48 protein-coding genes and 2 tRNA genes (1 of these 50 running past the window's edge) are annotated in these 57671 nt (G+C 70.5%); 16 read left to right on the forward strand and 34 right to left on the reverse strand.

Annotated features, from left to right (window positions below):
- The 14 genes from AB0N81_RS32810 to AB0N81_RS32875 all read right to left on the reverse strand — a co-directional run.
- A partial coding sequence (locus AB0N81_RS32810; protein WP_365364809.1) for a hypothetical protein occupies positions 1-262 on the reverse strand: 262 nt, incomplete at its 3' end.
- A 232-nt stretch (positions 263-494) separates the two neighbouring features.
- Entirely contained in the window at positions 495-1292 is a 798-nt protein-coding gene (locus AB0N81_RS32815) for a TIGR03936 family radical SAM-associated protein (RefSeq protein WP_365364811.1), read from the reverse strand.
- Positions 1293-1339: 47 nt separating this feature from the next.
- Positions 1340-2470: a hypothetical protein gene (locus AB0N81_RS32820; protein ID WP_365364813.1), complete on the reverse strand. Its 1131-nt coding sequence runs from the start codon at positions 2468-2470 to the stop codon at positions 1340-1342.
- Between the two features lie 6 nt (positions 2471-2476).
- Entirely contained in the window at positions 2477-2968 is a 492-nt protein-coding gene (locus AB0N81_RS32825) for a GNAT family N-acetyltransferase (protein WP_365364982.1), read from the reverse strand.
- A gap of 60 nt (positions 2969-3028) precedes the next feature.
- Complete coding sequence (locus AB0N81_RS32830; protein ID WP_365364815.1) at positions 3029-4954, reverse strand: TIGR03960 family B12-binding radical SAM protein; 1926 nt, start codon at positions 4952-4954, stop codon at positions 3029-3031.
- A 50-nt stretch (positions 4955-5004) separates the two neighbouring features.
- The gene (locus AB0N81_RS32835) at positions 5005-6609 is read right to left on the reverse strand and encodes a CYTH and CHAD domain-containing protein (RefSeq protein WP_365364817.1); all 1605 of its coding nucleotides are present in this window, start codon (positions 6607-6609) and stop codon (positions 5005-5007) included.
- 64 nt (positions 6610-6673) lie between these two features.
- Positions 6674-7867: a rod shape-determining protein RodA gene (gene rodA, locus AB0N81_RS32840; protein WP_365364819.1), complete on the reverse strand. Its 1194-nt coding sequence runs from the start codon at positions 7865-7867 to the stop codon at positions 6674-6676.
- Positions 7867-10044 carry a penicillin-binding protein 2 gene (gene mrdA / locus AB0N81_RS32845; protein ID WP_365364821.1) on the reverse strand — a complete coding sequence of 726 codons (2178 nt, stop codon included), beginning with the start codon at positions 10042-10044 and terminating at the stop codon, positions 7867-7869. The genes rodA and mrdA overlap by 1 nt, the downstream gene beginning before the upstream one ends.
- A complete protein-coding gene (mreD, locus tag AB0N81_RS32850) occupies positions 10041-10715 on the reverse strand; it encodes a rod shape-determining protein MreD (RefSeq protein ID WP_365364823.1) in 675 nt (224 codons plus the stop codon). The genes mrdA and mreD overlap by 4 nt, the downstream gene beginning before the upstream one ends.
- 12 nt (positions 10716-10727) lie before the next feature.
- On the reverse strand, positions 10728-11678 hold the full coding sequence (gene mreC / locus AB0N81_RS32855; RefSeq protein ID WP_365364825.1) for a rod shape-determining protein MreC: 951 nt from the start codon (positions 11676-11678) through the stop codon (positions 10728-10730).
- 163 nt (positions 11679-11841) lie between these two features.
- Positions 11842-12861: a rod shape-determining protein gene (locus tag AB0N81_RS32860; protein ID WP_365364984.1), complete on the reverse strand. Its 1020-nt coding sequence runs from the start codon at positions 12859-12861 to the stop codon at positions 11842-11844.
- 290 nt (positions 12862-13151) lie between these two features.
- Positions 13152-13565 carry a nucleoside-diphosphate kinase gene (gene ndk, locus AB0N81_RS32865; RefSeq protein ID WP_365364827.1) on the reverse strand — a complete coding sequence of 138 codons (414 nt, stop codon included), beginning with the start codon at positions 13563-13565 and terminating at the stop codon, positions 13152-13154.
- A gap of 71 nt (positions 13566-13636) precedes the next feature.
- Positions 13637-14002, reverse strand: coding sequence for a DUF4233 domain-containing protein (locus tag AB0N81_RS32870; protein WP_365364829.1), 366 nt, complete (start codon positions 14000-14002; stop codon positions 13637-13639).
- 6 nt (positions 14003-14008) lie between these two features.
- Positions 14009-15532, reverse strand: coding sequence for a folylpolyglutamate synthase/dihydrofolate synthase family protein (locus AB0N81_RS32875; RefSeq protein WP_365364831.1), 1524 nt, complete (start codon positions 15530-15532; stop codon positions 14009-14011).
- A gap of 203 nt (positions 15533-15735) precedes the next feature.
- On the opposite strand from AB0N81_RS32875, the gene AB0N81_RS32880 reads away from it, so the two are divergent.
- A complete protein-coding gene (locus AB0N81_RS32880; protein ID WP_365364833.1) occupies positions 15736-16752 on the forward strand; it encodes a rod shape-determining protein in 1017 nt (338 codons plus the stop codon).
- Between the two features lie 408 nt (positions 16753-17160).
- Here AB0N81_RS32880 and AB0N81_RS32885 read toward each other — a convergent pair whose 3' ends face one another.
- A complete protein-coding gene (locus AB0N81_RS32885; protein WP_365364835.1) occupies positions 17161-18324 on the reverse strand; it encodes a histidine kinase in 1164 nt (387 codons plus the stop codon).
- Between the two features lie 180 nt (positions 18325-18504).
- Here AB0N81_RS32885 and AB0N81_RS32890 point away from each other — a divergent pair, with 180 nt between their 5' ends.
- Positions 18505-19149 carry a hypothetical protein gene (locus tag AB0N81_RS32890; protein ID WP_365364837.1) on the forward strand — a complete coding sequence of 215 codons (645 nt, stop codon included), beginning with the start codon at positions 18505-18507 and terminating at the stop codon, positions 19147-19149.
- An 83-nt stretch (positions 19150-19232) separates the two neighbouring features.
- On the opposite strand, the gene AB0N81_RS32895 is transcribed toward AB0N81_RS32890, so the two are convergent.
- On the reverse strand, positions 19233-21857 hold the full coding sequence (locus AB0N81_RS32895; protein WP_365364839.1) for a valine--tRNA ligase: 2625 nt from the start codon (positions 21855-21857) through the stop codon (positions 19233-19235).
- A 137-nt stretch (positions 21858-21994) separates the two neighbouring features.
- On the opposite strand from AB0N81_RS32895, the gene AB0N81_RS32900 reads away from it, so the two are divergent.
- The 4 genes from AB0N81_RS32900 to AB0N81_RS32915 all read left to right on the forward strand — a co-directional run bounded on the left by AB0N81_RS32900 (position 21995) and on the right by AB0N81_RS32915 (position 26344).
- Positions 21995-22990 carry a hypothetical protein gene (locus tag AB0N81_RS32900; RefSeq protein ID WP_365364841.1) on the forward strand — a complete coding sequence of 332 codons (996 nt, stop codon included), beginning with the start codon at positions 21995-21997 and terminating at the stop codon, positions 22988-22990.
- A gap of 201 nt (positions 22991-23191) precedes the next feature.
- Entirely contained in the window at positions 23192-24217 is a 1026-nt protein-coding gene (locus AB0N81_RS32905; protein WP_365364843.1) for a hypothetical protein, read from the forward strand.
- A gap of 94 nt (positions 24218-24311) precedes the next feature.
- On the forward strand, positions 24312-25376 hold the full coding sequence (locus AB0N81_RS32910; RefSeq protein ID WP_365364845.1) for a hypothetical protein: 1065 nt from the start codon (positions 24312-24314) through the stop codon (positions 25374-25376).
- A gap of 95 nt (positions 25377-25471) precedes the next feature.
- Entirely contained in the window at positions 25472-26344 is an 873-nt protein-coding gene (locus tag AB0N81_RS32915; RefSeq protein WP_365364847.1) for a hypothetical protein, read from the forward strand.
- Between the two features lie 87 nt (positions 26345-26431).
- Here the strand turns inward: AB0N81_RS32915 and clpX are convergent, their stop codons facing one another.
- The 5 genes from clpX to AB0N81_RS32940 all read right to left on the reverse strand — a co-directional run bounded on the left by clpX (position 26432) and on the right by AB0N81_RS32940 (position 31293).
- Positions 26432-27718, reverse strand: coding sequence for an ATP-dependent Clp protease ATP-binding subunit ClpX (clpX, locus tag AB0N81_RS32920; protein WP_365364849.1), 1287 nt, complete (start codon positions 27716-27718; stop codon positions 26432-26434).
- A gap of 166 nt (positions 27719-27884) precedes the next feature.
- Positions 27885-28580 (reverse strand): ATP-dependent Clp protease proteolytic subunit, encoded by a 696-nt coding sequence (locus AB0N81_RS32925; protein ID WP_365364850.1) that lies wholly within the window; start codon positions 28578-28580, stop codon positions 27885-27887.
- 61 nt (positions 28581-28641) lie between these two features.
- On the reverse strand, positions 28642-29247 hold the full coding sequence (locus AB0N81_RS32930) for an ATP-dependent Clp protease proteolytic subunit (protein WP_365364986.1): 606 nt from the start codon (positions 29245-29247) through the stop codon (positions 28642-28644).
- Between the two features lie 426 nt (positions 29248-29673).
- Entirely contained in the window at positions 29674-31044 is a 1371-nt protein-coding gene (gene tig / locus AB0N81_RS32935) for a trigger factor (protein ID WP_365364852.1), read from the reverse strand.
- A 172-nt stretch (positions 31045-31216) separates the two neighbouring features.
- A tRNA-Pro gene (locus AB0N81_RS32940) sits at positions 31217-31293 on the reverse strand.
- Positions 31294-31436: 143 nt separating this feature from the next.
- Between AB0N81_RS32940 and AB0N81_RS32945 the strand changes: the two genes are divergently transcribed.
- Positions 31437-31507: transfer RNA gene (locus tag AB0N81_RS32945), tRNA-Gly, on the forward strand.
- A 62-nt stretch (positions 31508-31569) separates the two neighbouring features.
- Here AB0N81_RS32945 and AB0N81_RS32950 read toward each other — a convergent pair.
- Positions 31570-31764 (reverse strand): hypothetical protein, encoded by a 195-nt coding sequence (locus AB0N81_RS32950; RefSeq protein WP_055570088.1) that lies wholly within the window; start codon positions 31762-31764, stop codon positions 31570-31572.
- Between the two features lie 554 nt (positions 31765-32318).
- On the opposite strand from AB0N81_RS32950, the gene AB0N81_RS32955 reads away from it, so the two are divergent.
- A complete protein-coding gene (locus AB0N81_RS32955; protein WP_365364854.1) occupies positions 32319-33527 on the forward strand; it encodes an acyltransferase family protein in 1209 nt (402 codons plus the stop codon).
- A gap of 6 nt (positions 33528-33533) precedes the next feature.
- Here AB0N81_RS32955 and AB0N81_RS32960 read toward each other — a convergent pair whose 3' ends face one another.
- Genes AB0N81_RS32960 through AB0N81_RS32970 form a run of 3 tightly spaced genes read right to left on the reverse strand, consistent with a single transcriptional unit; the run spans position 33534 to position 37242 of the window.
- Positions 33534-33968, reverse strand: a complete 435-nt coding sequence (locus AB0N81_RS32960; protein WP_365364988.1) for an HD domain-containing protein — start codon at positions 33966-33968, stop codon at positions 33534-33536.
- Positions 33968-36424: an FtsX-like permease family protein gene (locus tag AB0N81_RS32965; RefSeq protein ID WP_365364856.1), complete on the reverse strand. Its 2457-nt coding sequence runs from the start codon at positions 36422-36424 to the stop codon at positions 33968-33970. The genes AB0N81_RS32960 and AB0N81_RS32965 overlap by 1 nt, the downstream gene beginning before the upstream one ends.
- Entirely contained in the window at positions 36424-37242 is an 819-nt protein-coding gene (locus tag AB0N81_RS32970; protein WP_365364858.1) for an ABC transporter ATP-binding protein, read from the reverse strand. Before AB0N81_RS32970 ends, AB0N81_RS32965 begins: the two co-directional genes overlap by 1 nt.
- Before the next feature lie 237 nt (positions 37243-37479).
- On the opposite strand from AB0N81_RS32970, the gene AB0N81_RS32975 reads away from it, so the two are divergent.
- Entirely contained in the window at positions 37480-38712 is a 1233-nt protein-coding gene (locus AB0N81_RS32975; RefSeq protein ID WP_365364860.1) for a cation:proton antiporter, read from the forward strand.
- A gap of 34 nt (positions 38713-38746) precedes the next feature.
- Here the strand turns inward: AB0N81_RS32975 and AB0N81_RS32980 are convergent, their stop codons facing one another.
- A complete protein-coding gene (locus AB0N81_RS32980; protein ID WP_365364862.1) occupies positions 38747-39922 on the reverse strand; it encodes a PP2C family protein-serine/threonine phosphatase in 1176 nt (391 codons plus the stop codon).
- A gap of 140 nt (positions 39923-40062) precedes the next feature.
- Here AB0N81_RS32980 and AB0N81_RS32985 point away from each other — a divergent pair, with 140 nt between their 5' ends.
- Positions 40063-41292: a GNAT family N-acetyltransferase gene (locus tag AB0N81_RS32985; RefSeq protein WP_365364864.1), complete on the forward strand. Its 1230-nt coding sequence runs from the start codon at positions 40063-40065 to the stop codon at positions 41290-41292.
- Between the two features lie 37 nt (positions 41293-41329).
- Here AB0N81_RS32985 and AB0N81_RS32990 read toward each other — a convergent pair whose 3' ends face one another.
- Together AB0N81_RS32990 and AB0N81_RS32995 are read right to left on the reverse strand one after the other, a co-directional pair.
- Positions 41330-42154: a DNA-formamidopyrimidine glycosylase family protein gene (locus AB0N81_RS32990; RefSeq protein WP_365364866.1), complete on the reverse strand. Its 825-nt coding sequence runs from the start codon at positions 42152-42154 to the stop codon at positions 41330-41332.
- A 101-nt stretch (positions 42155-42255) separates the two neighbouring features.
- On the reverse strand, positions 42256-42741 hold the full coding sequence (locus tag AB0N81_RS32995; protein ID WP_365364868.1) for a ribose-5-phosphate isomerase: 486 nt from the start codon (positions 42739-42741) through the stop codon (positions 42256-42258).
- Positions 42742-42924: 183 nt separating this feature from the next.
- On the opposite strand from AB0N81_RS32995, the gene AB0N81_RS33000 reads away from it, so the two are divergent.
- Positions 42925-44373 carry an amino acid permease gene (locus AB0N81_RS33000; RefSeq protein WP_365364870.1) on the forward strand — a complete coding sequence of 483 codons (1449 nt, stop codon included), beginning with the start codon at positions 42925-42927 and terminating at the stop codon, positions 44371-44373.
- 113 nt (positions 44374-44486) lie between these two features.
- Here AB0N81_RS33000 and AB0N81_RS33005 read toward each other — a convergent pair whose 3' ends face one another.
- Complete coding sequence (locus AB0N81_RS33005) at positions 44487-45065, reverse strand: biotin transporter BioY (RefSeq protein WP_365364872.1); 579 nt, start codon at positions 45063-45065, stop codon at positions 44487-44489.
- A 308-nt stretch (positions 45066-45373) separates the two neighbouring features.
- On the opposite strand from AB0N81_RS33005, the gene AB0N81_RS33010 reads away from it, so the two are divergent.
- From AB0N81_RS33010 to AB0N81_RS33020, 3 genes are all read left to right on the forward strand, one after another.
- A complete protein-coding gene (locus tag AB0N81_RS33010) occupies positions 45374-46747 on the forward strand; it encodes an amino acid permease (RefSeq protein ID WP_365364990.1) in 1374 nt (457 codons plus the stop codon).
- Between the two features lie 135 nt (positions 46748-46882).
- Positions 46883-48304, forward strand: coding sequence for an amino acid permease (locus AB0N81_RS33015; RefSeq protein ID WP_365364874.1), 1422 nt, complete (start codon positions 46883-46885; stop codon positions 48302-48304).
- Between the two features lie 210 nt (positions 48305-48514).
- On the forward strand, positions 48515-49165 hold the full coding sequence (locus AB0N81_RS33020) for a superoxide dismutase (protein ID WP_365364877.1): 651 nt from the start codon (positions 48515-48517) through the stop codon (positions 49163-49165).
- 169 nt (positions 49166-49334) lie between these two features.
- Here the strand turns inward: AB0N81_RS33020 and AB0N81_RS33025 are convergent, their stop codons facing one another.
- The gene (locus AB0N81_RS33025) at positions 49335-49976 is read right to left on the reverse strand and encodes a DsbA family protein (RefSeq protein ID WP_365364879.1); all 642 of its coding nucleotides are present in this window, start codon (positions 49974-49976) and stop codon (positions 49335-49337) included.
- Positions 49977-50153: 177 nt separating this feature from the next.
- Here AB0N81_RS33025 and pepN point away from each other — a divergent pair, with 177 nt between their 5' ends.
- Positions 50154-52730, forward strand: coding sequence for an aminopeptidase N (pepN, locus tag AB0N81_RS33030; protein ID WP_365364881.1), 2577 nt, complete (start codon positions 50154-50156; stop codon positions 52728-52730).
- A 139-nt stretch (positions 52731-52869) separates the two neighbouring features.
- On the forward strand, positions 52870-53925 hold the full coding sequence (locus AB0N81_RS33035) for a hypothetical protein (protein WP_365364883.1): 1056 nt from the start codon (positions 52870-52872) through the stop codon (positions 53923-53925).
- Between the two features lie 295 nt (positions 53926-54220).
- Here AB0N81_RS33035 and AB0N81_RS33040 read toward each other — a convergent pair whose 3' ends face one another.
- From AB0N81_RS33040 to AB0N81_RS33055, 4 genes are all read right to left on the reverse strand, one after another.
- On the reverse strand, positions 54221-56008 hold the full coding sequence (locus tag AB0N81_RS33040; protein WP_365364885.1) for a TIGR03767 family metallophosphoesterase: 1788 nt from the start codon (positions 56006-56008) through the stop codon (positions 54221-54223).
- A 266-nt stretch (positions 56009-56274) separates the two neighbouring features.
- Positions 56275-56739 carry an NUDIX hydrolase gene (locus AB0N81_RS33045; RefSeq protein ID WP_365364887.1) on the reverse strand — a complete coding sequence of 155 codons (465 nt, stop codon included), beginning with the start codon at positions 56737-56739 and terminating at the stop codon, positions 56275-56277.
- A gap of 9 nt (positions 56740-56748) precedes the next feature.
- A complete protein-coding gene (locus tag AB0N81_RS33050; RefSeq protein ID WP_365364890.1) occupies positions 56749-57648 on the reverse strand; it encodes a pyridoxamine 5'-phosphate oxidase family protein in 900 nt (299 codons plus the stop codon).
- Between the two features lie 4 nt (positions 57649-57652).
- A protein-coding gene (locus tag AB0N81_RS33055) for a VOC family protein (protein WP_365364892.1) crosses the window boundary here: on the reverse strand, positions 57653-57671 show its 3' end. The gene runs 449 nt beyond the window's last position; the window shows 19 of its 468 coding nt (coding positions 450-468); its start codon lies off the right edge, out of view — the gene reads right to left on this strand; its stop codon occupies positions 57653-57655.

Here is a 57671-nt window from a genome sequence, read left to right on the forward strand (position 1 = left end):
CGGCCTCGGGCTCCGGCGCGGCCTCGGGCTCCGGCTCGGCGGCGGGCGCCGGGGCCTCGACGGCCTCGGCCGTCTCCTCGGTCTCGTCGACCTCGGGGGCCTCTTCGGCGGGGGTGGCCGTTATGGCCGGGGCCGCGGCTTCGGCGGCGCCCGTCGGCGGGCCGGCGGGTCGCGATGCGGCGCGGCGCCTGCGGCGCGGCGGCAGGGTGTCGCTGGGGGTGTTGTTCTGCGAGCCCTCAGTGGGTTCGGTCGGCTCAAGCATGCGGGCGGTTCTCCCGTCACGCTCCCGGGCGCCGCGCCTGGTCCGGTGATGTCCGCGGCTCGCGCTATGCGCGGGGCCGCCATCCGGGGGCGTGGGCGCCGCACGGGAGCTCTATGTCTTGTCTCGCCGGTTCCGTACGCCCATGTGCGGACGGCCTGGCGAAAGTCTCGGTCAGTGCGCTGCCCGACCCAGGTGGCTCCCGAGTACGAGGGCTGCGCGGTGACGTACGTCCTTAACGGGGGCCTTCCGGCACCGGCGCCTTCGCGGCGGCAGCTACGGCGGCCGTGGGTGGGGCGGCCGTGTCTGCCTCGCGGTCGGGCGCGAGCGGGTCGGTCACCGTGCCGGTCTCTTCATCGAAAAGCCCCTGCGCCAGCCTGGTCACCGCTGCGGGGACCGGCGGCGCCAGGTCGGCCACAGCTCGGAGACCGGACAGGACGTCGTCAGGTCGTACGGCAGGTGTCACGTGCCGAACAACCAGCCGCAGTATCGCACAGGGCTTGTCGGTCGGCCTATCGGCGTCATGCGCGACCGGTTCGCCGTCGGCGAGTGCCAGGCTCACGACGGCCTCGCGTGCGTCGAAGGTGCGCATGCCGTTCTTCGTGCGGCGCTGGACCTCGACCTGCTCCGCCGCCGTGAAGAGACCGGCGGCGCGCTCCGCCTCCGCGGGCTCCACACCGACGAGGCGCAGCTCCCATACGGAGGCCGTGAGCCGGTCGGCGAGTCCTGAGGTGCGGGACTCCACGGCGTCGACGATGTCGAGCCCGGCGGGCATCGACTCGTCGAGGAGCTCACGGAGCTTGGCGGGGTCGCGCTGTGCGGTGAGCGCGATCTCCAGATACTCGGCCTCACTGCCCGTGCCGGTGGGTGCGGCATTGGCGTACGACACCTTCGGGTGCGGGGTGAACCCCGCCGAGTACGCCATGGGCACCTCGGCGCGGCGCAGCGCACGCTCGAAAGCGCGCTGGAAATCGCGGTGGCTGGTGAACCGGAGGCGGCCGCGCTTGGTGTAGCGCAGTCGGATGCGCTGCACCGCGGGTGCGGGCGGCGGGCCTACGGGCTGTCGCTTGCCCAGTGTCGTCAGTCCTTCATGAGTGCCGTCGTACTGCTACCTAGAGTACGTGCCTCGGGCGTGTCCGGTTCCCGCCGGGCCACCGGTACGGGCACGGGCTCCTTCGGAGCGCCGAAGAGCATCCGCCGTACGTCGGCTCTGGCCTGGCGCACGCTGTCGCGCACGGAGGCGAGGGCCTGCCGTGTCGTGCGGCCGACGCTCCGGGCTGCCGCGGCGGCGGGCCGCCACAGCGCGTCGCGGACGACGTGCCCGACGGGCGTGAGAACCGAGCGGTACGCCCACCGCACCGGCTCGACGAAGATCCACCGGAGGAGCTTGCCGAGGAAGCGGCCGACGGCGAGGGAGATGTGCCCGGCGATGCGCCAGGCGTGTCCGAACGCGTCGCCGATCTCGCGCGCGACGACGGCGAGCGCCCTGCCGAGCGGCGCGAGCACCCAGCGCCAGAGGGCGAGGAGGGGCAGGACGAAGATCCAGCGGAAGAGTGTCGCGATGCCGTGTCCGAGCGGTGTGAGCACGGCGCGGTACAGCCAGCCGGCGGGCACCACGATCAGTGTCCGCACCAGCCAGGCGATGGCGACCCCGACCGGCACGACCACGTACCGCCACAGGCCCACCCACGGCCAGACGAAGACCGCCTTGAACAGCCACACCAGGGCGGCGCCGATGCCGTGTCCGACCGGCGTCAGCACGCGGGTGTAGAGCCAGACCGCCGGGATCACGAACAGGACCCGTCCGAGCCAGGCGATGCCGCGTCCGGTCGGCGTCAGGACGTGTGTGTGGAGCCACACCGCGGGGACGACGACGAGCATCCGGCCCAGCCAAGCGAGGCCCTTGCCGACGGGCACGAGCGCGTACCGCCACAGGCCGACCCACGGCCAGACGAAGACGGCCTTGAACAGCCAGGTCAGCACGGTGGCGATGGCGCGGCCGACGGGCCGCAGCGCGTTGCGGTACAGGAAGTGACCGCACACGGCGAGCGCGTCCCACACCAGGCGCACGGGGACGACGAGCACGAGCACCACGATCCGCACCGGGATGCGGATCGCGACGGCGAGACAGCCTTCGGCCTGCGGCCGCGCGGGCGCCAGGGGCTGCTCGGGCGTCAGAGGCTGTTGCTGCGGCCGTTTTTCCAGGTCCATGTCGTCCTAGACGCGCGCGGCGCCGGTTCGGATCCAGTACCGCAGCTTTCCGCCTCGTTCGTCCTCGAACGTGCCGCCCGCGGCCTCGATGACCTTGCGCGAGCCGGTGTTGTCGGTGTCGCAGGTCACGAGGACGGAGTCCAGGCCGAGTCCGGCGGCGTGCGGGAGGCTGGCGAGCAGCATGTCGGTGGCGTGGCCGCGGCGGCGGGCGGTGGGGCGCACGTCGTAGCCGATGTGGCCGCCGTACTCGCGGAGGAAGCGGGTGGCGATGGTGTGCCGGATGGCGATGCGGCCGAGATAGTCGGCGCCGTCGACGTACCAGAGGGTGGTGACGGGGACGGAGTACGGCTCGGCGGGGTAGGCGGCGGCGCGTACCTCGGCGACGTGGCGCGCGAAGACGGCGGGCTCGTGCCACTTCTCGCCGTAGTCCCGCAGGGTGCGGCCGAGCGTGGTGTCGTCGTCGTCCCCGCCCCGGCCCTCGGACCGGAACTCCTCCATCGCGGCGATGTAGGAGCGGTGCACGAGGGCCGTGGGCGGGACGAGCAGGGGCACGTACGGCTACTTGACGACCGTGAGGGGCAGGAGCTTCTTGCCGGTGGGGCCGACCTGGATGTGCGTGTCCATCTGCGGGCACACGCCGCAGTCGAAGCACGGCGTCCAGCGGCAGTCCTCGACCTCGGTCTCGTCGAGCGAGTCCTGCCAGTCCTCCCAGAGCCAGTCCTTGTCGAGGCCGGAGTCCAGGTGGTCCCAGGGCAGGACCTCTTCGTACGTACGCTCACGCGTGGTGTACCAGTCGACGTCGACGCCCATCTCGGGCAGCGTCTTCTCGGCGCACCGCATCCAGCGCTCGTAACTGAAGTGCTCACGCCAGCCGTCGAAGCGGCCGCCCTCTTCGTAGACGGCGCGGATGACGGCGCCGATGCGGCGGTCGCCGCGCGAGAGCAGGCCCTCGACGATGCCGGGCTTGCCGTCGTGGTAGCGGAAGCCGATCGAGCGGCCGTACTTCTTGTCGCCGCGGATCTTGTCGCGGAGCTTCTCCAGGCGGGCGTCGGTCTCCTCGGAGGAGAGCTGCGGTGCCCACTGGAAGGGGGTGTGCGGCTTGGGCACGAAGCCGCCGATCGACACCGTGCAGCGGATGTCGTTCGAGCCGGAGACCTCGCGGCCCTTCTGGATGACCTTCGTCGCCATGTCGGCGATCTGGAGGACGTCCTCGTCGGTCTCGGTGGGCAGGCCGCACATGAAGTACAGCTTCACCTGGCGCCAGCCGTTGCCGTACGCGGTGGAGACGGTGCGGATGAGGTCTTCCTCGGACACCATCTTGTTGATGACCTTGCGCATGCGCTCGGAGCCGCCCTCGGGGGCGAAGGTCAGGCCCGACCTGCGGCCGTTCCTGGTCAGCTCGTTGGCGAGGTCCACGTTGAAGGCGTCGACGCGGGTCGAGGGGAGGGACAGGCCGATCTTGTCCTCCTCGTACCGGTCGGCGAGGCCCTTCGCGACGTCGGCGATCTCGCTGTGGTCGGCGGAGGAGAGCGACAGCAGGCCGACCTCCTCGAAGCCGGTCGCCTTGAGACCCTTGTCGACCATGTCGCCGATGCCGGTGATGCTTCGCTCCCGCACGGGGCGCGTGATCATGCCGGCCTGGCAGAAACGGCAGCCGCGGGTGCAGCCGCGGAAGATCTCCACGGACATGCGCTCGTGGACGGTCTCGGCGAGCGGGACGAGGGGCTGCTTGGGGTAGGGCCACTCGTCGAGGTCCATGACGGTGTGCTTGGACACGCGCCACGGCACGCCGCTGCGGTTGGGGACGACGCGGCCGATGCGGCCGTCCGGGAGGTACTCGACGTCGTAGAACCGGGGGATGTAGACCGAGCCGGTCCTGGCGAGGCGGAAGAGGACCTCCTCGCGGCCGCCGGGACGGCCCTCGGCCTTCCAGGCGCGGATGATCTCCGTCATGTCGAGCACGGCCTGCTCGCCGTCGCCGATGATCGCGGCGTCGATGAACTCGGCGATCGGCTCGGGGTTGAAGGCCGCGTGGCCGCCGGCGAGCACGATCGGGTCGTCGACGGTGCGGTCCTTGGACTCCAGCGGGATGCCCGCGAGGTCCAGGGCGGTGAGCATGTTCGTGTACCCGAGCTCGGTGGAGAAGCTGAGGCCGAACACGTCGAAGGCGCCGACGGGCCGGTGGCTGTCCACCGTGAACTGCGGGACTTGGTGCTCGCGCATCAGGGCCTCCAGGTCGGGCCAGACGCTGTAGGTGCGCTCGGCGAGCACGCCCTCGCGTTCGTTCAGGACCTCGTAGAGGATCATGACGCCCTGGTTGGGCAGGCCCACCTCGTACGCGTCCGGGTACATGAGCGCCCAGCGGACGTCGCAGGATTCCCACGGCTTGACGGTGCTGTTCAGCTCACCGCCGACGTACTGGATGGGCTTCTGCACATGCGGGAGCAGAGCTTCGAGCTGTGGGAAGACCGACTCGGCAGACATCGCGAACCTTCATGAGCGGGCAGGGGTGACCATCAAGCGTACCCCGGTGTTCACCCGCCCAGCGCCGCGCGGATTTTCTCCCGGGACGCCTCGGCCCACACCCCCGGCAGCTCGCGCTCGTCGTCGGCGCCCGCCGCCTCCTCCTGGCCGTACAGCAGGCCCCAGGTGAACGCGGACTCCCCCGCCAGGTGCGCCTGGATCGCCAGGGCGCGCAGGGCGTCGCGTGCGACGACGCTGTCCTGGTGGTCGCCGAGGACGCTCTGCACGGCCTTCATCCGCTTGGCGAAACGCTGGGCGGGCTTGCCGAGCGCGGGCACGGCGGCCTCGCCCGTGTACCTGGCGCGCTTGGCGGCCTTGCGGGCGTCGTGCAGGGCGAGGTCGCGCTCCTTGCCCGGAGGCAGCTCCAGGGCGTGCTCGACGCGGGCGGCGAGGCGGGCGTAGTCCTTGAGGGCCGCCTTGGGGAGCGCTTTCGCGGGCGGCGTGGTGGCTGCGGGGCGCAGCGGGGGGTCGGCGAGCAGGGCGTCGACGGTGTCCAGGAGGGTGAGGTAGCGCTCGCTGTCGAGGACGGCGACCGTCCTGCGCCGTGAGCCTGCGCGGCGGGCGACGCTCCAGATGCGCAGGCGGCCGCGGACGGGGCCGAGGAGGAGGGTCCTCGGCAGGTCGTCGATGCGGGTGGTGAGCCGCTCGTTCAGGACCTCCTGGTCGCGGTCGACGCCCAGTTCGCCCGCGAGCCACTTGAGCTCGTCGCCGACGGGGTCGGTGACGGTCCGGTCGAGGATCTTCCGGTACGACTTGAAGGCGCTCCGCATCCGGCGGGTGGCGACCCGCATCTGGTGGACGGAGTCGGGCAGGTCGCGGCGGACGGCGGGGTCGAGCGAGACGATCGCGTCGCGCTGGGCGCGGAGGTGGGCGAGGACGTGGTCGCCGGCGGTGCCGGGGCCCTTGCCGACGGCTTCGCGGACCGCCTCGGCGACGGCCTCGCTCTTGCCTGCCTTCTTGCCGCTGCCGGTGGCGGTCTCGGCCCTGGCCGGCTCCGTACCGCTCTTCTTCGGCGCGGTCTCGGCCAGCGCCCTGGCCAGCTTCGACGAGGACGAGGAGCGGCGCGCGCCCGCCTTCTTCAGCTTCTTCTCGACCTTGTCGAGGAACGCGGGGTCGCCGCCGTCCGCCAGCTCCACCTCGGCCTCGGTCCACGCGGCCGAGCCGGTGGCGCCGTCGAGCCGGTCGGCCCGCACCTCGTCGACGCTGACCTCGGCGAGCAGGGCGCCCCGGGCGTCCACGAGGTGGCACAGGTTCCTGGCGGAGCGCAGTCTGACGACGGGGACAAGGTCGGCCTCGCGCACCCGGGAGCGCACGAGGCCGAAGAGGGCGCGCGGCACCGTCTCCGAGAGCGGCGCGTGGATCTCGTCCCGCACGCCCTCGGCGAGGGACACCGGCAGTTTCAGGTGCCAGCCCGCGTCGTCGCCGCCGGTGCGCCGCCGCAGCGTGACCGATCCTGCGGCGAGGCGCTGGTCGGGGGTGTCCCAGTAGACGGCGTCCAGCTCGACGACGCCCCGGTCGATCACGTCGTGGACCCCGGCGACGCCGGACAGGTCGGGCAGCGCCGCGCCCGCTCCGACGTCGTACTTCCGCTCGATCTCGCGCTTCGTCTCCGCCATGAATTGAATCTAGACGCGAAACGCGGGGTCAAACATGCCTGCGACCGGACTTCCGGAACAGGCCCTACGCGGACATCGGCCGTTGCACCTTGATCGATTGGAGCAGGCCGACGGCCACCCAGACCGCGAACATCGACGAACCTCCGTAACTGACGAAGGGCAGCGGGAGGCCCGCCACCGGCATGATGCCGAGGGTCATCCCGATGTTCTCGAAGGACTGGAAGGCGAACCACGCGATGATGCCCGCGGCGACGATCGTGCCGTAGAGCTCGGTGGTCTCGCGGGCGATGCGGCAGGCGCGCCACAGGACGACGCCGAGCAGCACCAGGATCGCGCCCGCGCCCACGAAGCCGAGCTCCTCGCCCGCGACGGTGAAGACGAAGTCCGTCTGCTGTTCGGGGACGAACTGGCCGGTGGTCTGCGAGCCCTTGGTCAGTCCTGTGCCGGTGAGGCCGCCGGAGCCGATGGCGATGCGCGCCTGGTTGGTGTTGTAGCCGACGCCCGCCGGGTCGAGGGCGGGGTTGGCGAAGGCGGCGAAGCGGGCGATCTGGTAGTCGTCGAGGACACCGAGCTGCCATATGGCGACGCCACCGGCGACGCCGGTGCCGAGCAGTCCGAACACCCATCGGTTGGAGGCGCCCGAGGCGAGCAGGACGCCGAGCACGATCATCACCATGACCATGACCGAGCCCAGGTCGGGCATCAGCATGACGATGGCGATCGGCACGGCCGCGAGCCCGAGGGCTTGCACGACCGTGCGGTGGTCGGGGTGTTCCCGGTCGCCCGCGTCGACGCGGGCGGCGAGCAGCATCGCCATGCCGAGGATGATCGTGATCTTCACGAACTCGGAGGGCTGGAGCGAGAAGCCGCCGACCACGAGCCACGCGTGGGCGCCGTTGATGGTGGCGCCGAGCGGGGTGAGGACGAGCAGGACGAGGAAGACCGAGATGCCGTAGAGGATCGGCACGGCCGTGCGCAGGGTGCGGTGACCGAGCCAGATCGTGCCGGCCATCAGGGCGAGCCCGATGCCGATGTTCATGACGTGCTTGAGCAGGAAAGCGTACGGGTCGTCGCCGACGAGCTCCGTGCGGTTGCGGGTCGCCGAGTAGACGAGCGCGGAGCCGATCACGGACAGCGCGAGGGCGCAGAGCAGTATCACCCAGTCGAGCCGGCGCACCACCGAGTCGCGGGCGAGGAGCCGCGACACTCCGGAGCGCTCGGGTCCGTACCCGGAGACGGAGAAGCCACTGCCGGTCATCAGTCACGCCTCCAACTGGCCGGGGCGCCCGCCAGTTCCTGTTGCTCGGCCGGCTTCTTGGGTGCCTCGGGCTTGTACGGCTTGACCTTCGGGGCGTCGATGGAGCCGTCGGTCTCGATCTTCGGCAGGTCCTTCTGCGGTTCGGGCAGGAGCGCCTTCTTCGGGTCCTGCTTGCCCTCGTCGTCCAGGCCGTAGATCGCGTCGTAGATCTTGCGGACGGCGGGTCCGGAGGCGCCGGAGCCCGTGCCGCCCTGGGAGATCGTCATGATGACCGAGTAGTCCTTGGTGTACGTCGCGAACCACGAGGTGGTCTGCTTGCCGTAGACCTCGGCGGTACCGGTCTTGGCGTGCATGGGGATCTTGTCCTGCGGCCAGCCGCCGAACCGCCACGCGGCCGTACCGCGCGTCGCGACGTCCGCGAGGGCACCGTCTATGTCCTTCTGCAGCTTGGCGTCCATCGGCAGCCTGCCGTGGGACTTCGGCTTGATCTCCTCGATCCGCTTGCCGTCGGCGCTGATGATCGCCTTGCCCACGGTCGGGTCGTACATGGTGCCGCCGTTGGCGATGGCGGAGTAGATCGTCGCCATCTGTATCGGCGTGACGAGGGTGTCGCCCTGTCCGATGGAGTAGTTGACGGAGTCACCGGCGCGCATCTTCATGCCTTCGAGGCAGTTCTCGTACGCGATGCGCTCGGCGTAGTCGCCGCCGCTCTTCTTGCCCTGCTTGCACCAGGCGTCCTTGTTGGCCTTCCAGTAGTCCTTCTTCCACTGGCGGTCGGGGACGCGTCCGGTGACCTCGTTGGGCAGGTCGATGCCGGTCTCCTTGCCGAGGCCGAACTGGTGGGCGGTCTTGTAGAACCAGTCCTTGGCGTCCTTCTTGGGCTTGTTGCCGCCGTCCTTGGCCCACTGGTCGTGCGACAGCTTGTAGAAGACGGTGTCGCAGGAGACCTCCAGGGCCTGGCCGAGGCTGATGGAGCCGTGGCCCTTGGACTCGAAGTTCTTGAAGGTCTGGCCGCCGATGGAGTACGAGCTGGGGCAGGGGTAGCGGCCGTTGAAGTCGTAGCCCGCGTTGACCGCCGCGGTCGTGGGGATGACCTTGAAGATGGAGCCGGGGGCCGCCTGGCCCTGGATGGCGCGGTTCAGCAGCGGGTAGTTGGACTTCTTGCCGGTGAGCCTGGCGTAGTCCTTGCCGGAGATGCCGCCGACCCAGGCGTTCGGGTCGTACGTCGGGTTGGAGGCCATGGAGACGATGCGTCCTGTCTTGTTCTCCATGACGACGACGGCGCCCGCGTCGGCCTTGTAGTTCTCGCCGGTGTTCTTGTCGAACTCCTTGCGGGCCTTCTTCATCGCGTCGTTCAGCCAGTACTCGGAGACGGCCTGCACGCGCGCGTCGATGCTGGTGACGACGTTCGCCCCGGGTTCGGCCTCGTCGGACTCGGCCTTGCCGATGACACGGCCGAGGTTGTCGACCTCGTAGCGGGTCACGCCTGCCTTGCCGCGCAGCTGCTTGTCGTACGTCCGCTCCAGGCCGGAGCGGCCGACCTGGTCGGAGCGGAGGAACGGCGAGTCCGTGTCCTTGGCCTTGTTGATCTCTTCGTCGGTGACGGGCGAGAGGTAGCCGAGGACCTGCGCGGTGTTGGACTTGCCGGGGGCGGCGTAGCGGCGGACGGCGGTGGGCTCGGCGGTGATGCCGGGGAAGTCCTCGGAGCGCTCGCGGATCTGCAGGGCCTGCTTGGGCGTGGCCTCGTCGGTGATCGGAATGGGCTGGTACGGCGAGCCGTTCCAGCAGGGCTGCGGCGTCTTCGCGTCGCAGAGGCGGACCTTGTCGGCGACGTCCTTCGGTGCCAGCTCCAGGACGTCGGCGAGCTTGGCGAGGACCGCCTTGCCGTCGTCCTTCATCTTCATCAGGTCCGTGCGGGACGCGGAGACGACGAGCCGCGTCTCGTTGTCGGCGATCGGCACCCCGCGGGCGTCGAGGATCGAGCCGCGCACGGCGGGCTGGACGACCTGCTGGACGTGGTTGCCGGAGGCCTCCTCCGCGTACTCGTCGCCGTTGCGGACCTGGAGGTACCAGAGGCGGCCGCCGAGGGTGAGGAGGAGGGAGACGACGAGGATCTGGATGACGACCAGACGGATCTGCACGCGGGGCGTGCGCCCCGTCTCGGGGATGTTGGTCACAGCCGCTTGACCCCCTTGATGCGTCCGGCGCGGGCGACCCGGGCCTTGGCCGCCTTGGCCCGCAGGCCGCCGCCGCGCTGGTTGCCGATGCTCAGCCCGGTGCCGGACGAGAGCCAGCCGGAGGAGACGTCGGCCGCCTTGTTGGCGGGTCCGTTCTCCCCCAGCGGGTCGTTGTCAGCGCGCCGGGCGAGCGCGATGATCAGCGGCACCGTGAACGGCGCGAGCAGCAGGTCGTAGAGCGCGGCGGTGAACAGGAGCCCGACCAGGCCGACATGGCGGGCGGCGGTGTCGCCGACGAGGGAGCCGACGCCCGCGTACAGCAGCGTCGATCCGATGGCGGCGCCGACGACCACGACGAGCGGTCCTGTGGCGGACCGGAGTCTGCCGCCGTCGGGCTTGGCGAGGCCCGCGAGGTAGCCGATGACGCAGAGCACCAGGGCGTACCGCCCGGCGGCGTGGTCGGCGGGCGGGGCCAGGTCGGCGAGGAGGCCCGCGCCGAAGCCGACGAGGGCGCCGCCGACGTGGCCGTAGACGAGGGCGAGGCCGAGGACGGTGAGCAGCACCAGGTCGGGCACGGCGCCCGGCAGCTGGAGTCTGGCCAGGACGCTGACCTGGATCACCAGGGCGACGACGACCAGTGTGCTGGACAGCAGGATTCGGTTGAAGCGCATGGGTCCGGTCTCCTACTGCTCGTCGTCGGCGGCGCCGTCGGCCGGGGGCTGTCCGGACGGGGTGGCCGTCACGGTCACCGTCGGGGTCGGCTTGGGCTTCTCGGGCTTCTTCGGCAGGACCGTGTCGCGCGGGTCCTCGCGGGGTGCCTCGACGACGATGCCGACGATGTCGAGCTTGGTGAACCCGACGTACGGCTTCACGTAGACGTTGCGGGTCAGGTCGCCGCCCGAGGGGTCGACGCGGACGATCTCGCCGACCGGGACGCCGGGCACGAACGGCCGGTCCTTCTGCGAGCCGAAGGTGACGAGACGGTCGCCCTTCTTGACCTTCGCCTTGCCGTTGAGCAGCTGGACGGAGAGCGGGCGGTCGCCCTGTCCGGTGGCGAAGCCGAGCTCGTCGGTCTTCTCCATACGGGTGCCGACGGTGAAGTCGGGGTCGTTGGCGAGCAGGACGGTCGCGGTGCCCGGGCCGACCGTGGTGACCCGGCCGACCAGGCCGTCGCTGTTCAGGACGGTCATGTCGCGCTTGATTCCGTCCTTGGCGCCGGCGTCGATGGTGACGGTCCAGGAGAAGCCCTGGGCCGCTCCTATGCCGATGACCTCGGCGCCCTTGATGCCGTACTGCCCTGCGCCCGCCGTCTTCAGCATGCTGTCGAGCTGGCGCACGCGGCTGCGGTTGCGGTCGTCGCTGCCGAGCTTGGCCTTCAACGCGGCGTTCTGGCGCTCCAGTTCGGCGATGCGGCTGTGGCGCTCACCGGAGTCGCGGACCGCGCCGATGGCGTTGCCGATCGGGTCGACGGCGGAGGACATTCCCTCCTCGACCGGACCGAACACGGTGGCGGCGGCCTGGCGGGCACCGTCGACCGGCGAGTCCTCACCACCGCGGATGTCCACCGTGATCAAAGCGAACGCGATGGCGACCAGCAGCACCAGGAGCAGCCGGCTCTCTCGTGTGTCCCTCACGTGCGGCGGCGTGCCTTCCTCAATCGGATTCCATGGAAACTGCGGGTTCCACGGGGTTCTGGGGAATTGTCGTGCCTTGCGGGAATTGCGTGTCTTGCCTCTATATCAACGATCCGCCGCACGAAGTGGCAGGCACTCGTACGGCGGATGTTTTCGCGTCAGATCATCTGCGCGGCTGGGCGTCGAGCACCTGCTGCAACGCCTCGAACTCCTCGACACACTTCCCGGAGCCGAGCGCCACGCTGTCCAGCGGGTCCTCGGCGATGTGGATCGGCATGCCGGTCTCGCGGCGCAGCCGCTCGTCGAGGCCGCGCAGCAGGGCGCCGCCGCCCGTCAGGACGATGCCGCGGTCCATGACGTCGCCCGACAGCTCGGGCGGGCACTTGTCGAGGGTCGTCTTGACCGCGTCGACGATCGCGTTGACCGGCTCCTCGATGGCCTTGCGGACCTCGGCGGCGGAGATGACGACGGTCTTGGGCAGCCCGGAGACCAGGTCGCGGCCGCGGATCTCGGTGTGCTCGTCGGCGTCCATGTCGTACGCCGAACCGATGGTGATCTTGATCTGTTCGGCGGTGCGCTCGCCGAGGAGGAGGGAGTACTCCTTCTTGATGTGCTGGATGATCGCGTTGTCCAGCTCGTCGCCCGCGACGCGGATCGACTGTGCCGTGACGATTCCGCCGAGCGAGATCACGGCGACCTCGGTGGTGCCGCCGCCGATGTCGACCACCATGTTGCCCGTGGCCTCGTGGACCGGCAGGCCGGAGCCGATGGCCGCGGCCATGGGCTCCTCGATGATGTGCACCTGGCGCGCGCCAGCCTGCGAGGACGCCTCGATGACGGCGCGGCGCTCGACACCCGTGATGCCCGAGGGCACGCAGACGACGACGCGCGGGCGGGCGAGGTAACGCCGCTTGTGGATCTTCAGGATGAAGTAGCGGAGCATCCGCTCGGTGATCTCGAAGTCGGCGATGACGCCGTCCTTCAGCGGGCGCACCGCGACGATGTTGCCGGGCGTGCGACCGATCATCTTCTTCGCTTCGGAGCCGACCGCGAGGATGCCACCGGTGTTGGTGTTGATCGCGACGACGGACGGCTCGTTGAGTACGATCCCCCGACCCCTGACGTACACCAGCGTGTTGGCGGTCCCGAGGTCGACAGCCATGTCACGGCCGATGAACGACATGTTGTTCCCCATGAGGATGCGTCTGGCCTTCCCTATTGGAGCTTCTGATGGCTTTTTAGGTAGGCGAGGTGGGTGCTGAGTGGCAGTGGAGGCTTCCATCGTAGTCTCGGCCGCGCGAAGACGGCGCGAGGGTCTTCGCCATTGTCAGCAGATGATGTGCCGCCTCGCCTTTGGAGACGTGCCATCGGAGGCACGGGTTCCCCCGATTGGGGCGCATATGCCAAAGGACGGCCGAATTCCTTCGGCCGTCCCAGGTCAGGGCAGCGCACTGCTGACGCGAGGTCAGAGGACTAGGCGACGGCCGGGAAGAAGATCTTGAGCTCGCGCTCGGCGGACTCCTCCGAGTCCGAGGCGTGGATCAGGTTCTCGCGGACGATCGTGCCGAAGTCACCGCGGATCGAACCGGGCGCCGCGGCGATCGGGTCGGTCGGCCCGGCGAGCGCGCGCACACCCTCGATGACCCGCTCGCCCTCGACGACGAGCGCGACGACGGGACCGGACGACATGAAGGCGACCAGCGGCTCGTAGAACGGCTTGCCCTTGTGCTCGCCGTAGTGCTGCTCCAGGGTCTCCTGGTCCAGCGAGCGCAGTTCCAGCGCGGAGATCGTCCAGCCCGCCTTGCGCTCGATGCGGCCGATGATCTCTCCGATCAGACCACGACGGACGGCGTCGGGCTTCAGCAGGACGAGGGTGCGCTGGCTCATGTGCGGCTCCAAGAGGTGTTCTTACGATCTCTACGATCACGGGGGATTGGGCCGCACGATACCGGGGACGGCTACGCGGCGTTACCTCCGGCCTCCGCCTGCCCCTCGGTCATGGCCGCGAAGCGTGCCTTCGCCTCGTCCACCTTGCGCCCGAAGTGGACCGACGCCCACCACAGAGCGGCGAACACCGCGCCCATGAGGAACATCATCGGCACCACGAAACCGCTGGCCACCAGCAGGATCTGCAGGGCCCAGCCGAGCTGCACCCCGCCGGGCCGGGTGAGCATCCCGCAGAGCAGGAGGCTCAGCAGCATCGCGACGCCGCAGACCGTCCAGACCGTCCCCATGGACAGGTCCGGGTCCTTCATGGCGACCAGGCCCGCGAAGCCGATGACGAAGAACTCACCGATCAGCGTCGAAGCGCAGAGCACACGCACAGGAATTCAGCCTCTCCCCAGGAGCAGTCGGGCCTCGCCGACCGTGATGACGGAACCAGTGATGAGGACGCCGCCGCCCGCGTACTCCCCCTCTTCCTCGGCGAGGGTGATCGCCGCCTCCAGCGCGTCGTCCAGGCGCGGCTCGACCTGCACGCGGTCGTCGCCGAAGACCTCCACGGCGATTCCGGCGAGCGTGTCCGCGTCCATCGCGCGGTGGCTGGAGTTCTGCGTGACGACGATCTCGGCGAAGATCGGCTCGAAGGCCTCCAGGAGCCCCTTCACGTCCTTGTCGTCGCTCGCGCCGACCACGCCGATCAGCCGGCTGAAGTCGAAGACCTCGCTGATCGCGGCGGCGGTGGCGCGGGCACCCGCCGGATTGTGCGCGGCGTCCAGGACGACGGTGGGCGAGCGGCGCACCACCTCCAGGCGGCCCGGCGAGGCGACCGAGGCGAAGGCCTTGCGGATCGTGTCGATGTCGAGCGTGCGCGAGTGCTGCGAGCCGATGCCGAAGAACGCCTCGACGGCGGCGAGCGCCACCGCGGCGTTGTGCGCCTGGTACTCGCCGTGCAGGGGCAGGAAGACCTCCTCGTACTCCCCGCCGAGCCCCCGGAGCGTCAGGAGCTGGCCGCCGACCGCGACCTGGCGGGCGACGACGCCGAACTCCAGGCCCTCACGGGCGACCGTCGCGTCGACCTCGACGGCCTTCTTCAGGAGCACCTGCGCGGCGTCCACCGACTGCTGGGCCATGATCACCGTGGCGTCCGGCTTGATGATGCCGGCCTTCTCCGTGGCGATCTCGCCCGGCGTGGAGCCCAGGCGGTCCGTGTGGTCCAGGTCGATGGGGGTGACGACGGCGACCGAGCCGTCGATCACGTTCGTCGCGTCCCAGCTGCCGCCCATGCCGACCTCGACGACGGCCACGTCGACCGGGGCGTCCGCGAAGGCCGCGTACGCCATGCCGGTGAGGACCTCGAAGAACGAGAGCCGGTACTCCTGCTGGGAGTCGACCATCTCCACGTAGGGCTTGATGTCGTTGTACGTCTCGACGAAGCGCTCGGCCTCGATGGGGGCGCCGTCCAGGCTGATCCGCTCGGTGATCGACTGGACGTGGGGCGAGGTGTAGCGGCCGGTGCGCAGCTCGAAGGCGGAGAACAGCGCCTCGATCATGCGGGCCGTGGACGTCTTGCCGTTCGTACCCGTGATGTGGATCGAGGGGTACGCGCGCTGGGGCTCGCCCAGGACGTCCATCAGGGCGGCGATGCGGCGGACGGAGGGCTCCAGCTTCGTCTCGCCCCAGCGGCCCGCGAGCTCCGTCTCCACCTCGCGCAGCGTCCGGTCCACCTCCGGATCGGTGGGGCGCGCGGGGATGTCGGCCTGCGGCGGCCCTCCCTGCGTGCGGAGGGTGCGGCTGCCGGCCTCGATCACCGCGAGGTCCGGGTCGCGGTCGGTCTCGGCACCGACGATCTCGTCGAAGGGGTCGCCGTCGGCGGGTCGGTCGGCGCTGTCGTCGTGCGGGGGGAGGTCACTCACGTACGCCAGTCTACGGAGCGGCACCGACACGCGCGGGCAGGGCCGTCTCCTCGGGGGGTGGGGGGTCCTCGGGTGCTTCGTCGGGTGCTTCGCCGGGTGCCTCGCCGGGTGCTTCGTCGGGTGCTTCGTCGGGACCTTTGGCCCGTCCGATTCGGGACTTTGGTCCCTCCGCTTCGGAGTGCCACCGGGCAAACTTGGCGATCATGGACATAGGTATCGACCTCGGCACTGCGAACACCCTCCTCTACGTGCGCGGCAAGGGGATCGTGCTCAACGAGCCGTCCGTGGTCGCCGTGCGGGCGGACAAGGGCGGCAAGAGCCGGGTGCTCGCCGTGGGCGCGGAGGCCAAGGAGACCATCGGGCGGACGCCCGGTTCCATCACCGCCATCCGTCCGCTGCGGGACGGCGTGATCAGCGACTACGAAGCCGCCGAAGAACTGATCCGGCACTTCGTGCGCAAGGCCCTGCCCGGGCGCCGTCCCCGTACGCGCATGGTCGTGTGCGTGCCGAGCGGGGTCACGCCCGTCGAGCGGCGCGCGATCGTCCACGCGTCGCAGCGGGCCGGGGCGCGGGCCGTGCACCTCATCGAGGAGCCGATGGCGGCGGCCATCGGAGCGGGGCTGCCCGTCTCCGAGCCCCGCGGGTCGATGGTCGTCGACATCGGGGGCGGCACCACCGAGGTCGCCGTCATCTCGCTGGGCGGGATCGTCACGGCCCAGTCGCTGCGGGTGGGCGGCGACCGGCTCGACTCCGCCATCACCGACTACGTCCGCAAGGAGCACACGCTGCTCATCGGCGAGCGCACCGCCGAGGACATCAAGGTCGCCATCGGGTCGGCGTGGCCGGTGCCGGGTGAGGACGCGCTGGAGATGCGGACGTTCACCGTGCGGGGGCGGGAGAAGGTGGGCGGGCTGCCGAAGACCGTGGACCTGACCACGCGTGAGGTGCGGGCCGCGCTGGACGAGCCCGTCGAGCAGATCATCGCCGCGGTGAAGGCGACGCTGGAGGAGTGTCCGCCCGAGCTGTCCGGCGACATCATGGAACACGGGATCGTACTGACCGGTGGGGGTGCGCTGCTGCCCGGTCTCGATCTGCGCATCGCGTCCGGTACGGGGATTCCCGTCTTCGTCGCCGATGAGCCGCTGGACAGTGTGGCGATGGGGTGCGGGAAGTGCGTGGAGGACTTCGACGGGCTTGAGCGGGTGATGACCGCGGCGTAGGCCCCCGGCCGTGGCTGGGGGCTCTCGCCTTGGGTTCGTCTGTGGGGCGGGGCCGTGGGGGTATGTACGTACTCGCTATCCCTTCGCCACGCCTCAAGTCCAAAGACGCCAATGTTCGCTCGGTGCTCCGTGCGCACATACCCCCACGTCCCCTCGGGACGCGTTTGCGGCTGCGGCCCGTCGCCACTTCTGCCCTTGGCTGGGGCTGTGTCTTGGGCTTCCCCCCGCCCCCCCCGCCCCTGGGCTCCTACCTGGCAGCTGCGTCGCGGGGCAAACGGGTGGGTGGGTGGGATACATCCGCCGCGAAGGGGGGGGGGGGCCGCCCCCTACATCCGCCGCGAAGCGGCGGGCTTGGGGCTCCTACCCCGGGGGGACGTCGCAGGGGACACCCCACCCACCCGCCCGGCCCTAGGTCAGCTCGCCTGTGGAGAGCGTGGCCCTGACCTCGTACGTCGTGTCGGTCGGGCCTGCCGTGAACGTGCCGCCCACCGCCCGGACGCGTTCCGCCATGCCTGTGGTGCCCGTGCCGGCGGAGACCGGAGGCGAGGACGGGGCCTTGGTGGGGAGGGGGTTGCGGACCGTGATCTGTAGGTGGGTGCCCTGCACGGCCACGTGCACCGTCACCCGTTCGCCCGGCGCGTGCTTCGCCGCGTTCGTCAGGCATTCCTGGACCACCCGGTGCACCGCCGCCTGGCGCAGCGGCGAGAGGCGGTGGGCCTCGTCGTCGATCCGGAGGTCGACCGGGCTGCCCGCCCGAGCGCTGTGGGCCGCCAGTTCGGGGAGCGCGTCCAGGCCGGGGGTCGGGGCGCCGTCCGTGCCGCGCTGCACGATGATCTCGTTCAGCATCCGGTGCGCGCTGCGCGCCGTCTCCGAGAGTTCCTCGAAGCCGTCCTCGAAGGGCCCGCCCGCGGCCCTGCGCGCCAGCACCTGGGACCGCACGCTCAGCAGCGTCAGCTCGCGGCCGACGAAGTCGTGCACGTCCCGCGAGATGCGGACCCGCTCCTGCTGGACGGCGTGCAGCGTCTCCGTCTCCGCGCGCTGCGCCTCCAGCGCGCGGACCAGGTCCTGCCGGTTCGCGGCGACGCCGACGCCCGCCGCGAGCACGCCGATCGGGACGACGAGGCTCAGGAACGAGCTGAGCGTGTCCCCGCGGTGCACCGGCCAGCCAGGCAGGTTGAACATGACGTACGCGAAGGCGACGTAGCCGACGACGCCGAGGGTTCCCGCCGTGCGGCCCCGGTAGCGGCCCAGGGAGTAGAGGGCGAACTGCGCCAGCGTCAGCTCATGCAGCCAGCCCAGGAAGAGGAGCGCGATCGCGTACGTCAGCCAGGACGTCCTGCGCCGCAGCAGCAGCGAGGACGCGCCGGCGGCCAGGGCGAGCGCGGCGAGCGGGCCGTTGAGGCTGTTGTCCTCCGCCTCGGCGAGGCCCGGGATGTCCAGGCTCATCAGCGCGAACGCGCTCAGCGCGGCGAGCACGTCCACGGCGCGCGGCTCCTGCGACCAGCGCCCGCAGAGGCGGCCGGCCGTGGCCGTCGCCTGGCGGATCGCCTGGGCGGCGGGCAGGGTGCGCATGCTCTCCATCATCCAAGGTCTTTCGGCCCGTTTCACCGGACTTACGTCCTTGTCTTGGTGATTTGCCGCACCCAGGGATGTTGCGGGTGATCCCGGTCATGCCGCCGGAGGGGGCACACGACGGGTGTCCTCTCGGCGCGGCTGCCCGGTCCCTGCGTGCGCCGGGGGTCAAATCGGACCATGTGGTATGCCCAGAATCCCACCAAGCGGACCCATCAGCTCGCCGGTGACGCCGGGGTACTCGCGTGGACCGCGCTGTGGGCCGCCGCGGCCGTCATCGCGTACCGGCTGGCCTGTCTGCTCGCCCTCCCCCGCGCCCTCCAGGAACACAACGCGCCGCTGCCGCTGGTCGGCGGCCGCGTCGACATCGCCATGCGGCGCATCGCGGACGCCGTCGACGCCATGGACCCGGTGGCCGTACGGGCCGCCGTGGCCGTGGGTGCCGTCGCCCTCTTCGTCGTACCCGTCGGGCTCCTCCTGAGTGCCTGGCTGCCGCGCAGGCTGCGCTGGATCCGGCAGGCGGGTGCCGCCCGGGACCTCGCCGCCTCGGACGACGGCCGCGAACTGCTCGCCCTGCGCTCGCTGCTGCGGCCGCTGCACGAGGTCGCCCTCACCGCCTCGGAGATCCCGGACGCGACGCCCGGCAGCCTCGCCTGGGGCTGGCGGCACGGCGACCCGGAGACGCTGGACGCCCTGGCCGCGGCGGAGTTGGAACGGCTCGGCCTCGACCTCGCGCCGACCCGGGCGGGTTACGGCACTGTGGTCCGTCCGCTGCCGGCCCAGGCCACCGAGACCGTCACCGGCCCGGTGACCAGCGAGGTGTAGAGGTGTAGAGGTGTAGAGGTCCAGGAGACACGCGAAAGCCCCGGGGCCGGTGCCGGTCCCGGGGCCTTCGCGTGCGTACGCGGTTACGCGGCCGGCAGGGCCTCCAGCTGCGCCTGGAGTCGGGCGATGTCGGCCTCGGCCTTGGTGAGGCGGCCGCGGATCTTGTCCACGACCTGGTCGGGGGCCTTCGCAAGGAACGCTTCGTTGCCCAGCTTCGCCTCGGCCTGCGCCTTCTCCTTCTCGGCGGCGGCGAGGTCCTTGGCCAGGCGCTTGCGCTCGGCCTCGATGTCGATCGTGCCGGACAGGTCGAGCGCGACGGTGGCGCCCGAGACCGGCAGCGTCGCCGTCGCCGTGAAGGCGTCGCCCTCCGGCTGGAGGCGGAGCAGCTGGCGGATGGCGGCCTCGTGCGGGGCGAGCGCCGTGCCGTCCAGGGTCAGGCGGGCCGGGACCTTCTGGCCGGGCTGCAGGCCCTGGTCGGCGCGGAAGCGGCGGACCTCGGTGATGACCTGCTGGAGCGTCTCGATCTCCTGCTCGGCGGCCGAGTCGCGGAAGCCGCTGTCCGAGGGCCAGTCGGCGACGACGAGCGATTCGCCGCCGGTCAGCGCAGTCCAGAGCGTCTCCGTCACGAACGGGACGATCGGGTGGAGCAGGCGCAGCGTCACGTCGAGGACCTCGCCGAGGACGCGGGCCGAGACCTTCGCGCCGTCGCCGCCCGCCATGAACGTCGTCTTGGACAGCTCGACGTACCAGTCGAAGACCTCGTCCCACGCGAAGTGGAAGAGGGCGTCGGAGAGCTTGGCGAACTGGAAGTCGTCGTAGAGCGCGTCGACTTCGGCGACGGTCGCGTTGAGGCGGGAGAGCACCCAGCGGTCGGTGGCGGACAGCTGCTCGGCCGGGGGCAGGTCGCCCTCGATCGTGGCGCCGTTCATCATCGCGAAGCGCGTGGCGTTCCAGATCTTGTTGGCGAAGTTGCGCGAGCCCTGGACCCAGTCCTCGCCGATCGGCACGTCCGTGCCCGGGTTGGCGCCGCGGGCGAGGGTGAAGCGCAGGGCGTCCGAGCCGTACTTGTCCATCCAGTCCAGCGGGTTGACCGCGTTGCCGAAGGACTTCGACATCTTCTTGCCGAACTGGTCGCGGACCATGCCGTGCAGCACGATCGTGTGGAACGGCGGGGTGCCGTCCATCGCGTAGAGGCCGAACATCATCATTCGGGCGACCCAGAAGAAGAGGATGTCGTAGCCGGTGACGAGGACGGAGTTCGGGTAGAACTTCGCGAGCGAATCCGTCTGCTCGGGCCAGCCGAGGGTGGAGAACGGCCACAGGCCCGACGAGAACCACGTGTCGAGCACGTCGTTGTCCTGCGTCCAGCCCTCGCCCGTGGGCGCCTCGTCGTCGGGGCCGACGCAGACGACCTCGCCGTTCGGGCCGTACCAGACCGGAATGCGGTGACCCCACCAGAGCTGGCGCGAGATGCACCAGTCGTGGAGGTTGTCGACCCAGTCGAAGTACCGCTTCTCCATCTCCTGCGGGTGGATCTTGACCTTGCCGTCGCGGACCGCGTCACCGGCGGCCTTCGCGAGCGGGCCGACCTTGACCCACCACTGCATCGACAGACGCGGCTCGATGGTGGTCTTGCAGCGCGAGCAGTGGCCGACCGAGTGCGTGTACGGGCGCTTCTCGGCGACGATGCGGCCCTCGGCGCGCAGCGCGCCGACGATGGCGGAGCGGGCCTCCAGGCGGTCCAGGCCCTGGAAGGGGCCGTGCGCGGTGATCACGGCGTGCTCGTCCATGACCGCGATGTTCGGCAGGGAGTGGCGCTGGCCGATCTCGAAGTCGTTCGGGTCGTGGGCCGGGGTCACCTTGACGGCGCCGGTGCCGAACTCGGGGTCGACGTGCTCGTCGGCGACGACCGGGATCGTGCGGTCGGTCAGCGGCAGCTTGATCTGCTTCCCGACCAGGTGCTTGTACCGCTCGTCGTCGGGGTGGACCGCGACGGCGGTGTCGCCGAGCATCGTCTCGGCGCGGGTGGTGGCGACGACGAGCGTCTCCTCCCCCTCGCCGTACTTGATCGAGACGAGCTCGCCGTCGTCGTCCTGGTACTCGACCTCGATGTCGGAGATCGCCGTGAGACAGCGCGGGCACCAGTTGATGATGCGCTCGGCGCGGTAGATCAGCTCGTCGTCGTAGAGCTTCTTGAAGATGGTCTGGACGGCCTGCGAGAGGCCCTCGTCCATGGTGAAGCGCTCGCGCTCCCAGTCGACGCCGTCGCCGAGGCGGCGCATCTGGCCGGAGATCTGGCCGCCGGACTCGTTCTTCCACTTCCAGACGCGCTCGATGAACGCCTCGCGGCCGAGGTCGTGGCGGGACTTGCCCTCCTTGCCGAGCTCGCGCTCCACGACGTTCTGCGTGGCGATGCCGGCGTGGTCCATGCCGGGCTGCCACAGCGTCTCGAAGCCCTGCATGCGCTTGCGGCGGGTGAGGGCGTCGATGAGCGTGTGCTCGAAGGCGTGGCCCAGGTGGAGCGCGCCCGTGACGTTCGGCGGGGGGATGACGACGGTGTACGGAGGCTTCTCGCTCTTCTCGTCGGCGGAGAAGTAACCCCGTTCTACCCAGCGCTCGTACAGCGGCCCCTCTACCTCGGCCGGCACGTACTGGGTCGGCAGTTCGGGGGTGGTCGCTGGGGGCTGCTGCTGAGCGTTCTCGGTCACGCGGCCAGTTTAGAGGGGTCGTGGAGCGGTCCCGAAACCGGAATGTTCGACATCGCTTGTGGCCGGGGGCTCCAGGGGGCCCGGATTTCCTTCAGGATGTCCGGGACACATCAGCATTCGGAGGGGGACCCCGCGCAATGAGCTACAACGAGCCAGGCCCGTACGGGGGGCAACAGCCGCAGCAGCCTGGGCCTTACGGGGGTCAGCCTCCGCAGCAGCCGGGACCCTACGGGGGTCAGCAGCCCCAGCAGCCCGGCCCGTACGGGGGCCAGCCTCCGCAGCAGCCGCCGAACCCCTACGGGCAGCCCCCTCAGCAGCAGCCCCAGCCCGGCTACGGCTTCCCGCAGCAGCCCCCGCCGCAGGCGCCCCAGCAGGGCGGCTACAGCCAGCCGCAGCAACCCGGCCCCTACGGGCAGACCCCGTACCCGGAGCCGCCTCAGGGCGGCGGCGGCAAAAAGAAGAAGACCGGGCTCGTGATCGGCGCGGTCGCCGTGGTCGCCGCGCTCGGCGTCGGGGCGTACTTCGTCTTCGGCGGCGGGAGCGGCTCGACGTCGGTCGAGGACGACGGCGCGCACAAGCTGGTGCCGCCGGCGTCGGTGGGCGAGTACAAGAAGGGCGACGAGTCCAACGCCCCCGACGACGGCCCGCTCGGCTCCGGCGACAAGAAGAACGCCGAGGAGATCGGCATCAAGAACCCGGAGAACGTGGCGGCCTCGTACGAATCCGGTGAAGCTCTCAAGGGCAAGCAGATGAGCTTCCAGGGGATGTACGGCGAGATCGAGGACCCGGAGCAGGCCGTCGACGACGGCTTCGCCAAGGCCGACGAGAACGCGGAGAAGGAGTCGGGCGGGACCACCGGCGACTCCGACGAACAGATCGAACTCGTCGGCAGCCCCGAGACCGTCGAGCCCGACGGCCTCGACAACGCCGTCATGAAGTGCCAGACCGCGAGCTTCAAGGAAGACGCCGACGTGACGAAGCTGCCGGTCTGCATCTGGGCGGACCACAGCACGTACGGCATCGTCTTCGGCATGGACATGGCCGCGATGCTGAAGGGCGGCGGCGGCATGTCCGCGGACGACGTCGCCCAGTTCGCCGCCGACCTGCGCAAGGCGGCGCGCGTCAAGGCGTAGCGGAGCAGTCGCGGCATAGGGAGCAGTCGCGGCATATGAGGCGAAAGGCCCGGGGTGGTCCGCCCGCCCCGGGCCTTCGTACGTCCGCCCCCTGGAACAGCCCTTCAACAACTCCGCATCGATCCGGCCCGAGGCCCCTGCCCCGTAGACCCATCCGACAGGATGTTCGGAACACATAAGCATTGGGAGGGACCCCCAGTAATGAGCTACAACCAGCCGGGCCCGTACGGCGGGCAGCAGCCCCAGCAGCCCGGGCCGTACGGCCGGCAGCCGCAGCAGCCCGGCCCCTACGGCCAGCAGCCCCAGGCTCCCCAGCCCGGCTACGGCTACCCCCAGCAGGCCCCGCAGCAGGGCGGCTACAGCCAGCCCCAGCAGCCGGGCCCCTACGGGCAGCCCCCTCAGCCCCCGTACGGCCAGCCTCAGGCCCCCTACGGGCAGGTCCCGCCCCCGCCCCCCGGCGGCGGCAAGAAGAAGACCGGCCTGATCATCGCCGCCGTCGCCGTGGTCGCCGCCGCGGCCGTCGGCGGCTACCTCGTCCTCGCCGGCGGAGACGACGACAAGAGCGGCAAGAACGGCGGCTCCTCGAACGTGGCCGGCGGCGGTGGCGACGACGCCGGCATCAAGGACGACGGCCCGCACCAGCTGACGACGCCGGCGACGGTCCTGACCGAGTACCAGAAGGACCCGGGCGGGTCCGGTGGCCTCAACAGCGTCGACCTGGACAAGGCCGAGGCCGCCGGCGTGAAGAACCCCAAGGACGTGCAGGCCCAGTACCAGTCGGGCAGCAAGGACAACCCGATGGCGCAGAAGGTGCTGACCTTCGGCGGTGTCTACGGCGACATCGAGGACCCGGAGGGCGTCGTGGACCACATGTTCACGAACGCCAAGGAGAAGAACGAGACGTCGGCGGGCGGCGGCAGCGGCGAGAGCGTCACGCTGGTCGGCGAGCCGAAGGAGTACAAGCCCGCCGAACTCGACGGCGCCGTCATGAAGTGCCAGGAGATGAAGGTCGACCTGGGCAGCGGCGCGGGCACCTCCGGCTCCACCGCCGGGTCCTCCGGGCCGAGCGAGATGTCCGCGTCGACGTGCATCTGGGGCGACCACAGCACCATCGGCTACGTCGTCACCACGGACGTGGCGAGCGCGCTGTCCGGCAAGGCAGCCGACCTCGACGAGGCCGCGACCACCACGGCCAAGTTCCGCGGGGAAGTCCGCGTCAAGATCTGACGCCTGTCACGCGCGCGGCCCGGCCCGGTCATTCGGCCGGGCCCGCTTGCGTCAGGATGTCAAGAAAAGTTAAGCGTTTCGGAGGGGAACCCCCATGAGCTACAACCAGCCGGGCCCATACGGCGGGCAGCAGCCCCAGCAGCCCGGGCCGTACGGCGGGCAGCAGCCCCAGCAGCCCGGGCCGTACGGCCAGCAGCCGCAGCAGCCCGGCCCCTACGGCCAGCAGCCCCAGGCTCCCCAGCCCGGCTACGGCTACCCCCAGCAGGCTCCCCCGCCGCAGCCCCAGCCCCAGCCCGGGTACGGCTACCCGCAGCAGGCCCCGCAGCCCGGGCCCTACAGCCAGCCCCAGCAGCCCGGCCCCTACGGGCAGGTTCCCCCACAGCCCCCGTACGGCCAGCAGCCCCAGGCCCCCTACGGGCAGGTCCCGCCCCCGCCCCCCGGCGGCGGCAAGAAGAAGACCGGCCTGATCATCGCCGCCGTCGCCGTGGTCGCCGCCGCGGCCGTCGGCGGCTACCTCGTCCTCGCCGGCGGAGACGACGACAAGAGCGGCAAGGGCGGCAAGAACGGCGACTCCTCGAACGTGGCCGGCAGCGGCATCAAGGACGACGGCCCGCACACGCTGACGACGCCTCCCACGATCCTCAACGAGTACGACAAGAGCGACGAGATGAGCGGCGGCTTCAACTCCAGCGACCTGGCGGCCGCCGAGAAGGCGGGTGTGAAGGACCCGCAGGACGTCGACGCCGGCTACCAGTCGGGGGACGGGAGCAATCCTCTGCGGCAGAAGGCCCTCCAGTTCATGGGCGTCTACGGCGAGATCGAGAACCCGGGCCCGGTCGTCGACGGCATGTTCGCGAAGATCAAGAAGGACTCGCAGAAGAACAGCTCGGAAACGGGCGAGCTCGTCGGCAGCCCCAAGGACTTCAGCACGGGCGACACCGTCCTCAAGTGCCAGGAGTCCGTGATGGAGAACAGCGGCGGCGGCGCGTCCTCGGGCCCCAAGGAGATCCACATGCCGGTCTGCATCTGGGGCGACCACAGCACCGTCGGCGTCGTGGTGCCCCTCGAGGTCGCCGAGGCCATGGCGGGCAAGGTCTCGCTCAGCAACGCCTCGGACACCACGCTCCGGGTCCGCAAGGCGGTCCGCGTCAAGGTCTGACGCGCACAGCCCGCACAGCCCGCACCACCGCACCACCGCACCACCGCACCACCGCACCACCGCACCACCGCACCACCAACGAGGGGAATCACGAAGTGAGTTACCAGCAGCCCGGACCGTACGGCGGACCGCCCCAGCAGCCCCAGCAGCCCCAGCCGGGCCCGTACGGGCAGCCGCCGCAGGGTGTCCCGCCGCAGCAGCCGTACGGCCAGCCTGCCCAGCCCTACGGCTACGGGCAGCCGCCGCAGGCCCCCTACGGCCAGTACCCCGGGCCCCCTCAGGGCGGCGGCAAGAAGAAGACCGGGCTTGTCATAGGCGCCGTGGTCGTGGTGGCCGCGCTCGCTGTCGGTGGGTACTTCGTCTACGACAAGGTCAGCGCCTCCTCCGTCTCCGACGACGGCAAGACGTACAAGCTGACGGCGCCCGAGACGGTGCTCGGCAGCTACAAGAAGGACACGTCGGCCGGTGACGCCGGCGGAATGTCGTCGAGCGACCTCGCGGACCTGGAGAAGCAGGGCGTCAGGAACCCCAAGGACGCCCACGCCGCGTACAACTACGGCAAGGGCGCGACGATGAAGTCCCTCAACTACTCCGGTGCGTACGGCGAGATCGACGATCCGGAGAAGGTCGTCGACGCCATGTTCGCCGAGATGGAGAAGGACTCGGCCAAGAGCGACGGCGGCCTCAAGCTCATCGGCAGTCCGGAGGAGTTCACTCCGGACGGCTTCGAGAACGGCGTCATGAAGTGCCAGAAGGCCGAGTACAAGATGGGTGAGATCGGCGCGGACGACGAGGGCGTGCCCAACAGCTTCCAGACGCCGATGTGCGTCTGGGGCGACCACAGCACGGTCGCGTACGCCACCTACTCCGACGTCGCCGCGACCGGCAGCGGCGAGGAGATCTCCCTGGACAACGTCGCCACCCAGGTCGCGAACCTGCGCGACGACGTCCGCGTAGAGGTCAAGTAGCAGCACAAGGAGCAGCAGAGGGCGAGCAACGGAAAGGGGCGCCCGGCGATCGAAATCGCCGGGCGCCCCTTTCCGCGCGTAGGAGAACTACGCGGACTTCTGCTCCCCGGCCCCGGGACCCCGCGCATCGCGCGGCACCAGCGTCGGGTTCACGTTCGACCGGACGACCTCCGACGTGATGACGACACGGGCCACGTCCTTGCGGGACGGCACCTCGTACATCACCGACTGGAGGACCTCCTCCATGATGGCGCGCAGCCCGCGCGCGCCGGTCTGGCGGAGGATCGCCTGGTCCGCGATGGCCTCGAGCGCCTCACGCTCGAACTCCAGCTCCACACCGTCGAGTTCGAACAGGCGCTGGTACTGCTTCACCAGCGCGTTGCGCGGCTCGACGAGGATCTGGAGCAGGGCCTCGCGGTCGAGGTTGTGGACCGAGGTGATCACGGGGAGGCGGCCGATGAACTCGGGGATCATCCCGAACTTCACCAGGTCCTCCGGCATGATGTCCTCGAACTGGTCCTTCTCCTCCATCTCGCGCTTGGAGCGGATGGTGGCGCCGAAGCCGATGCCCTTCGCGCCCGCCCTCGACTCGATGATCTTCTCGAGGCCGGCGAAGGCGCCGCCCACGATGAAGAGCACGTTCGTCGTGTCGATCTGGATGAACTCCTGGTGCGGGTGCTTGCGGCCGCCCTGCGGGGGCACCGAGGCCGTCGTGCCCTCAAGGATCTTGAGGAGCGCCTGCTGGACGCCCTCACCGCTCACATCGCGCGTGATCGACGGGTTCTCGCTCTTGCGGGCCACCTTGTCGATCTCGTCGATGTAGATGATCCCGGTCTCGGCCTTCTTGACGTCGTAGTCAGCGGCCTGGATGAGCTTCAGGAGGATGTTCTCGACGTCCTCGCCGACATAGCCCGCCTCCGTCAGCGCCGTCGCGTCCGCGATGGCGAACGGGACGTTCAGCATGCGGGCGAGTGTCTGCGCCAGGAGCGTCTTGCCGGAGCCGGTCGGGCCGAGCAACAGGATGTTGGACTTCGCGAGTTCGATCGCGTCGTCACGGCCCTGTGCGCCGCCGTTCTCTCCGGCCTGGACCCGCTTGTAGTGGTTGTACACCGCTACCGAGAGGGCCTTCTTCGCGGGCTCCTGGCCCACGACATAGCCCTCAAGGAATTCGTAGATCTCGCGAGGCTTGGGAAGTTCTTCCCAGCGGACCTCGCTCGTCTCCGCGAGCTCTTCCTCGATGATCTCGTTACAGAGGTCGATGCACTCGTCGCAGATGTACACACCGGGGCCTGCGATGAGCTTCTTGACCTGCTTCTGACTCTTTCCGCAGAACGAGCACTTGAGCAGATCGCCGCCGTCACCGATGCGTGCCACGAGGTGCTTCCCCTTCGCCTGGGAGACGCCACGTTCAGCGGCTCCTGGTGCCTCTATCCGACGGTACCTTGCCGGGCCCCCCGTTCGGGCCCCCCTTGGCACGGTTCACTGCGACGCGAGTCGTACACGAACCGTGCCATGGAGCGGCAGATGCTACAGCGCTGTGTCAGGCCACCGAGGCATTGTTCATCTTCCGGGTGGAGATGATCTGGTCGACCAGTCCGTACGAGAGCGCGTCCTCGGCCGTGAGGATCTTGTCGCGCTCGATGTCGTCGCGGATCTTCTCGATCGGCGTCGTGGAGTGCTTGGCCAGCATCTCCTCCAGCTGCGAACGCATCCGGAGGATTTCGTTGGCGGCGATCTCCAGGTCGGAGACCTGTCCGCGGCCCGTCTCGCTGTAGGGCTGGTGGATCAGAATCCGCGCGTTCGGCAGAGCCATGCGCTTGCCCGGCGTACCCGCCGCGAGGAGCACGGCAGCGGCGGACGCGGCCTGGCCCATGCAGACCGTCTGCACATCGGGCTTCACGAACTGCATCGTGTCGTAGATGGCCGTGAGGGCCGTGAACGAGCCGCCCGGGCTGTTGATGTAGATGGAGATGTCGCGGTCGGGGTCCATCGACTCCAGGCACAGGAGCTGCGCCATGACGTCGTTGGCGGACGCGTCGTCGATCTGCACACCGAGGAAGATCACGCGCTCCTCGAAGAGCTTCGCGTACGGGTCGTACTCACGCACGCCCTGCGAGGTGCGCTCGACGAAGCGCGGGATGACGTAACGGGACTCGGCGCGGGCGCCGGTGAACTCGGCCTGGCCGCTCTCGGCCTGCGCGCGCTCATAGATGCCGCTGCCGGGGAAGTGGTTCATCTCTGATTCTCCTGAGAAGGGAGGGGCTTGGGTGTCGGCTTAGGGGCGCTGAGCACGGGGCTCAGGCTCCGGTGCCGCCCCCGCCCGGCATGCTGGCGGCGCTGGACATGATGTCGTCGATGAGGCCGTACTCCTTGGCCTCCTGCGGGTCGAACCAGCGGTCGCGGTCCGAGTCGCGCGTGACCTGCTCGACGGACTGCCCGGTGTGGAACGCCGTGAGCTCGGCCATCTTCTTCTTGGTGAGAAGGAGGCGCTCGGCGTGGATCTTGATGTCCGACGCGGAGCCCGCGAGACCCGCGGACGGCTGATGGATCAGGATCTCGGCGTTCGGCAGGGCGAAGCGCTTGCCCGGCGTACCGGCGCTGAGCAGGAACTGGCCCATGGAGGCGGCCATGCCCATCGCGATCGTCACCACGTCGTTCTTGATGTACTGCATGGTGTCGTAGATCGCCATGCCGGCCGTGATCGAGCCGCCGGGGCTGTTGATGTAGAGGAAGATGTCCTTGTCCGGCTCTGCGGCGAGGAGCAGCAGCTGTGCGGTGATCTTGTTGGCAATGTCGTCGTCCACGGCCTGGCCGAGGAAGATGATCCGCTCGCCGAGCAGCCGGTTGTAGACCTGGTCGCCGAGGCCACCACCGATGGAGGGGTCGCCGGCGGCGGAGGGCATCAGATTCGTCACGTATCCACCTGCTCGTCTTACGACGGCGCCGGGCCGTCTCACGTCTTCAGCTGGGGCTCGGGGACCCGCGTGCTCGCCGCTCCGGGGGCGGCGTCGGGGACTCCCCTGCCCTCGTATTCATGGACCCTAACGCGCGGGGTCCCTCCGGGAATCCCGCAGACCGAACTGTTCGCTGTGAGCGCAGGTTCTGGCGGGGGCGCCTGGAACGGTGCCGGTCGTGCCCCGTCAGGGGCGCGGGGAACTGCGCGGCCGGCCCCCGCCGGGCCGCAGGCGCGTCTGCCGGGACAGGGTCCACGGCGGGTGCGGCTTGTACGTGGTTGCTCGCGCAGTTCCCCGCGCCCCTGAAACGGCACCGGGGCTCCCGGGACCGTTCAGTCCCGGGAGCCCCGGTATGCGTTTAGCCGAGCGCAGCGGTCACGCCTCGGTCTTCTCCTCGGCAGCCTCGTCCGAGGAAGCCTCGACGGTCTCGGCCGTCTCGTCCTCGAGGTCGACGACCTCGCCGTTCGTGTCCTTGACCGTGGCGGCCTCGACGACGACCGCGAGGGCCTTGCCGCGGGCGACCTCGCCGACGAGCATCGGGACCTGGCCGCCCTCGACGACGGCCTGGGCGAACTGGTCGGGGGACATGCCGGAGGACTGCGCGCGACGCATGAGGTGCTCGGTGAGCTCCTCCTGGTTCACGTTCAGCTTCTCCTTGTTGACGAGCTCGTCGAGGACGAACTGCGTCTTGATGCCCTTCTCGGCCTGCTCCTTGGTCTCGGCGTCGAACTCTTCCTCGGTCTTGCCCTGGATCTCCAGGTACTTCGCGAGGTCGAGGCCCATCTGGCCGAGCTGGTGGTTCACCAGGTTGTGCTTGCGGGTCTGGATCTCGTCCGCGAGGAGCTTCTCGGGGACGGGGACCTCGACCAGCTCGAGCAGCTTCTCCAGGACGCGCTCCTGGGCCTGCGTGGCCTGGTCGTACTGCTTCATGTTCTCGAGGCGCTTGCGGCTGTCGGCCTTCAGCTCGTCGAGGGTGTCGAACTCGGAGGCGAGCTGCGCGAAGTCGTCGTCCAGCTCCGGCAGTTCACGCTTGGCGACCTGGGTGACCTTGACGGTGACCTCGGACTCCTTGCCGGCGGCCGAGCCGCCCTTGAGCTCGGAGGTGAAGGTGGCCTCGCCACCGGCCTCCAGGCCCTTCACGGCGTCGTCGATGCCCTCGAGGAGCTCGCCGGAGCCGATCGTGTAGGAGACGCCGGACGCGACGCCGTCCTCCAGGACCTCGCCCTCGACCTTGGCCTGCAGGTCGATCGTCACGACGTCGCCGTCCTCGGCGGCACGCTCGACCGGGGACGTGGAGGCGAAGCGCTCGCGCAGCTCCTCCACGGCCTTGTCGACGTCCTCGTCGCTGACCTCGACGGCGTCGACCTCGACCTCGATGCCGGAGTAGTCCGGGATCTCGATCGCGGGACGGATGTCGACCTCAGCGGTGAAGTTGAGGGTCTCGTTGTCCTTCAGCTCGGTGATGTCCACCTCGGGCTGGCCCAGGACGTTGAGCTCGGCCTCGTTCACGGCCTCGGTGTAGAACTTCGGGAGCGCGTCGTTGACGGCCTCTTCGAGGACGGCGCCGCGGCCGAACCGCTGGTCGATGACTCGGGCCGGGATCTTGCCCTTGCGGAAGCCCTTCACCGTGACCTGCTGGTTGATCTTCTTGTAGGCCGCGTCGAGGCTGTCCTTGAGCTCCTCGAAGGGCACCTCAACAGTGAGCCGAACCCGGGTCGGGTTCAGGGTCTCCACGGCGCTCTTCACGGTTCGGTCTCCTTGGGGCTGACTTCTTGGGATTCTGCCCGGCTCAGAGACACACGGGCACACAACTTGCATAGTAACGGCAAGCGGGAGCCGAGCCACAATGCGATCTTCGGCGGAACATCGCGGGAGAGGAACGACGGGCCTCGTACAGGCCTCGCGGGGAGGAACAAGGTGGTCGGGGTGGCGGGATTTGAACCCACGGCCTTCCGCTCCCAAAGCGGACGCGCTACCAAGCTGCGCCACACCCCGTCGGTGCGACACGTAGGGTACATGCCCGCAGGCAGTGCGGCTCCCGGTTTACGGGGCCGGATCGCGGGGGGCACGTGCGGCGAGCCGGCAGGACCCGCTAGGATGCCTGTCGTGCCGCGGGTTCCGCTCGTGGCGCGAACCGTGCGGGCGTAGCTCAATGGTAGAGCCCTAGTCTTCCAAACTAGCTACGCGGGTTCGATTCCCGTCGCCCGCTCTTCCGAGGAAACCCCAGGCCGGCAACGGTCTGGGGTTTCTGCGTTCCCCGGCCGTCCGGACTCAGAAGCTGATCGAGTTGATGGTCTCCGCCACTTCGTTCAGGAAGCGGTTTATCGACGGAGCCATGCCCGTGGAGGCGAGGAAGAAGCCGAAGAGCACCGCGACGATCGCGGGGCCCGCCTTGAGCGATCCCCCGCGGATCAGCACCACAAGGATGATCGCCAACAGCAGCACCACTGACAGCGAAATGGCCACACTGATCACACCCTAGGTCGGTCGCTCTCCCGGCCCGGGGGGGTACGACCCCGCACACCCCCGCCAGGGACCATCGTGCCACCAACGAGCCCCCTCCATGCGGCCGGTGACACATCGTCGGCCAACGCTTCTCGGCCCCGGCGCACGGACGAACCCTGCGGGCGCAAGCGCAGCGCACTGTCGCACAGCAATTCGACGACCGGCGGACATGAGAATTCGGTGTGATCGTTGCCATCGCCACACACGACGTTCGCAAGAAATTCCAATTCGGCCGTCCGGACATTTCACCGGAGTCGCCCGGGAGTGTTATGCACCATTTAAACCGGATGAGTTGTGACGTACCGGGCGCGATGCGCACGCATACTGCCACATCTCTTTGTCGACTCTCTTTGTCACCCGAACCGATTCCCGGGGATTGCGTCGACGAAAGTGACGGGGGTTTTACGAATACACCGCCGCGACGCTAGGGTGCCTCAGATGTTCCACGCTGCCACCACCCCCGCAGGCGCAGTGCGGTCCCGGGTCGTCTCACCGAGCTCCTGGTGGGAGGGCCTGTGACCAACTCGGTGCAACCGCACGGACGCCACCGGGCGCCGCTCCCCCCGGCCCAGGTGCCGGCGGCCGGAGTTCCCACTCCCCGCGCCCACCACCCGACCCCGCAGGCCACCGCCACAGCTCCCCCCACCCCGGCCGGCCACAGCGCCGCCCGCAGCACGTCGAAGCCCGCCAAGCAGCGCGACGCGTTCTTCGACAACGCCAAGTACCTGGCGATCGTCCTCGTGGCGATGGCCCACGCATGGGAACCGCTGACGGATCACAGCCGCGCCGCCGAGGCGCTGTACATGACCGTCTACACCTTCCACATGCCGGCGTTCATCGTGATCTCCGGCTACTTCTCCCGCAGTTTCGACATGCGTCCGGACCGCCTGAAGCGGCTCGTGACCGGTGTCGCCGTGCCGTACGTGATCTTCGAAGTCGCGTACACCTTCTTCAAGCGCTGGGCCGACGACGATCCCGGCCAGCCGATCAGTCTGCTCGACCCCTGGTATCTCACCTGGTTCCTGGTCGCGCTCTTCGTGTGGCGGCTCACCGTGCCGCTGTGGAAGATCGTGCGCTGGCCGGTGCCGCTCGCGCTGGCCATCGCCATGCTCGCCGTGATCTCACCCGATATCGGCGACGACCTCGACCTGCAGCGCGTACTGCAGTTCCTGCCGTTCTTCGTACTCGGCCTCTTCATGAAGCCCGAGTACTTCCAGCTGGTGCGCCGCCGTGAGGTGCGAATCCTCTCCGTGCCGGTCTTCGCCGCCGCGGTGCTCCTCGCCTACTGGGCGGCGCCCCGGATGACCTCCGTGTGGTTCTACCGCCGTGACAGCGCGCAGGAGCTTGGCGTGCCGTGGTGGGTCGGCATCGTGATGACGCTGGCGCTCTTCGGCTGCTCGGTCGTCCTCACCGCGTGCTTCTTCGCGTGGGTGCCGCGCCGCAAGATGTGGTTCACGATCCTCGGCGCGGGCACGCTGTACGGCTACCTGCTGCACGGCTTCCTCGCCAAGGGCTCCCGTTTCTGGGGCTGGTTCGAGGACTACGAGTGGCTGCACAAGCCGCTCGGCGAGATCTTCGTGACGGTGGTCGCGGGGACCGTGGTGACCCTGCTGTGCACGCCACCGGTGCAGCGCATGTTCCGTTTCGCGATGGAGCCCAAGATGGAGTGGGCCTTCAAGCGGGACGCGGCGCAGCTCGCCCGGGAACGCGGCAGGTCCGGCTAGCGTCTCTCACCGGAGCCCCAACAGGGCGCGCATGGCGGCGTACTTGGCCGTCAGGCGCGCCCTTGTCGTGGTGTCGAGGACCGCGAGGCGGGCCGGGTCCGCGTTGTGCGCCAGGTCCGCCTCCTTGACGAGGCGGGCGCCGGGGGTGGCGAGGATGCGTTCCGCGTACGCCTCCTTGGATTCGCCGTCGCGCTTGGTGAGCGCCAGGACGATGTCCTTCGTACGCCGGGTCAGCGCCGCCTCGCGCAGCCACCGCTCGGACAGGGCGTCGTCCTCGACGGAGTCGTGCAGCCAGGCCGCGGCGATCTGTTCGTCGTCGCCGCCCCTCGCCCGCACGCCGTCGGCCACGGCACGGAGGTGTTCGGCGTAGGGGCGGCCCGCCTTGTCGGTCCGGTCGGCGTGGGCCTCGCGGGCGAGGGCTTCCACCTCGGGGAGGGACATCATGCGGTGGACTTTAGTGCGGCCCGCGCCGGGATCGTCGCCGAGGCGAGGCCCAGGACGAGGACCGCGCCCACGAAGGAGCCGTAGACCAGCGGGGGGATGTACGGGGATTCGCCGGTGAGGCCCTTCATCATCGGGACGAGCGTGGCGAACGCGATGGCCGAGCCGATGACGATGCCCGCGCAGGCGACGAGCAGCGCCTCCCAGCGGATCATGTGCATCACCTGGCGGCGGGTGGAGCCGATCAGGCGCAGCGTGCCGAGTTCGCTGCGGCGGTCCAGGACCGTCATCACCAGGGTGTTGACCGCGGCGACGGCCGCGAAGCCGCCGAGCACGGCCGCCATCGTGGTGTTGGCCCAGGCGTTGAGTTCGCGGTCCATGGACTGGGCGGTGGCGTAGCCGTCGCGGTCCCGGAGGGTGCCGAGGCCGGCAAGGGCCTGCTCCGAGCCGCCCTTCGTCCAGATCTCGGTGGGGAAGGACGAGGTGACGTGCTGCTTCAGGTCGGCCGCGGGCATCGTCGCCTGGGAGAGGCCGAGGCCCCTGCCGTACGTCGCCACGACCTTCGGCGAGGCCTTGGTGCCGTCGGGCAGGCGGATGTCGAGGCGGTCGCCGGTCCTGACGTGCGCGGAGCGTGCGAGGTTGGCGTCGATCGCGATCTGGCCCCTGGCGAGGGTCAGGGCGCCCGTCTCGACCTTCAGGTCCTGGACGTCGGCGAGGTCGGCGGCGGAGCCCGTGACGCCCTGCGTGGACGCCGACTCCAGCCAGCGGTCGGCGCCGGAGCCGACCGGGACGAGCACGGAGGACTTGAGCAGGCCGACGGCGGAGGTGACCCCGTCCGCGTGGGCGGCCTTCGTCACCGTGGCCGGCGCGAGGCCCGTTTCGGAGGTGACGATGTGGTCGGCGGTGATGCCGGCGCGCTGCTGGTCGGCGGCGACCCGGTCCTCGCTGGTGTGCATGAAGACGAGGACGGAGGAGAAGGCCATGGCGAGCACGATGGGGGTGATCGCGGAGGCGAGGCGGCGGGCGTTCGTACGGGAGTTGGCGGCGGCCAGCGCGGCGGGGGCGCCGGCGCCGCGCAGCGGGAGGCCGAACAGGGCCGCGCAGCCGCGGGCGACCAGCGGGCCGAGCAGGGCCACGGCGAGCATGAAGAGCATGACGACGCCGAGCGCCGCGTTCGCCGCGTCCTCGCCGGAGTTGTTCGCGGCGAAGCTCGCGAAGACCGTGCCGCCGACGGCGGCCGCGATGCCCAGCGGCGTGCGGATCCAGCCGAGCGGCACCCGCTCCACGGAGGCTTCGCTGAGCGCCTGGCCGGGCTTGATGCGGGAGGGGCGGCGGGCGGCCGTGTAGCCGGCGCCGAGCGCGGTGAGGACGGCGACGCCGATGGCGGAGACGAGAGGGATGAACGAGACGGACAGGTCGACGGCCTCGGGGACCGCGCCCTTCTCCTTCAGCTGCCCGAACCACCAGGTGGCCAGGGCGATGCCGGGCAGGACGCCGACCGCTCCTGCGACCGGCGCGACGAGCAGGGTCTCGGTGGCGATGGTGCGGCGGATCTGGCGCGGGGTGGTGCCGATGGCGCGCAGCAGCGCGTACTCACGGGCGCGCTGGCCCACCGAGAGCGCGACGGTGCCGGCCGCGGTGAACACGGCGGTCAGTGTGGCGATGCCGCCGAAGGAGCCGCCGAGTGCGGTGAGCAGTTCCTTGGCGTAGGCGAGCTCGGAGCCTTCGGCCGCGCTGCGGTCGTCGCCGGTGTGGACGTCGGCCTTCTTGCCGATGGCGTGCGCCACCTGGGACTTGAGGGTGTCGGCGGAGACACCCTTCTTGGGCAGTACGGCGATGGCGTCGATGCTGCCGGGGTGCCCGGAGATGCGGACGGCCTCGGAGTCGGCGAACCAGGCGGTGGGCGCGCCCTGTCGGGCCTGCACCGTGCCGGACACGCGGAAGTCGCGCGGCCCGTCGGCGGTGGTGAGCGTGGTGCGGTCGCCGACGGAGGCGCCGGGTGTGGCGAGGACGACTTCGCCGGGCCGCGGGGCGTGGCCCGCGGTGAGCTGCTCGCCGGTGAAGGCGGTGGAGCCCCAGCCGTGTGCGGTGACGTCCTTGGCGCCGGAGCGTACGGGGAAGGTGATGTCGGGGACGGCGGTGCGCGCGCCGGGCACCGAACCGGCCTTTGCGACCAGGGAGTCGTCGAGGCGCGCCTGGTCGGGCAGCGGGGTGTTCGACTCGGACTTGCTGTCGCCGCTGCCGGTGACGAAGTGGACGGACTGGTCGGCGGCGGCGACCACAGGGGCGCCCGCGTAGCGCTCGGGCGGCACGGAGGCGCGTAGGCCCGTCTCCAGGAGGATTCCGCAGGCGGCCACGATCAGCGAGGCCATCATCAGGGCGACGAAGGTGCCGGCGAACGCGGCGGGTTTGAAACGGACGGCCGCGCGGGCGAGGCCGTTGGGCGCGTACGCCATTACGCGGCCACCCCCGCGTACGACGGAGCGGTGAGGGCCGTCATCCGGGCGGCGATCTGTGCGGCGGATGCGCGCTCCAGGCGGTCGACCAGGGAGCCGTCGGCGAGGAAGAGGACGCGGTCGGCGTGGGCGGCGGCGGCCGGGTCGTGGGTGACCATGACGACGGTGGCGCCCAGGCCGTCGACCGCGGACCGCAGCAGGCCGAGGATCTCGGTGGCGGTGGTGGTGTCGAGGGCGCCGGTCGGTTCGTCGGCGAAGATCACGTCGGGCTCGGTGACCAGGGCGCGGGCGATGGCGACGCGCTGCTGCTGACCGCCGGAGAGCTGGCCGGGACGGCGGCGCGCCTTGTCGCCGAGGCCGACGCGGGTGAGCATCTCGGCGGCCTTGCGGCGGTCGGGGCGGTGGCCGGCGAGGCGCATCGGCAGGACGACGTTCTGTTCGACGGTGAGCGACGGCAGCAGGTTGAAGGCCTGGAAGACGAAGCCCAGGCGGGTGCGGCGCAGCGCGGTGAGCTTGTTCTCGCTCATGCCGGTGATCTCGGTGCCGCCGAGGCGGACGGTGCCCGCGCTCGGCCGGTCCAGGCCCGCGGCGCACTGCAGGAACGTGGACTTGCCGGATCCGGAGGGGCCCATGACGGCGGTGAAGCTGCCGCGGGGCAGGGCGAGGTCGATACCGGCGAGGGCGTGCACGGCGCCGGAGCCGCGCCCGTACTGGCGGCGGACGCCCCGCAGTTCGACGGCCCAGTCGCCGGGCGCCGCCGCGCCGAGGACGCGTGCGTCCTCCTCGACGTCCCGGTTCTTCTTCCGTCGCAGCCCCATGGCTGTGCCCGCCTTCCGTTCGTACGTCCCTGGTCGATGGTTCGAACGTACGGATGCGGGGGTGGTGCGGACCATGAGGTCGGCTGGCGAACCCGGGGTGGGGAGAACCCCACCACGAGCGTTCAGGATCGCCGCGCTGATCGTTTGGTAACCTAAGTATTGACGCGTTCTTGACGCTTTCTTTGCCATCTCTAACGGAGGAACGGGCCCATCGGACACGCAGACACCCTGATAGCCATGGGCGGCGCCTTTCTGGCCGCCGCCGTCCTCGCCCGCCTCGGCGGCCGCATCGGACTCCCCACCATCCCCTTGTTCATCCTGGCCGGCATCCTCCTCGGCCCCCACACCCCCGGCGTGGTCCTGGTCTCCGACCCCCACGACCTGGAAATGCTCTCGGCGCTCGGCCTGGTCCTGCTGCTCTTCTACCTGGGCCTCGAGTTCCACCTGGACGACCTCAAGACCGGTGGCCGCAAGATGGCCGTCGCCGGAGGCACCTACCTCGCCCTGAACGTCGGCGCCGGCCTGGGCTTCGGATTCGCGCTCGGCTGGGGCACCTCCGAAGCGCTGGTCCTCGCCGGGGTGCTCGGCATCTCGTCCTCCGCGATCGTCACGAAGGTCCTGGTCGACACCGGCAGGCTCGGCAATCCGGAGACGAAGCCGATCCTCGGCATCATCGTCGTCGAGGACATCTTCCTGGCCCTCTACCTCGCGGCGCTGCAGCCGATCCTGTCCGGCGCGGACAGCCTCTCGGCGGCCGTGCTGGACGGCGGCAAGGCCTTCGGATTCCTGCTGCTCCTCGCGCTCGCGGCCCGCTTCGGCACCAGGGCCGTGGGACGGCTGATGGACACCCGGGACGACGAACTCCTCGTCATCTCCTTCCTCGGCGCCGCCGTCTTCGTCGCCGGGGTCTCCGAGTGGTTCGGCGTCGCCGACGCGATCGGCGCGTTCATGGTCGGTCTGATGCTGGGCAGCACGGCGTCCGGCGACCGCATCCGCAAGCTGGTCCATCCGCTGCGGGACGCGTTCGGAGCGATCTTCTTCTTCGCGTTCGGGCTCTCCATCGACCCCGGCGACCTGCCAGTGGTGCTGTGGCCGGTGCTCGCCGCGGTCGCGGTGACGCTCCTGATGAACGTCCTCGCCGGGCTCGGCGCGGCACGGGTGTACGGCTTCGGTCCCGACCCCGCGGCGAACATCTCCACGACGCTGCTCGCCCGCGGCGAGTTCGCGCTGATCCTCGCCACGATGGCGGCGGGCGCGGGCCTCGACGAGCGCCTCTCCCCCTTCATCGCGGGGTACGTCCTGCTCCTCGCGGTCCTCGGCCCACTGGCCGCGGGACGGTCGGAGTGGCTGGCGCGCGTCCTGCCGGGCGGCCGCGAAGTCGCGGTGGCGGGCGGACCCGGTGCGCCCGGGAAGGAAGACAGGAAGGAAGACGGGAAGGAAGAGCGGGCCTCGGCGAGCAGCGCGCCGTAGCCGACGGGACGCACGCCTCCCGGCAGAGCGGGGCTCACGACTCCCGGCAGATCAGCAGCAGCGCCCTGTCGTCGTTCACGTCCTTGGCGACCGCCTCGATGAGGTGCCACGCGGCGCCGTGGAAGCCCCCGGCCACATACCGGTCGGCCTCGCCCGTCAGGCGGTCCATGCCCTCGGCGATGTCGCGCTCGGAGGTCTCGACGAGGCCGTCCGTGAAGAGCATCAGGACGTCGCCGGGGCGCAGGACACCCTTGACGGGGTCGAACTGCGCCCCGTCGTAGACGCCGAGGAGCGGGCCCTGTCCGGCTTTCTCCTCCCAGCGGCCGCTGCCCGCGCTGAGCTGGAGGCCCGGCGGGTGGCCCGCCGAGAACAGTTCGTAGTCGCCGGTCTCCAGGTCGAGGACGAGGTGGATGGAGGTCGCGAAGCCCTCGTCCCAGTCCTGGCGGAGCAGATAGCCGTTGGCGGCGGGCAGGAAGGCGTGCGGGGGCAGCGAGCCGAGCAGGCCGCCGAACGCGCCCGAGAGCAGCAGCGCACGCGACCCGGCGTCCATGCCCTTGCCCGAGACGTCGGTGAGGACGGCCTCCAGGGTGCGGCCGCCGTTGGTCCGTGCCGCGACCACGAAGTCGCCGGAGAAGGACTGGCCGCCGGCCGGGCGCAGCGCCATCTCGCGGTGCCAGCCGCGCGGCAGCTTCGGCAGCTTGCTCTGGACGCGGATGCGTTCGCGCAGGTCGAAGAGCATGGTGCCGCCGCCGCGCCAGGGCACGCCGACCCTGCTGCGGAACTGGGCGATGAGCAGGCCGAAGAGGCCGCAGGCCGCGACCACGAGAACCACGCCCGGTGTGACGCGGGAGGTGCCTCCCGGGTAGGGGCCGAGCTGGACGGACTCCACGATGAGGGCCACGGCCGACGCCGCGTACAGGCCGAGCAGGCTGGCGGGGCGCAGCAGCAGGCCGCCGGCGACGATGGGCAGGACGAGGGCGGCGGGCGAGAACCACACGCTGTTGATGATCGTGCAGGCGGTGATCACGGGAACGGTCAGGAGCAGACCGGCCAGGGCCACCCAGTCGGAGCCGTCGCCGCGGAAGTAGTCGACCCCGGATTTGCGCAGCACGATACGGGCCCGGTGCACCCTCTTCTTCATCCGGGCCGCGAACGTCTCGGCTTCCGCACGCCGTTCGCGTCGCGCGCGGCGTGCTCGTCGTACCACCATTGCTCGTGGACCTTATCCAGCGGGCCGCGTACTTCGCACGGGAGGTCCCGGTTGTCCCCCGTCAGAGGCATGTTCCCGGCCGGGTGCGGACGGTGAAAATCCTGTCGCACCGGGCCGTATCGCCCTGGTAGTCATGGCATATGACGACAGACTTGCGGGTGCTCGCGAAGGCCGAATGGGACACCTGGTACGGGACGTTGGAGGTCGCGTTCGGTGGCGTGCCGGAGTCCGCCGACGAGCTGGCTCTGTGGCGCAGGCTCACCGAGGCCGACCGGTCGATCGGTGTGTGGGACGGGGACGCCTGCGTCGGGACGGCCGGGGCGTTCTCCTTCCGGCTCTCCGTGCCGGGCGGCGCGCTGGTGGACACGGCGGGCGTGACGATGGTGGGCGTCGCGGCCACGCACCGGCGGCGCGGCATCCTGACGTCGATGATGCGGCACCAGCTCGACGACGTGCGCGCGAGGGGCGAGGCGCTGGCCGTGCTCACCGCCTCGGAGCCGGTCATCTACGGCCGGTTCGGGTACGGCGTGGCCACCCAGCAGATGCGGGCCGACATCGACACGACCCGGGTGCGGCTGTCCGTCCCCGCCGGTACCGATGACGTACTTCTGCGGTACGCGAAGCCCGCCGACGTCCACGACGCGTGCGAGGCGCTGTACGCACGCCGGGTCACCGGGCGTCCGGGCATGCCGGCCCGGCAGCCGGGCTGGGAGGCGCTCGGGCTGCTCGACCCGAAGGACGGCCGGGACGGCGCGTCGCCGCTGCAGTGCGTGACAGCCGAGCGCGCGGGTGAACTCGTCGGGTACGCGCGGTACGCGATCAAGCCGGAGTGGGACGCGAAGGGCCCCAAGGGTGTGGTCAGGCTGCGCGACATCGAGGCGCTCGACCCGGCGGCGTACGCGGCGCTGTGGCGGTTCCTCTTCGACATCGACCTGACGTCGTCGGTCCTCGCCCGCAACCGGCCGGTGGACGACCCGCTGCTCCAGCTCGTCTCGGACATGCGCCGGTGCGACCTGAAGGTGAGCGACTCGCTGCACGTCCGGCTCGTCGAGGTGGGCGCGGCACTGGAGGCGCGTACGTATCAGACGCCTCTGGACGTGGTGTTCGAGGTCGAGGACGCGTTCTGCCCCTGGAACGAGGGGCGTTGGCGGCTCACCGGCGACGCGAAGGGCGCCTCGTGCGAGCGTACGGACGACGCGGCCGATCTCGCCCTTTCCATACGCGAGTTGGGCGCCTCCTATCTGGGAGGCGTGTCCCTCACGTCGCTGGCGGGCGCGGGCCGGGTGCGGGAACTGCGGCAGGGTGCGCTGACCGAGGCCTCGGTGGCCTTCGCGTCGGACGTGGCGCCGTGGCTGCCGCACGGGTTCTAGCCGGGGGCTTCGGGCCGGGGCCCGGCCGGGGCTTCGGTCAAGCCGGCCGTTGGCAGGTCGGGCACCAGAAGAGGTTGCGGGCGGCGAGGCCGGCGGTGCGGATCTCGGTGGTGCACAGGTGACAGGGCTGGTTCGCCCTGCGGTAGACGTAGACCTCGCCGCCGTGGTCGTCGACGCGCGGCGGGCGGCCCATCGCCTCCGGGGTGTGCTCGGGCCTGACGGTGTCGATGCGGTTCAGCCGGACGCCCTCGCGCATCAGGTCGACGAGGTCCGCCCAGATCACGGTCCACTGTGACTCGGTGATGTCCTTGCCCGGGGTGTACGGGTCGATGCCGTGCCGGAAGAGGACCTCCGCGCGGTACACGTTGCCGACGCCCGCGATGACCTTCTGGTCCATGAGGAGCGCGGCGATGGCGGTGCGGCTGCGGGAGATCCGGCGGTAGGCCTTCGCCGGGTCGTTCTCCGGGGCGTCCGCGGGGCGCAGGGGGTCCGGGCCGAGCCGGTCGTGTATCGCCTGCTTCTCGTCGTCCGTGATGAGGGCGCAGGTGGTGGGGCCGCGGAGGTCGGAGTGGTACGCGTCGTTCAGGAGGCGGAGGCGGACGGTGTCCGTCGGCGGCGGGGCGGGGGTCTCCCCCAGCGTGTACTTGCCGAAGAGGCCGAGGTGGATGTGGATCCAGCCGGCGCCGGCGAAGCCGAGGAAGAGGTGCTTGCCGTGGGCCTCGGCGGTCTCCAGCACCTGGCCGGTGACCAGGGCGGCGCTGTCGGAGAACTTGCCCTGCGGGCTGCTTGCCGCCACGGGCTTCCCCGCGAACCGTGCCAGGTGGTCCTGGGCCAGCCGGTGAATGGTGTGCCCCTCCGGCACGGTTCCCTCCGGGGGTTTCGCGGTGAAAAGGATCGCCTCGAGGGCTCGTCCTCAAGCGCCGGACGGGCTGGAACCCAGCGCCGTCCGGCCTCGGAGGGTCGCTACGGCTGGGGGTGGTGTGCGGGGATGGGGGGCAGCTCCCCCGTCTCCTCGTACCGGGAAAGCATCTCGATGCGGCGCGTGTGGCGCTCTTCTCCCGAGTACGGCGTGGCGAGGAAGATCTCGACGAACTTCGTCGCCTCTTCCTGCGTGTGCATCCGGCCGCCGATGGAGATCACGTTGGCGTCGTTGTGCTCACGGCCGAGCGCCGCGGTCTGCTCGCTCCAGGCCAGGGCCGCCCGTACGCCCTTCACCTTGTTCGCGGCGATCTGCTCGCCGTTCCCGGAGCCGCCGATGACGATGCCGAGGGCCTCGGGGTCCGCTGCGGTCCGCTCCGCGGCGCGCAGGCAGAACGGCGGGTAGTCGTCCTGGGCGTCATAGATGTGGGGCCCGCAGTCGACGGGCTCGTGGCCGTGGCTCTTGAGCCATTCGACCAGGTGGTTCTTGAGTTCGTAGCCGGCATGATCCGAGCCGAGGTACACGCGCATGGGTCCGAGTGTGGCATGTCGCGGGGCGGGTAGCCGCGACCGGGCGGGACTTTGATCTCCCCGATCGGGACCTTGGTCCAGGCCATTGGCCTGAATACAACGATCCGGATTCAGGACTTCCGTCCCGTTCACCCCTGAGTTTGAATGCGGGGGCTCGCGACCCGAGAACTTAAGGATTCGTCCATGACCTCGCAACCCTCCCTTGCGAAGGCAGACAGCACCCCCAATTCCCCTGGGGATCCGCAGTCCGGCCACAACGGTGACACCGGCGACGGCCTCAAAGCGGGTCTGAAGAACCGCCACCTCTCCATGATCGCCATCGGCGGCGTGATCGGCGCCGGCCTCTTCGTCGGCTCCAGCTCCGGCATCGCCGCCGCCGGGCCCGCGATCCTCATCTCGTACGCCCTCGTCGGCACGATGGTCGTCCTCGTGATGCGGATGCTCGGCGAGATGGCCGCCGCCCGGCCCGCCTCCGGCTCCTTCTCCACCTACGCGGACCAGGCGCTCGGCCGCTGGGCCGGCTTCTCCATCGGCTGGCTGTACTGGTTCTTCTGGGTCGTCGTGCTCGCGGTGGAGGCCACCGCCGGCGCCGTCATCCTCAACGGCTGGATACCCGCCGTCCCGCAGTGGGGCTGGGCGCTCATCGTGATGGTCGTGCTCACCGCGACGAACCTCGTGTCGGTGGGCTCGTACGGCGAGTTCGAGTTCTGGTTCGCCGGGATCAAGGTCGTCGCCATCGGCGGCTTCGTCGTCATCGGCCTGCTCGCCGTCTTCGGCCTGCTGCCCGGCTCCGACAACCCCGGCGCCGGCGTCGCGCACCTCACCGACGCGGGCGGCTTCATGCCCAAGGGCGCGGGCGCCATCCTCACCGGTGTCCTGATGGTCGTCTTCTCCTTCATGGGCAGCGAGATCGTCACGCTGGCCGCCGGCGAGTCCGAGGACCCGCAGCGCGCCGTCACCAAGGCGACGAACAGCGTGATCTGGCGCATCGGCGTCTTCTACCTGGGCTCGATCTTCGTCGTCATCACGCTCCTGCCGTGGAACGACAAGTCGATCACCAAGGACGGAAGCTACGTCGCCGCGCTGAACTCGATCGGCATTCCGCACGCCGGCCAGGTCATGAACGTCATCGTCCTCACGGCCGTGCTCTCCTGCCTCAACTCCGGCCTCTACACCGCGTCCCGGATGGCCTTCTCGCTCGGCCAGCGTGGTGACGCGCCCAAGGCCTTCGCGCGCACCAACGCGCGGGGTGTGCCGCAGGCCGCGATCCTCGGCTCCGTCGTCTTCGGTTTCGTCGCCGTCTGGTTCAACTACCAGTGGAAGGACACCGTCTTCGACTTCCTGCTGAACTCCTCGGGCGCGGTGGCCCTCTTCGTGTGGCTGATCATCTCCTTCACGCAGCTGCGGATGCGCGGCATCATCCTGCGCGAGGAGCCGGAGAAGCTGGTCGTGAAGATGTGGCTCTTCCCGTACCTGACGTGGGTCACGATCGCGATGATCTCGTTCGTGCTCGTCTACATGCTCACCGACGAGGCCGGCCGCAAGCAGGTACTGCTCTCGCTCCTCGCCGCCGCCTTCGTGGTCGTCTTCTCCCTCGTACGGGAGAAGGTGCGGCCGCGGGCGAAGGCCTGACGGAATCCGCACGACCGACGGAACCTGCACGACCCGGAAACACTGAAGAGGCTCGCCGAGTAAGGCCACATACGGCCCGGCGAGCCTCTTCAGGCGTGACTGGGGGGGGTGCGTCAGCGGTCCAGGAACTTCCACGCCGTGGGCAGCGCGCCCATGGCCAGCGCGGCCTTGAGGGCGTCGCCGATCAGGAAGGGCGTGAGCCCGGCGGCGACGGCCTGGGTCAGCGACATGCCGGTGGCCGCGGCCAGGTACGGGACGCCGACCGCGTAGATGATCGCGGAGCCGAGGACCATCGTGCCCGCCGTGCGCAGCACCGAGCGGTCGCCGCCGCGGCGGGCCAGCGCGCCCACCACCGTGGCGGCGAGCAGCATGCCGAGGACGTAGCCGAGGGACGGGGCCGCGACGCCGGAACCCGCCTGGGCGAACCACGGCATGCCCGCCATGCCCACGAGGGCGTACACCGCGAGCGAGAGGAAGCCGCGGCGGGCGCCCAGCGACGTGCCGACGAGCAGCGCGGCGAAGGTCTGGCCGGTCACCGGCACCGGGGAGCCCGGCACGGGCACCGCGATCTGGGCGGCGATCCCGGTGAGCGCGGCGCCGCCGAGCACGAGCGCCGCGTCCTTCACGCGGGACGCGGGCAGCAGGTCGGCGAGGACCTGGCCGGGACGGGTGGTGGCAGCGGCGATGCTCATCGGGGACTCCGCGGGATGTGGGCAGGGTGGGGAACGCGTTGACGCTATCCCAGGCGGCGGTGCGGCAACACGGTCATCGGCCGACAACCCGGGGGCGGGGCCTTGGTGGGCTCCGCACAAAGGGTTACGCGTACACGTCGGGCGGCGTGATGCTCGTCACGGAGGTCGGCGGGCGGGTGCCCCGTTTTGCGCGAGGGGCTGCCGCCCGGGGAGACTGTGGAGTCCCGCCAAAGTCATGTGACCCCGAGAGCAGCCTGAGCACCATGCACGACGCACCCCCCGACAGATCGGTACCCGGCACCGGGGGCATGCCGGAGTCCGCACCGGAGCCGCTCTCCGGGGGTCTCAAGCAGCGGCACCTCACCATGCTCGGGCTCGGTGGTGTCATCGGGGCCGGGCTCTTCGTGGGGTCGGGGGCCGGGATCTCCGTCGCGGGCCCCGGCATCGTCGTCTCGTATCTGATCGCGGGCGCGCTCGCGATGTGCGTCATGCGGATGCTCGGCGAGATGTCGGCCGCGATGCCCGCCTCGGGTTCCTTCTCCGTGCACGCCGAGCGCGCGCTCGGCCGCTGGGCCGGTTTCAGCGTCGGCTGGCTCTACTGGTTCCTGCTTGTGGTGGTGCTCGCCGTGGAGGCGACCGGCGCCGCGCAGATCGCGAACGGCTGGGCGCCCGCGGTGCCGCAGTGGGCCTGGGTGCTGATCTTCATGCTGGTCTTCACCGCCGCCAACCTCGCCTCGGTGAAGAACTTCGGCGAGTTCGAGTTCTGGTTCGCCGCCCTCAAGGTCTTCGCGATCGTCGCGTTCCTGGTCCTCGGTCTGCTCGCGGTCTTCGGCGTGCTGCCCGACACGGACCCGGTCGGCCTCACGAACCTCACCGGGCAGGGCGGTTTCCTGCCGAACGGCTGGGAGGGCGTCGTCTCGGGCGTCCTCGCCGTCGTCTTCGCCTTCGGCGGCCTGGAGGTCGTGACCATCGCGGCCGCCGAGTCCGACGACCCGGTGCGCTCGGTCGCCCGCGCGGTGCGCAGCGCGGTCTACCGCATCCTCTTCTTCTACGTCGGGTCGATGCTCGTCATCGTGACGGTGCTGCCCTGGACGGCGCAGAAGGCCGGGGCCAGTCCGTATGTGACGGTCCTCGACTCGATCGGCGTGCCGTCCGCCGGGACGATCATGAACATCGTGGTGTTCGTGGCGCTGCTCTCCGCGCTGAACGCCAACCTCTACGGGTCCTCCCGGATGGTCTTCTCGCTGGCCGAGCGCGGCGAGGCGCCGAAGGCCCTGTTGAAGGTGTCCGGCGGCGGGGTGCCGCGCCGCGCGGTCCTCGCGTCCGTCGCCTTCGGGTTCGTGTCCGTCGTCCTCAATCTGAAGTGGCCGGACTCCGTCTTCCTCTACATGCTCAACTCCGTGGGGGCGGTGCTCCTCTTCGTCTGGGCGCTGATCGCCCTCTCGCAGCTGCGGCTGCGCCGGCGCATCGAGCGCGAGGCTCCGGAGCGGCTCGTGCTGCGGATGTGGGCGTTCCCGTATCTGACGTGGGCGGCGCTGGCCGCGATGACGGCCGTGCTCGTGCTGATGCTGACGGACGACGGGGCGCGGCCTCAGCTGCTGTGGTCGGCGGGGGCGACGGGGCTCGTCCTGGTGATCGCGGGGCTGCGGGAGTGGCACGCGGTCCGCGTGAACAGCAGATGAACTTGTTGTGCGCATTTCTTCACAACGTGTGAGCGTCGTGTCCGTATAGCGGTCAAGTGTTCCCTGTCAGCGGTACCGGAGCTCAAACTGTGGGCCGCTCGCTCCCCCGTCTCGGCTACTGAACAGGGCACGCCCATGTCTCGGACGTCCACCCACCAGGACGCAGCACCCGACGAAGCACCGAAGGCCGACTCCCCGCTGGTCCACGGCCTCAAGCAGCGGCATCTTTCCATGATCGCGCTCGGTGGCGTGATCGGCGCCGGCCTCTTCGTGGGTTCCGGGGCGGGCATCGCCGCGGCCGGTCCCTCGATCGTCCTCGCCTATGCGATCTCCGGCGCGCTCGTCATGCTCGTGATGCGCATGCTGGGCGAGATGTCGGCCGCGAACCCCGCGTCGGGGTCCTTCTCGGTCCACGCCGAGCGGGCCATCGGCCCCTGGGCCGGCTTCACCGCGGGCTGGGGCTTCTGGTTCCTGCTCTGCGTCGCCGTCGGCCTGGAGGGCATCGGCGCCGCGAAGATCATGGTCGGCTGGTTCCCCGACAGCCCGGAGTGGGCGTGGGTCGCCCTCTTCATGCTGGTGTTCTGCGGCGCGAACCTGACAGCCGTGAAGAACTTCGGCGAGTTCGAGTTCTGGTTCGCCGCCCTCAAGGTCGGCGCCATCACCCTCTTCCTCGGCATCGGCGCCCTCGCGATCCTCGGCATCCTGCCCGGCTCGGACGCCCCGGCCCCCGGCCTGGAGAACCTCACCGGCGATGGCGGGTTCATGCCGAACGGCACGGACGGCCTGATCATCGGCCTCCTCGCCTCCGTCTTCGCGTACGGCGGCCTGGAGACCGTCACCATCGCCGCCGCCGAGTCGGAGAACCCGGTCCAGAGCGTCGCCAAGGCCGTGCGCACCGCGATGTGGCGCATCGCCGTCTTCTACGTCGGCTCCATGCTCGTCGTCGTCACGCTGCTGCCGTGGGACAACAAGGAAGTCGTCGCCAAGGGCCCGTACGTCGCCACGCTCGACCACCTGGGCATCCCCGGCGCCGGCGAGATCATGAACGTCATCGTCCTGATCGCCCTGCTCTCCGCGATGAACGCCAACATCTACGGCGCCTCGCGCATGTCGTACTCCCTGATCGAGCGCGGCCAGGGCCCGAAGGCGCTCGGCCGCGTGTACAGCGGCGTGCCGCGCCTGGCCGTCCTCGCCTCCTCGGTCTTCGGCTTCGTCTGCGTGCTGCTCAGCTACTGGCGCCCCGACGACGTCTTCCCCTGGCTGCTCAACATGATCGGCGCGATGATCCTGGTCGTCTGGATCTTCATCGCCGTCTCGCAGCTGATCCTGCGCCGCAGGACGGAGCGCGAGTCCCCGGAGAAGCTGGTCGTGCGGATGTGGGGGTTCCCGTTCCTGACCTGGGTGGCGCTGGCCGCCATGGCGTACGTCTTCTACCTGATGACCGACCAGCCGGACACGCGCAAGCAGCTGCTCGCCACGGGCGCGCTGACGCTGGGGCTGGCCGTGATCGGGTTCGTGCGGCAGAAGCTGGCGGAGAAGCGGGCCGCGACCGTCTAGCCCTTGTTCTCCAGAGGAGCCCCGGACCACGTGGTCCGGGGCTCCTTCGTATGCGCGGACCTTCGCGGAACATTCCCGCGCGGACCTAGGACGAAGGGCTGATCAACTTCACGGACTCCTGCTGCTAGCCTGCAGTTGCGACGGACTTGCAATAAGTTGAGAAACACAACAGCGCATTACTGCAGAGCAGCAGTCGGAGGGCTCGGACTCATGGCCATTTACACGCTTCCTGAACTTCCGTACGACTACGCGGCGCTCGAACCTGTCATCAACCCGCAGATCATCGAGCTGCACCACGACAAGCACCACGCGGCGTACGTCAAGGGCGCGAACGACACCCTTGAGCAGCTGGAGGAGGCGCGCGACAAGGAGACGTGGGGCGCCATCAACGGCCTGGAGAAGAACCTGGCCTTCCACCTCTCCGGCCACATCCTGCACAGCATCTACTGGCACAACATGAACAGCCCCAAGGACGGCGGCGGCGGCGAGCCGCTGGCCGCCGACGGCGTGGGCGAGCTCGCGGACGCGATCGCCGAGTCCTTCGGCTCCTTCGCCAAGTTCAAGGCCCAGCTGACCAAGGCCTCGGCGACGACGCAGGGTTCGGGCTGGGGCGTGCTCGCCTACGAGCCGCTCAGCAACCGCCTCATCGTCGAGCAGGTCTACGACCACCAGGGCAACGTCGGCCAGGGCTCGACGCCGATCCTGGTCTTCGACGCCTGGGAGCACGCCTTCTACCTGCAGTACAAGAACCAGAAGGTCGACTTCATCGAGGCCATGTGGCAGGTCGTGAACTGGCAGGACGTGGCCAAGCGTTACGCGGCCGCGAAGGAGCGGACGAACAGCCTCCTGCTGACCCCGTGAGGCTGCCGACCCTGCGATAGAACGTCCTGCCTCGTGATCGTCTTCTCAACTTTCGCCGAGGCGGGCGGATGAAGGAAAGGCCCCCGTGAGGACGTGACTCACGGGGGCCTTTCTGTGCACGGGCGGGGACCTTTGTGCACGGGCCGGTCGCGCCGGCTCTCCGGGTACGTCAGTCGAAGACCGGGTCCTGGGTGCGGGTCCGCTTGATCTCGTAGAAGCCCGGGGTCGAGGCGACCAGCAGGGTGCCGTCCCAGAGCTTCGCCGCCGCCTCGCCCTTGGGGGCCGGGGTGACGACGGGGCCGAAGAAGGCGACCTGGCCGCCGTCGGCGCCGGGGACGGCGATGACCGGCGTGCCGACCTCCTGGCCGACCTTGTCGATGCCCTCCTTGTGGGAGGCCCGCAGCTCCGTGTCGTACGCGTCGGAGTCCATGTACTCGACGAGGTCGGCGGGCAGGCCGACGTCCTCCAGGGCGTTCACGACCGCCTCGCGGGTCGGGCCCTCGCCACGGTTGTGGAAGCGGGTGCCGAGCGCGGTGTAGAGGTCACCGATGACCTCCTCGCCGTGCTTCTGCTGGGCGGCGACGACGACGCGGACGGGGCCCCAGGCCTTCGTCTCGAGCATCTCCCGGTACTCCTCGGGGAGGTCGTCGAGCTTGTCCTCGTTCAGGACGGCGAGGCTCATCACGTGCCAGCGGACCTCCACGTCGCGGACCTTCTCGACCTCGAGCATCCAGCGCGACGTCATCCAGGCCCAGGGGCACAACGGGTCGAACCAGAAGTCGACGGGGGTCCTGCTGTCGTTCTCGGACATGTCTCTCCCTAGGGAATCCGTTCGCATCTGGCCGGGGAAACGTCAGTGGCGCACCGGGGCATTCCCGGATGTCGGCCGCGGACGGCACATGCGAGGATCGTAGACATTCGTACGAGTCATGCGAGTCGTACCGATCACGCGAATCACAGCCATGCGAGTCACAAGGGAGTGCCGCCCGTGCCCGGTGAGAATCTGTCCCGCGACGAGGCCCGCGAGAGGGCCGCGCTGCTGTCCGTCGACGGCTATGAGGTCTTCCTCGACCTGCGTTCGGCGATCGGCGAGAGCGGTCAGGAGCCGCGCACGTTCCGCTCGGTCACCACGATCCGGTTCCGCAGCGCCGAGCCGGGCGCCGCGACCTTCGCGGACCTGATCGCGCCGAGCGTCACGGCGGTCTCGCTCAACGGCAAGGACCTGGACCCCTCCGAGGTCTTCGACGGCACCAGGCTCACCCTGGAGGACCTCTCCGAGGAGAACGAACTGGTGGTGGACGCCCAGTGCGCCTACAGCCGCACCGGTGAGGGCATGCACCGCTTCGTCGACCCGGAGGACGGCGAGGTCTATCTCTACACGCAGTACGAGCCCGCGGACTCCCGCCGCGTCTTCGCGGGCTTCGAGCAGCCCGACCTGAAGGCGCCCTACCGCTTCCAGGTGCAGGCGCCCGAGGGCTGGACCGCCTGGTCCAACGGCGTGGGCGAACTGACGGACGGCGTGTGGAAGTTCGCCGAGACCAAGCCGATCTCGACGTACATCACGGCGATCGTCGCGGGCCCCTACCACTACGTGACGGACTCGTACTCCCGCGTCCTGGACGACGGCACGCGTCTGGAGATCCCCCTCGGCGCGATGTGCCGCAAGGGCCTCGCCCCGCACTTCGACGCCGACGACGTCTTCCTCGTCACCAAGCAGGGCCTGGACTTCTTCCACGACAACTTCGACTACCCGTACCCCTTCGGGAAGTACGACCAGGCGTTCGTGCCGGAGTACAACCTCGGCGCGATGGAGAACCCGGGCATGGTGACCTTCCGCGAGGAGTTCATCTTCCGCGGCAAGGTGACCCAGGCGTCGTACGAGCGCCGGGCCAACGTCATCCTCCACGAGATGGCCCACATGTGGTTCGGCGACCTCGTCACCATGCGCTGGTGGGACGACCTGTGGCTCAAGGAGTCCTTCGCCGACTTCATGGGCTCCTTCTCGATGGTGGAGGCGACCCGCTTCACCAACGGCTGGGTCACCTTCGCCAACAACCGCAAGTCCTGGGCCTACCGCGCCGACCAGCTGCCCTCCACCCACCCGGTCACGGCCGACATCCGCGACCTGGAGGACGCCAAGCTCAACTTCGACGGGATCACGTACGCGAAGGGTGCCTCGGTCCTCAAGCAGCTCGTCGCGTACGCGGGCCGTGACGCGTTCCTCGAAGGCGCGCGGCGCTACTTCAAGCGGCACGCGTACGGCAACACGGTCCTCGGCGACCTGCTCTCCGTCCTGGAGGAGACGTCCGGCCGCGACATGGTGTCCTGGGCGCGGTCCTGGCTCCAGACCGCGGGCGTCAACTCCCTGACCCCGCAGGTCATCCTGAACGCGGAGGGCCGCATCACCGAGCTCTCCGTGCTCCAGGAGGCCGCCGAGTCCCACCCCGAGCTGCGCCCGCACCGCGTGGCCGTGGGCCTCTACTCCAGGACCCCTGCCGGCGACCTGGAGCGGTACGCCCGCGCGGAGATCGACGTCGACGGGCCGCGCACCGTCGTGCCCGAGCTGGCCGGCGAGGCCGCGCCCGAGCTGGTCCTGGTCAACGACGACGACCTGACGTACTGCAAGATCCGCTTCGACGAGAACTCCCTCGCGACGCTCCGGGACCACCTCGGCGACCTCACCGACCCGCTGGCCCGCGCCCTGTGCTGGTCGGCGCTGTGGAACCTCACGCGCGACGGTCTGATGCCCGCGCGCGACTTCATCGGGCTCGTGCTGCGCTTCGCCGGGCGCGAGAGCGACATCGGCGTGCTGCAGATGCTCCACGCGTGGGCCAACTCCGCCCTCACGCACTACGCCGCGCCCGACTGGCGCACGGAGGGCGGCCGGGCGCTCGCCGAGGGTGCGCTGCGGGAGCTGCGGATCGCGGCGCCGGGCAGCCAGCACCAGCTGACGTGGGCGCGGTTCTTCGCCGCGGTGGCGTCCTCGGCGGCCGATCTGCAGCTGTTGCAGGGCCTGTTGGAGGGCACCGCGAAGATCGACGGCCTGGAGGTCGACCAGGAGCTGCGCTGGGCGTTCCTGAGCCCGCTGGCCGCGCACGGCGTCGCCGGGGAGGAGGCCCTCGCCGCGGAGCTGGCCCGGGACGACACGGCTTCCGGCAAGCGCCATCAGGTGCGATGCCTGGCCGCGCGGCCCTCGGCGGCGGTCAAGGCGCAGGCGTGGGCCTCCGTGGTGGAGTCCGACGCGCTGTCCAACGCGCTGGTCGAGGCGACGATCGCCGGGTTCGCGCAGCCCTCGCAGCGGGAGCTCGCCACGCCGTACGCGGCCAAGTACTTCGACGCCATCGAGCGGGTGTGGGCCGAGCGGTCCATCCAGATCGGCATGGACGTGGTGCGGGGCCTCTTCCCGCATCTGCAGGGGGACGCGGCGACGCTCGCGGCGGCGGACGAGTGGCTCACCGCCCACGAGTCGTCCGCGCCGGCCCTGCGCCGCCTGGTCCTGGAGGCGCGCGACGACCTCTCCCGCTCCCTGCGCGCCCAGGCGTGCGACGCGGGGGCGGCGGCCTAGGCAGGACCTGGACCGCCCATGGAGGGGGCGGGGACTCATCGGCTGTCGAACGCCCGTGCTTTAGGGCGAGCTTGTCCGGGTTTGTCGACGGGCTTGTAACAGCGGTTAGCGGGGTGACCGGGCGAGGAACGACCGGGTCATGAACCACGACACCCCGCTCTCCCCCCTCCCCCTCCAGCACCTCGCGGACGCCCGCCCCCGCGTCATGAGCACCGCCCAGCTCGGCGACCACGGCATCTCCGCGGCGGACGCCGGCGCCCACTGCCGGCCCGGCGGACCCTGGCAGCAACTGCTGCCGGGCGTCTGCCTGTTGCACCCGGGCCCGCCGACCAGCGAGGAGCGGCTGCACGGCGCCCTGCTGTACGCGGGGCGCCCGCCCGCCCGCGAGGCCAGGGCAGTGCCCGCCCAGCCCCGCGCGGGCGAGCCGCACGCCGCGTACGCGGACGCGATGATCACGGGTCTTGCCGCGCTCGCCCTGCACCGTTTCTCGTCGGCTCCCCCGCTGCTCTCCCTGGACCGCATCGACGTCCTGGTGCCCCGCACCCGGCGGCTGCGCCCCGTCGGTTTCGTCCGGCTCGTGCGCAGCCCGGCGATGCCGACTCCGCAGCAGGTCACAGGCGTCCCGGTCGCTCCCGTGCCGCGGGCTCTCGCCGATGCCGTGGCGCAGCTCTCCGAGGCGGCCGCCGTGCGCCGGCTGCTCACCGAGGCGGTGCGCGGCGGGCACTGCGAACCGGCGGCGGTCGTACGGGAGTTGAACAACGCCCGGCTGCTGACCCGCCCGCACGTCGTGGACGCCGTCGACTCACTGCTCGCCGAGGGGCGGGCCATCGCCGAGGACCGGCTGTACCGGATGGTCGACGAGCACGGCCTGCCCGCCCCGTTGTGGAACGTCGACCTGCGCCTGCCCGGCGGCCCGCCCCTCGGTGGCGTCGACGCCTACTGGCCCGACCAGGCCGTGGCGGTGGAGCTGGACACGCGGGCGCCCCGCCAGGGCCTTCGGCAGGACGACGACCCTCTGTGGTCCGAGTACGTCCGCAAGCGCGAGCACCTGGAGCGGCTGGGCATCACCGTCGTGCACATCACCCCGAGGAAGCTCAGGGACTCGCTGGAGCAGCAGGCCACCGTGGTGCGGACGGCGTTGATGGCGTCGGCCGACCGCGAGCCGGCGGCGTACGTCGTGGTACTGCCCCGGTAGTGGCGGCGCCCAGGGCCTGCTTTGACCTCAGAGACTGTCCTGACCCTGGGGCCTGTCCTGACCTCAGGGCCTGTCCCGGCCCTCCCCGCAGAACTCCGCGTTGACGACCGCGGGCGCTCCGTCGCCGGGACCGTTGAAGTTGAGTGCCAGCGCATGGCGGCCGTCCGCCGTGGCCCCAGACGACCGTGCACGGTGGTCTTCACCGCGGCGAGCTGCCGCTTCGGGCGCGCCGGTCGGGCGAGGGGACTCGGGGCACCGGGCGCGAGGTTGAGTGGTTCGGGGGCCGGGGCCGGATTCAGTCCTTCCGCAGTACGAGCTCGGTGTTCCTGTCGCCGTCCTCGCCGCCCAGCGCGGGCTTCGCGCCGGGGGCGTTGAAGGACAGTTCGCGGTAGAGCGCGGCCAGGCCGGTCTGCGAGAGGTCGGCGGCGTCGGTGCGGTGCGGGGCGGCGGATTCGATGAGCGTGGTGAAGAGCGAGATCGTGCCGTCGTGGTTGTCGGTGAGCTCCACCACCCGTGCGAGCTGCGGGAAGTCGATGTGCGATGCGGTGGAGACCTCCCAGAAGGAGCCGTGCGGGGTGCGGTGCGGGGTGATGGCGTTCTTGTGGCTGTGGCCGTTGACCCAGGCGACGACGGAGGGGTGGCGGCCGAGCAGCGCGACGATCTCCTCGCCGCCGTGCCGGGCCTCGCCGGGCCGGGCCGGGTCGTGGCGGAGGTTGCGCATGGTCCTGCTGGTGTGGTGGCTGAAGACGACCACGTACGAAGGGCCGCCGTCGCGCCGCTCGTTGGCCTTGAGCTCGCGTTCCAGCCAGCGCAGCTGGGCGGTGCCGAGCGAGCCCTCGTAGTGGCCGCCGGGGTCGGTGGTGTCCAGGCTGATGCCGAGCACGTCGTCGCTGATGCGGAAGGCGTAGTACTGGGTGGCGGCGGCGAGGTTCTCCTGGGTGTAGCCGTGGCCGTGGGGGCCGGGGCCCGTGTGGGCGGGGTCGAGGTGCGCCCGGAGGTACTCGGCGGGGGTGAAGGGCGCGCGTGCCGGGTCCGGGGTGACGGACCGCATGCGCCGCTTCTCGCCCTGGAGGAGCTCCTTGAAGTGCGCGCCCTTGGGGTCGCGGCCCTTCTTGACCGCCTTCCAGAGGGCGGCTCCGCGCGTCTCGTCCAGGGACATCAGCTTCTTCCCGCCGACGGCGAACTCGGTGAAGTACGGGTCCGCGGGCGCCCAGCAGCCGCCGGGCAGCGCGTCGTGGTTGCCGACCGTGGAGTACCAGGGCAGGCCGAGGCCGGGGCTGTTGACCTCGCGGATCGCGGCGTCGAGGAAACCGTGCAGGTGCGGGAAGCCGAGCTGTTTGTCGGCGTCGCGCAGGGTGTCGTCCGGGTGCCAGTACAGCTTGAGCCCGCTGGCCTGCACGCCCTCGTACCGGCTCGGGTCACCCGTATTGGGGGTGATGCGGCCGCCGTTCATGACCTTGAGGTACCAGTCCAGTTCCGCGCGGGAGTTGTTGTCGGTGTTGTCGCCGGTCGTCACGACGCAGTGCAGGGGCGCGCCGGTGGCGGGCGCGCCGCGCAGGGTGTTGACCCGTTCGACGAGGGCGACGGCGCCCGCCACGGACAGGGACTCGTGGGGCCGCCAGGCGCTCGCGGTCTGGGCGCGCAAGTACTCGTACCGCAGGGGGTGTTGTACGTCGACGAGGTGCAGGTCGGTGAATTGGACGAAGGCGGCGAGCGCGGTCCTGCGCCCCTCGCGGCCCCGTTCGGCCGCCGCGAGGTCGCCGCGGACGACGCGCGGCCAGGCGGGCCCGTCGCCGAGCCGCCGGTAGCCGGTGGTGCCGTGCGGGGCGGCGACGGTGAGCAGGGTCGTGCCGTTCTTGTACGGCATGAGGGGTGCGGCGGGCGCGGGCCGGGAGCGCGGGAGGGTGGCGCGGCCCGCGGGCACGGCGTTCCCGGAGCCCGCGCCGGGGCCCAGCGCGTAGCCGAGGCCGGCGGAGAGGGTGACCGCTCCGGTGGCGGCGAGGAACGCGCGGCGGTCGAGTCCGGCGACGGCGTCGGCCGCGGCGGTGGCTGTTGCGGTGGCGACAGAGCTTATGCGCGGCATGGCGCGGTCTCCCCGAGTGCGAACGCGTCGGCAGTGGTCGCGGGGTCCTGGCCTGACTGCGGCCTGTGAACACCCGCTCGTACTGGATCGTTGGCACCGGGAATGGCCTGTGCGTGAACGAGGCGGCAACACGCAGCACCGATCACCGTACGTGGATCATCCGGCACCCTACGCGGCCACGAGACCCTCCCCGGACGGAGAGGAAGCGGTCACTCCGCGTTCACCTCACGGGGAAGGGAGGGCGGGAAGAAGGGCGGGGAGGGGGGTCAGCGCATCGGGCCCGTGCTGCTCCCGTGTCCGTCGGCGGGGCGGGTGCGCCACAGCTCCAGGCCGATGTCGACGAGCCCGACGCGGTCGAGGTCCTGCACGGCGTCCAGGGGGTGCCAGGCCGCGAGATCCGTGGACCCGTCGGTCTCGTGGCGCAGTTCGCCGCCGGTGACGCGCCCCTCGTACACGATCCGCAGCCCGTGGAAGTCGGCGACGGCGCCGAGCCTGCGCGGGTAGCGGCGGCGCAGCGAGTCGATGCCGAGGAGCGTGACGGGCTCGACGACGTAGCCGGTCTCCTCGTCGGCCTCGCGGATCACGGTGTCGTAGGGGTCCTCGCCGTGGTCCATGCCGCCGCCGGGCAGCGTCCAGCGTTTGCTGCCGTCGCCCGCCACCCAGCGGGCCAGCAACACCTGCCCGTCGCGTACGCATACGGCGTAGGCCGCCACCCGGAGTTCTTTGTGCACAGGCCGACGCTAGTCGCCGTTCCTCGGATTGGCAGGAGAGAACTCGGGGCCGGACCAGCGCCACCGGCTCGCGAATGGTGTCTCCAGCGTCCCGGTGACGGTGAAGCGGACCGTGCGCGAGGCCCCGTCGTAGGAGGTGCGGGCCGCGCCGGTGAGCTGGAGGGACGTGCCGGTCGTCCAGTCGAGGAAGAGGAGACCGGCGCGCGGGTCGTCGGCGAGGTTGCCAAGGGTCAGGAACATGGAGTTGCCGGGGAAGTCGTCCCATTCCAGCGTGGCCGGGGACGGGACGCGCACGAAGCCGGGATTGCCGCCGCGGTGGCTCGCGTCGGCGCCGTGCGCGTGGACGGTGGCGATGAAGAAGGTGTCGGCGGCGGCGACGAACTCCCGCTGCCCTTCCGTGAGCCGCGTGCCGTGCCGCGGTACGCCCGGACCTTCCGGGCGCCTCCCCTCGTGCAGCTCCCGCTTCTGCAGATACTTCGGGCAGTTGGAGAAGACCTGGTCCGCCTCGATCGCCAGGCCGCGGGGCGTGGGCCGCGACCTGCCGTTCAGGCGCATGCGGCGCCGGGTGCGCGGGTCGAGCGCGATGGTGCCGACCGGTGTGCCCTCGCGGGCGAGGGCGGGGGCGAGGGGGTCGTCGGCGCGCGGGGCGCCGGTGACGGAGATCTGTCGGGGTCCTGTGGCCCGTACGAAGCCGGGGTCGCCGGTGAGCGGGGAGGCCCAGACGGCGCCCGCCGGGTCGGCGCCGCCGATCACAAGGAGGGGCTGGATCTCCAGGAAGGCGGCGGCGACGGGGCGGATGCCCTGGCCGATGGACCGGCCCACGTGGTCGGCGAGCTCGCGCACACCGGCCTTCTCCTGCACGGCACGCGAACCCCTGCGATAGGGGCCCGGGACTGTGGATGGCGTCATGGGATTAGAAGAAGCCGCAGGTC

Origin of the sequence: Streptomyces sp. NPDC093510, from assembly GCF_040683555.1 — a bacterium.
GTDB lineage: Bacteria > Actinomycetota > Actinomycetes > Streptomycetales > Streptomycetaceae > Streptomyces.

Coding starts and splice junctions, on each gene's coding strand:
- AB0N81_RS32965 (WP_365364856.1), bottom strand. CDS start 36,424: ATGGCGTACGCGCCCAACGGCCTCGCCCGCGCGGCCGTCCGTTTCAAA.
- AB0N81_RS33025 (WP_365364879.1), bottom strand. CDS start 49,976: ATGTCCGAGAACGACAGCAGGACCCCCGTCGACTTCTGGTTCGACCCG.
- AB0N81_RS32930 (WP_365364986.1), bottom strand. CDS start 29,247: ATGCCCTCCGCCGCCGGCGACCCCTCCATCGGTGGTGGCCTCGGCGAC.
- ndk (WP_365364827.1), bottom strand. CDS start 13,565: ATGAGCCAGCGCACCCTCGTCCTGCTGAAGCCCGACGCCGTCCGTCGT.
- AB0N81_RS33020 (WP_365364877.1), top strand. CDS start 48,515: ATGGCCATTTACACGCTTCCTGAACTTCCGTACGACTACGCGGCGCTC.
- mreD (WP_365364823.1), bottom strand. CDS start 10,715: ATGCGCTTCAACCGAATCCTGCTGTCCAGCACACTGGTCGTCGTCGCC.
- AB0N81_RS33040 (WP_365364885.1), bottom strand. CDS start 56,008: ATGCCGCGCATAAGCTCTGTCGCCACCGCAACAGCCACCGCCGCGGCC.
- AB0N81_RS32995 (WP_365364868.1), bottom strand. CDS start 42,741: ATGCGCGTGTACCTCGGCTCGGATCATGCCGGCTACGAACTCAAGAAC.
- AB0N81_RS32905 (WP_365364843.1), top strand. CDS start 23,192: ATGAGCTACAACCAGCCGGGCCCGTACGGCGGGCAGCAGCCCCAGCAG.
- AB0N81_RS33035 (WP_365364883.1), top strand. CDS start 52,870: ATGAACCACGACACCCCGCTCTCCCCCCTCCCCCTCCAGCACCTCGCG.
- AB0N81_RS32985 (WP_365364864.1), top strand. CDS start 40,063: ATGACGACAGACTTGCGGGTGCTCGCGAAGGCCGAATGGGACACCTGG.
- AB0N81_RS32880 (WP_365364833.1), top strand. CDS start 15,736: ATGGACATAGGTATCGACCTCGGCACTGCGAACACCCTCCTCTACGTG.
- AB0N81_RS33005 (WP_365364872.1), bottom strand. CDS start 45,065: ATGAGCATCGCCGCTGCCACCACCCGTCCCGGCCAGGTCCTCGCCGAC.
- AB0N81_RS32820 (WP_365364813.1), bottom strand. CDS start 2,470: ATGGACCTGGAAAAACGGCCGCAGCAACAGCCTCTGACGCCCGAGCAG.
- AB0N81_RS33050 (WP_365364890.1), bottom strand. CDS start 57,648: ATGACGCCATCCACAGTCCCGGGCCCCTATCGCAGGGGTTCGCGTGCC.
- AB0N81_RS32900 (WP_365364841.1), top strand. CDS start 21,995: ATGAGCTACAACGAGCCAGGCCCGTACGGGGGGCAACAGCCGCAGCAG.
- AB0N81_RS32825 (WP_365364982.1), bottom strand. CDS start 2,968: ATGGAGGAGTTCCGGTCCGAGGGCCGGGGCGGGGACGACGACGACACC.
- AB0N81_RS32925 (WP_365364850.1), bottom strand. CDS start 28,580: ATGAACCACTTCCCCGGCAGCGGCATCTATGAGCGCGCGCAGGCCGAG.
- AB0N81_RS32860 (WP_365364984.1), bottom strand. CDS start 12,861: ATGTCGTTCATCGGCCGTGACATGGCTGTCGACCTCGGGACCGCCAAC.
- AB0N81_RS32830 (WP_365364815.1), bottom strand. CDS start 4,954: ATGTCTGCCGAGTCGGTCTTCCCACAGCTCGAAGCTCTGCTCCCGCAT.
- rodA (WP_365364819.1), bottom strand. CDS start 7,867: ATGACCGGCAGTGGCTTCTCCGTCTCCGGGTACGGACCCGAGCGCTCC.
- AB0N81_RS32975 (WP_365364860.1), top strand. CDS start 37,480: ATGGGCGGCGCCTTTCTGGCCGCCGCCGTCCTCGCCCGCCTCGGCGGC.
- AB0N81_RS32885 (WP_365364835.1), bottom strand. CDS start 18,324: ATGCGCACCCTGCCCGCCGCCCAGGCGATCCGCCAGGCGACGGCCACG.
- AB0N81_RS33000 (WP_365364870.1), top strand. CDS start 42,925: ATGACCTCGCAACCCTCCCTTGCGAAGGCAGACAGCACCCCCAATTCC.
- AB0N81_RS32910 (WP_365364845.1), top strand. CDS start 24,312: ATGAGCTACAACCAGCCGGGCCCATACGGCGGGCAGCAGCCCCAGCAG.
- AB0N81_RS33010 (WP_365364990.1), top strand. CDS start 45,374: ATGCCGGAGTCCGCACCGGAGCCGCTCTCCGGGGGTCTCAAGCAGCGG.
- AB0N81_RS33015 (WP_365364874.1), top strand. CDS start 46,883: ATGTCTCGGACGTCCACCCACCAGGACGCAGCACCCGACGAAGCACCG.
- AB0N81_RS32980 (WP_365364862.1), bottom strand. CDS start 39,922: ATGGTGGTACGACGAGCACGCCGCGCGCGACGCGAACGGCGTGCGGAA.
- AB0N81_RS32890 (WP_365364837.1), top strand. CDS start 18,505: ATGTGGTATGCCCAGAATCCCACCAAGCGGACCCATCAGCTCGCCGGT.
- AB0N81_RS32835 (WP_365364817.1), bottom strand. CDS start 6,609: ATGGCGGAGACGAAGCGCGAGATCGAGCGGAAGTACGACGTCGGAGCG.
- AB0N81_RS32970 (WP_365364858.1), bottom strand. CDS start 37,242: ATGGGGCTGCGACGGAAGAAGAACCGGGACGTCGAGGAGGACGCACGC.
- AB0N81_RS32960 (WP_365364988.1), bottom strand. CDS start 33,968: ATGTCCCTCCCCGAGGTGGAAGCCCTCGCCCGCGAGGCCCACGCCGAC.